Origin of the sequence: Paraburkholderia sacchari, assembly GCF_000785435.2 — a bacterium.
Classification (GTDB): domain Bacteria; phylum Pseudomonadota; class Gammaproteobacteria; order Burkholderiales; family Burkholderiaceae; genus Paraburkholderia; species Paraburkholderia sacchari.
The window spans coordinates 1-57,500 of sequence record NZ_JTDB02000003.1; the positions used below are offsets into that span (position 1 = coordinate 1).

The following is a 57,500-nucleotide window of genomic DNA, read 5'->3' on the forward strand; positions in this document are numbered from 1 at the left end:
TGCCTGATGACCATAGCGAGCTGGTCCCACCCCTTCCCATCCCGAACAGGACCGTGAAACAGCTCCACGCCGATGATAGTGCGGATTGCCCGTGTGAAAGTAGGTAATCGTCAGGCTCCTTATGCAGTATGTCCAGAACCCCGGTGGCTCACCATGAGCGCCGGGGTTCTGGCGTTTACGCGCGTGGAAATACGCAGCCAAATCCGCAAGTCTCACACATAACAAAAGCCAAAAAGCCGGCCTGTGAACCCCACAGGCCGGCTTTTTCGTTGAGGCAGCCGTGAATCTCTACTTCTGGGCCAAAAATTTCGTTGCGAGGTGTACCCAGTACGATGCGCCAACCGGCAGCAACTGATCGTTGAAGTCGTAGCTGGCATTGTGCAGCATGCACGGTCCCGCGCCGTGGCCGGCGTCGCGGTGCCCACCTTCCCCGTTGCCGAGGAACGCGTAGCAGCCAGGCTTTTCCAGCAACATGAACGAGAAGTCCTCGGCGCCCATGGTCGGCTCGATGTTGTCATCGACGCGATCGGGGCCCACGATCTCCTTCATTACCTGCGCGGCGAATTGGGCCTCCGCGCTGCTGTTCACCGTCGGCGGATAGTTGCGATGGAACGTGATGTCGACCGTACACTCGTAGGCCTCTGCCGTGCTCTCCGCTATTTTGCGCAGGCGCGTCTCGATAAGGTCGAGCGTTTCCGTCGTGAAGGTGCGTGCCGTCCCCGCAATCCACGCTGTGTTCGGCACTACGTTTACTGCATCGCCGGCATGAATCTGCGTAATCGAAAGCACCGCGGTATCAATCGGCTTTTTGTTGCGTGTGATGATGCTTTGCAGTCCATTGGCAATTTGCACTGCAGCGAAAACCGGATCGCGTCCATTATGCGGCAGCGCGGCATGCGATCCCACGCCTTTGATTTCGATGCGAAACTCGTTGCTCGATGCCATGATCGGCCCCTCGGTCACGCCGAAGTGCCCCGCCGGCATGCCAGGCCAGTTATGAATGCCGAACACAGCGTCCACGGGGAAGCGCGTGAACAGTCCATCGTCGATCATCGCTTTCGCACCCGCGCCGCCTTCTTCCGCAGGTTGGAAGATGAACACGACGGTGCCGTCGAATTGACCGTGCTTCGCGAGATGCTGAGCCGCACCGAGCAGCATCGCCGTATGGCCGTCGTGGCCGCACGCATGCATCTTCCCTTCGTTGTGAGAGCGATGCTCGAACGTGTTCAGCTCTTGAATGGGCAGTGCGTCCATATCGGCGCGCAGCCCGATGGATCGTGTGCCGCTGCCCCTTTTGAGCACGCCGACAACGCCCGTTTTGCCCAGCCCCCGATGCACCTCGATGCCCCATTCGGCAAGCTTCGATGCAACCAGCTCGGCCGTTTGGGTTTCTTCATAGCGCAGTTCCGGGTGGGCGTGAATCGTTCGTCGTAGGCCCTGGATTTCGCCTTGGGCGGCCTGGATTTCCGGGATCAGTTTCATGGCGGACAGTGCTCGGGGAAGTGGGTGCCCACGCTCCCGATTCGAGGCGGGATTCGAGGCGGGCTTGGACGAACCATTCTACGCCGAACCTCTTTTTTCGCGCCAATCGCCTCATTCGCCTGGGCGTGTGCCGGCTCCACGAGCCGAACATAATAAAATCGCGGTATCGACATCACCTCTCATCGACGGATTCCCAATGAACGCACGAGCCGAATTTGCCCGCGCAGTCTGTCCCCACGACTGCCCCGACACTTGCGCGATGCGCGTGACCGTCGAAAACGGCAAGGCCATCAAGGTGAGCGGCGACCCCGATCATCCGCCGACGCAAGGGGTGCTTTGCACCAAAGTGACCCGTTACGCCGAGCGGGTCCATCATCCGAAGCGCCTCACGCAACCGATGAAGCGAGTCGGCCGCAAGGGCGAAGGGCGTTTCGAGCCGATCAGCTGGGATGAAGCATGCGAGATCGCAGCCGCGCGCCTTGGCGAAATTGCGCAGCGCACGCCCGAAGCGATCCTGCCGTATAGCTATGCCGGCACGATGGGTCTCGTGCAGGGCGACAGCATTGCGCAGCGCTTTTTCCACAAGCTCGGCGCGTCGCGGCTCGACCGCACGATCTGCGCAGCAGCGGGCGCAGCGGGCTTGCGCTACACGTATGGATCGAGCCTCGGCATGCTCACGGAGCATTTCGCCGAGAGCGAAGTGATCCTGATCTGGGGCGCGAATCCGATCGCTTCTAACCTGCACTTCTGGACGCGTGCGCAGGAGGCCAAGCGCAACGGTGCGAAGCTGATTGCGATCGACCCGTATCGTTCGCTCACAGCGGAGAAGTGTCACCAGCACATCGCGCTGAAGCCCGGCACCGATGGCGCGCTCGCGCTCGGCATGATGCACGTGCTGATCACGGAAGACCGTCTCGATCACGATTACATCGCGGCGCATACGCATGGCTTCGAGCAATTGAAGGCGCGTGCACTCGCCTATACGCCGGCGCGCGTTGCGCAGATTTGCGGCATCGAGGAGCAGGTCGTCGTCGAACTCGCGCGTCTTTACGCCTCCACGCGCAAGGCGGCGATCCGCATGAACTATGGTCTCCAGCGCGTGCGTGGCGGCGGCAACGCGGTGCGCGCCATCGCGTGCCTGCCGGCGCTGACTGGCGCATGGCGCGAGCGGGCGGGGGGCGTGCTGCTGTCGTCGTCGGGTTGGGCGCCGGTCGATACAAACGCGCTGCAGCGTCCCGATCTGATTCCTGGCTGGCCTAAGCATCAACCGCGCGTCGTCAACATGAACCAGATCGGCGACGCGCTCACACATGCGGGCGATGCCGCATTCGGTCCGAAGATCGAGGCGATCGTCGTGTACAACTCGAACCCGGTGGCGGTCGCGCCGGACTCGGCGAAAGTCGCAGCGGGTTTTGCGCGCGAAGATCTGTTCACGATCGTGCTCGAGCAATTCCAGACCGACACCGCCGACTATGCCGACTTGCTGCTGCCCGCCACGACCCAGCTCGAGCACCTCGACGTTCACAAGTCCTACGGCCATACGTATGTGATGGCCAACCTGCCCGCAATCGCCCCGGTGGGCGAGGCGCGTCCTAACACTGAGATCTTCCGCTCGATTGCGCGCGCAATGAGCCTGAGCGAACCGGCGCTCTTCGAGAGCGACGAGGACGTGGCCGCGCGCGCGTTCGACTGGAGCGATCCCGCGTTCTCCGGCGCCGATTGGGCGACGCTCAAGCGGGACGGCTGGGTAAAGCTGAATATTGCCGATGCGCCGTTTGCCAACGGCGGCTTTCGCACGCCCACGGGCAAGTGCGAGTTTTACAGCGAAGCACTCACGAAGGCCGGCCTCGATCCTGTGCCTGACTACCTGCCGCCGTACGAATCGGCGGACGGCGCGCCCGAGTTGGCCGCGCGCTATCCGCTCGCGATGATCTCGCCGCCCGCGCGCAACTTCCTCAATAGCACCTTCGTGAATGTCGAGAGTTTGAGGGCGACCGAAGGCGAGCCGCATCTCGACCTCCACCCCACCGACGCCGCTCGACGCGCCATCGCCGACGGCGACCAGGTGCGAATCTTCAACGATCGCGGGTCGATGCAAGCGCGCGCTCGCGTTTCCGACCGTGCGCGCGAAGGCCTCGTGGTCGGGCTGTCGATCTGGTGGAAGAAGCTTGCGCCGGACGGCCGCAACGCGAACGAAGTGACGAGCCAGGCGCTCACCGATCTGGGCGGATCCGCCACGTTTTATGACTGCCTCGTGGAAGTCGAACGCGTGTAAGCGCTGAAAAAACACCGCTTGAAAAGCGCGCGCAGCAGTTCGAGGGGGCTTTCTAACTCGCTGATTCGAGGAAGAAAAACGGCTGTTGCATGCTACGATCAACGTTTTAGCACGACCATTCGAAAATATTCAGGAGGAGACGCCGCATGGATAAAGTCTGGCTGAAATCATACCCACCCGGCGTACCCGCGGAAATCGACGCTAGCCAATATGCGTCCATCACGGCGCTGCTCGCGGAGAGCTTCAACGCCAACCGCTCGAAGCCCGCGTTCGCGTGCATGGGCAAGTCCATCAAGTACGGGCAACTCGACGAACTTTCGAAGCGGCTCGCCGCATGGTTTCAGTCGCGCGGCATCGCGCCCGGCGCGCGCATCGCGATCATGATGCCGAATGTGCTGCAGTACCCGATCGCGCTGGCCGCGATCCTGCGCGCGGGCTATGTCGTGGTGAACGTGAATCCGCTCTACACGCCGCGCGAGCTCGAACATCAGCTCAAGGACAGCGAGGCCGAAGCCATCATCCTCCTCGAGAATTTCGCAGTCACGCTGCAGGCCGTCGTCGCCCAGACGCGCGTGAAGCACATCGTGGTGGCGTCGATGGGCGATCTGCTCGGCGCGGTGAAGGGCTTCATCGTCAACTACGTCGTGCGCAACGTGAAGAAGATGGTGCCGGCCTGGAGCCTGCCGGGCCACTTGAGTTTCAACGCTGCGCTGTCGGCCGGAGCGCGCCTCACCTTCAAGCCTGTCGAGCAGAAGCCCGACGATATCGCGTTCCTTCAGTACACGGGCGGCACGACCGGCGTGTCGAAAGGCGCCACGCTGCTGCATCGCAACCTCGTCGCGAACGTGCTGCAATCGGCGGCGTGGACCGAACCCGCGCTTGCGCGTCTGCCCGCCGGCACCCAGCCGGTGACGGTCGCGGCGCTGCCGCTTTATCACGTGTTCGCGCTTACCGTCTGCGGCCTGCTGACGATGCGCACGGGCGGCCTCGCCATACTGATCCCGAACCCGCGCGACATCGCGGGCATGATCAAAGAACTGCACGGCTATTCGATCACGACCTTCCCCGCGGTCAACACGCTCTACAACGCGATCCTCAATCATCCCGATTTCGACAAGCTCGACTTTTCGCATCTGCTGGTGGCCAACGGCGGCGGCATGGCGGTGCAGGAAGCGGTGGCGAAGCGCTGGTACGAGCGCACGCATACGCCGATCGTCGAAGGCTATGGCCTTTCCGAAACCTCGCCGTGCGTGACCTGTAATCCGACCAACGCGACCGAGTACACGGGCACGATCGGCTTGCCGATGCCGTCGACCGAAATCTCGATTCGCGACGACGACGGCAATGAGCTGCCCATCGGCGAAGCGGGCGAGATCTGCATTCGCGGTCCGCAGGTGATGGCCGGCTACTGGCAGCGACCGGAGGAGACGGCGAAAGTCATGACCGCCGACGGCTTCTTCAAATCCGGCGACGTGGGAGTGATGAGCGACCGCGGTTATATAAAGCTCGTCGACCGCAAGAAGGACATGATCCTCGTCTCGGGCTTCAACGTCTATCCGAACGAAATCGAGGATGTGGTCGCGAAGCTGCCGGGCGTGTTCGAAGTGGCGGCCGTGGGCGTGCCCGACGCGAATTCGGGCGAGGCGGTGAAGCTCTATATCGTGAAGAAGGATCCGGCGCTCACCGACAAGGATGTCTTCGAGTACTGCAAGGCGCAACTGACCGGATACAAGCGGCCGAAATCCATCGAGTTCCGCACCGACCTGCCCAAGAGCAACGTCGGCAAGATTCTGCGACGCGAACTGCGCGACGCGCGCGTGTAATCCCGCTGCCGCCAGACCTGCGCCGAAGGCCTGCCCGCGAGGGCGGGCCTTTTCTATTGGCGAACCGGAAAGCATGTCAGGCATAGGCCGCACCAAAGAAAAAAGGCGCCCGCGGGCGCCTTCGAGACTGAAACGGCTGTTCTTATTAGAACTTGTGACGGATGCCGATGCGAGCCTGGAGCACGTTGCCGTTGCTCGACGGGACGATGGGGCCGTTGAGCGCCGCAACAGCGCTGTGACCGGTCGAGTCGGTGCCTGACGCGTGCTGATACACACCGATCAGGTAGACGTCCGTGCGCTTCGACAGGAAATAGTCCGTGCCGAGCGAGTACTGGTAGTACTTCGCACCGCTCTGGCTTGCGCCGTTTGCCAGCGTGACGCTCTGGCCGTCCGTGAAGTCGAACGCGAAGCCAGCCAGCAGAGCCGGCGTGAACTGGTACTTGAAGTTCAATTCGAAGTTGTTGAAGAAGACGTTCGAGCCGGTCTCGTATCTCGTCGGGCCGGTCGTGCCGAGGTTCCGGAAGCTGATGTTCGAGTACGTCGCGCCGAACGTCGCCGCGCCGAACGTGTATGCGCCGCCTGCGCCGATGACCTGATAGGTGTTGGCCGATGCGAAGCCGCCGTACACCGGGGTGGACGTGGTCGTCAGCGGCGACGAGGAGGGGCCGTTGTTGAACAGGCCGCCGAAGGCGTTCGGCGTGCGTGCATTCAGGTAACCAACGCCGAGGGCGAGAGGGCCATTGTTATAGCCAGCACCCAGCGACCAGATCTGGTTCCCCGTGAAGTTGCCCGCCTGGCCACCGAAGCTGTAAGTGCCGCCGAACGTCAGGCCAGCGTAGTTCACGCTAGTGAACTTGACCGTGTTGTTGGTACGGTAGGCGTTGTTGAAGTTGTCCAGGTCCTGCGGGTGAGCCGCGAGGTAGCCGCCCCACTGGTCGCCGGCTTCCAGCGGACCGACGTAGTCGACGACGGAGTCATACTGGCGACCAAAAGTGACCGTGCCGAACTGCGAGCTGGAGAGGCCGACATAAGCCTGACGGCCGAACATCAGGCCGCCCTGGCCGAGCTTGCCGGTGTTCACGTCGAAGCCGTTTTCGAGCACGAAGACCGCTTTCAGGCCACCGCCGAGGTCTTCAGCGCCGCGCAGACCGAAGCGGCTGCCTTGCATCACGCCGCTCGAGAGGTTGTACAGGTGCTTGCCGCCCGAGTTTGTGTTGAGGTTGAAACCTTCATCGATGATGCCGTACAGCGTGACGCTGCTCTGAGCGTGCGCAACGCCCGCAAACGCGCCCAGCGCAGCCAGCGCGAGAAGCGACTTCTTCATTGAATGATCTCCAGTGTTTTACGACTTTTATGCGTCTTGTCAGCGAGGCCGATTTATTGTCTAGCGGGGGGCCTGGCCATCCAACTTCGCGAGAAGTTGCCCGGTAATGTAACAAACCGTTTATGCGCGACAAAGGAAAAGCCAGGCAGCACGTAAGTACCTGTTTCGTTTACACAACATGGTCTAAAATATGCGCCTGAAATCGGCTCTGCCCCGGATTGACGACGCGAGGCGAGTTCCTGTAGTGATTTAGAACGTCCGGTCGGTCGGGTTTTGCGCACTATCGCTTTGCGGCTATGCGCAGCAGTTTGCGGTGGATACGAAGGGAGGTTGGATGACGTTTGACGAATTGATTACCGAGTTCGATCGGGGACTGCGCTCGATCGCCGGGGTGTCGCGTATGTCGCGACCCATGCCGCAGCCGTCAGCCGATGCAGCCGATCTTCCGGCCGGCGCCGCGGATCTGCCCGCGTCGCCCGTAGCGTCTGGCGAACTCACGCCTGCCGAGCGTGCTCACGCGGCCGGCCTCATGCGCGTGAATCATGTGGGCGAGGTGTGTGCCCAGGCGCTTTATCAAGCGCAAAAGCTTTCCGCTCGCTCCCCCACGCTCAAGGCGGCGTTCGATCAGGCGGCGCGCGAAGAGGAAGACCACCTTGCGTGGACTGCGCGCCGCCTCGAAGCGCTCGATTCGCGCCCGAGCCTGCTCAATCCGCTCTGGTACGCCGGAGCGTTGGCCATCGGCCTCGCGGCAGGGCGTCTCGGCGACAAGATCAGTCTTGGCTTCATGGCTGAAACCGAGCGTCAGGTGGAGCATCATCTGGACAGCCACCTCGACGCGCTGCCGCCCGCCGACCTCGAATCGCGCGCGATCGTCGAGCAGATGCGCACCGACGAGATCGCTCATGCGAAATCAGCCACGGATCTGGGCGGCGTTGATTTGCCGTTGCCAGTGCGTTCGCTGATGCGCGTGGCGTCGAAAATCATGACCCGCACGGCCTACTACGTTTGATATGCTTCGACGGGCCGGTTGCATGACCGGTCCGTGCAAGTTCAGGTTTTCACCGCTATCACCCTCCCGAATTAATCCCCGCCAAGTACCCGCACTATCGTGGTTTTCTCCGCGCATTTCACGTATCACCTTCACAACCTTCGTTAGCTCATTCATTCATAACGGTTTTTGGGTTTTCGTCTGACTTGAACAAGCGCTGCTAAGTCCTTGTTCTAGCGGATAAATTTCGTCAAAAAACGCGCCACCCACCTTGACCCTCGTAGGTCGTTCCTCTAAAGTGGGAGACAGTGTGAGAAAGTGTATTTTTGTGTGATTTCAGAAGCGCATTCGGGTAAATTTCCTGAAATTTAGACGGGCGGCGATCGGCGTCGCATGAGGGGGAGCAAATTGTTCCAGGGGGCGTCGGCGCTAACACTCGATGCGAAGGGGCGGATGTCGATTCCGTCGCGCTATCGGGATGCGCTGCAACAACAGGCAGAAGGCCGGGTGACGATCACCAAGCACCCGGACGGCTGCCTGTTGCTATTTCCGCGCCCCGAATGGGAGGTGTTCCGCGCGAAAGTCGCGGCGTTGCCGATGGACGCGCACTGGTGGCGCCGCATTTTTCTCGGCAATGCCTCCGACGTCGATCTCGACAGCGCGGGCCGCGTGCTCGTCTCGCCTGAATTGCGTCTGGCAGCAGGAATGGAAAAGGAAGTCATGCTGCTCGGCATGGGTAGTCATTTTGAGTTGTGGGATGCGCAGACCTACGCCGCCAAGGAACAGGCGGCGATGGCTCAGGGCATGCCCGACGCCTTGAAGAATTTCACGTTCTGATCGCGGGTTAAATCGCTATGGCATCTGCGATGGGACAGGGATTGCAGCATCGCACGGTGCTGCTTGATGAAGCGGTCGATGCGCTCGTGACGCGCGCGGACGGCGTCTATGTGGACGGCACGTTCGGGCGCGGCGGCCATAGTCGCGCGATCCTCGGCCGGCTTTCCGAAGCCGGGCGTCTGATTGCGTTCGACAAGGATCCGCTCGCGATCGCCACGGCTGAACAAGTGGGCGACGCGCGGTTCTCGATCGTGCATGAGAGTTTTGCTTCACTGCGCGACGCCATGGCGGCGCGCGGGGTAGGGCGTGTGTCGGGCGTGTTGCTGGATCTCGGCGTGTCGTCGCCGCAAATCGACGACCCGGAGCGGGGTTTCAGCTTCCGCGCCAATGGTCCGCTCGACATGCGGATGGACCCGACGCGCGGCGAGTCCGCTGCCGATTGGCTCGCGCGGGCCACGTTGCAGGAACTGACGGAGGTGATTCGAGATTATGGGGAAGAACGGTTTGCTTTTCAGATTGCAAAGGCGCTTGTTGCTCGCCGGGCAGAGTCCGACCGTCTCGGGCCTCTCGACAGCACGGGCGAGCTTGCCCAAATCGTGGCTAACGCCGTCAAAACCCGTGAGAAGGGTAAGGATCCGGCAACCCGCACCTTTCAGGCTATACGGATTCACGTCAATCAAGAGCTTGCGGAGCTGCAGGTCGTTCTAGACGCAGCAATGTCGTTGCTGGAGCAGGGGGGGCGGCTCGTGGTCATCAGCTTTCATTCGCTGGAAGACCGTATCGTGAAGCGGTTCATGCAGGCGCATGCCACTGCGCCCGCGGTCGACCGCCGTCTGCCGATTCGTGCCGTCGACCTGCCCAGCCCGCCCTTGAGGTTGATCGGGCGCGTGTTCGCGAGCGATGAGGAAGTCGCCGCCAACCCGCGTGCCCGCTCGGCCGTGATGCGCATTGCGGAGCGCGTCACGCCATGAACCGTCTGAATATTTTCCTGCTGATCGTCGTGATGGGGTGTGCGCTGTCGGTCGTCAACGCCACCAATCAGCAGCGTCAGATGTTTTTCCAGTTGCAACGCGCGCAGTCCCAGGAGCGGCAGCTTCAGCAGGACTACGCGCAGCTTCAATATCAGCAGAGCGCGCTGTCACGGACGTCGCGCGTCGAACAAATCGCTACCGATTCGCTCAAGATGCAGCCCGTGACGACCGGACGCACGCAATACCTGACACTCGCTCCGGGCGCGGCTAGTGCCGCGGATGCACCAGTGCCCACGTCCGCGCCGGCCCAGGGCGCGGCAGCCACGAAGGGCCGCCGTGGGGGTACGCGATGAAAAAAGGCAATAACCGCAAGAGCGTCGCCTTTACCCCAAACCCCATTCTCTCGGTGCGCCTGCCGATGTGGCGCTCGAAGTTCGTCGTGTTCATGCTGTTCATGGCGTTCGTCGCGCTGGCCGCGCGGGCGTTCTGGATTCAGGGACCCGGCAACGCGTTTTATCAGAAGCAGGGCGAGAGCCGCTATCAGCGCACGATCGAGCTGCCGGCCACGCGCGGCCAGATTCTCGACCGCAATGGCCTCGTGCTCGCCACGAGCCTGCCCGTGCGCGCGATCTGGGCGATTCCCGAAGACGTCCCCGACGATCTCGGCGCCGACAAGCTCACGCAGCTCGGCGCGCTGCTGAACATGTCCACCAAGGAGCTGCGCAGCAAGCTCTCGGTGGACAAAACCTTTGTCTACGTGAAGCGTCAGGTGCCGATCGACGTCGCGCAAAAGGTGGTCGCGCTCGACATTCCCGGTATCTATCAGCGCAACGAATACAAGCGCTTCTATCCCGAAGGCCAGGTCACTGCTCACCTGATCGGCTTCACCAATGTCGAAGATGAAGGCCAGGAAGGCGTCGAGCTTTCAGACCAGAAGATTCTTGCGGGTACGTCCGGGATTCGTCACGTCATCAAGGACCGCGTGGGCCATATCGTCGAGGACGTGGACGAGACGGTCGTGCCGCATAACGGCAAAGACGTCGAACTGTCGATCGACAGCAAGATCCAGTACATCGCCTATTCGAATCTGAAGGCGGCGGTGGAGAAGACCAAGGCCAAGGCAGGTGCGGCGATGGTGGTGGACGTGCGCACCGGCGAAGTGCTCGCGCTCGTGAACTATCCCACCTACAACCCGAACGACCGCTCGCACCTCACGGGCGAGCAGCTGCGCAACCGCATCCTGACCGACGTGTTCGAGCCGGGCTCGATCATGAAGCCGTTCACGGTCTCGCTGGCCCTCGATTTGCATCGCGTCTCGCCGACTACACTGGTGGATACGGGCGGGGGCCATTTCACGCTCGACGGCGCGAACATCACCGACGATGCCGCGTTCGGCGTGCTGACCGTGGGCGGCGTGATCCAGAAGTCGAGCAACATCGGCGCGACCAAGATCGCGATGACGCTCCGTCCCGAAGAGATGTGGAACATGTACACCAGCATCGGTCTCGGGCAGGCGCCGAAGGTCGGGTTCCCCGGCGCGGCGGCGGGCCGTCTGCGTCCGTGGAAAAGCTGGCGCCGCATCGAGCAGGCGACGATGTCGTATGGCTATGGCCTGTCGGTCTCGCTGTTCCAGCTCGCGCGCGCATACACGGCCATTGCGCACGACGGCCAGATTCTGCCGGTGACGATCTTTCGCCACCCCGGCGACGAGCAGCCTGTGATCGGCACGCAGGTCTTCGCGCCCACCACGGCGCGCGAAGTGCGCACGATGCTCGAAAGCGTGGTGTCGAGGGACGGCACTTCGCCCGACGCGGCGGTACCCGGCTATCGCGTGGGCGGCAAGTCCGGCACGGCGTACAAGCATGGTCCGCACGGCTATGACCGCTCGAAGTACCGCGCGTCGTTCGTCGGCATGGCGCCGATGCCGAACCCGCGCATCGTCGTCGCGGTGTCGGTGGACGAGCCGACGGTCGGCAGCCACTTCGGCGGCGCGGTCTCGGGTCCGGTGTTCTCGGGCATCGTCGGCGACACGCTGCGCACGCTCAACGTGCCGCCCGACATGCCGGTCAAGCAACTCGTGGTTTCCGACGACAGCGCTTCGGCGCCCGCCGTCGCCAACGCGCCGACTGCGCCCGCCGCAGCCGCGAAGCACGCCACGAACGCGCCGGCAAGCAAGAACCCCGTCGGCGCGCGTCATATGACTGTCGCCGACAACGCGAAAAATCGTCCCGGAGTCGTCCGATGAGCGCCCTGCGCACCCACCATCCCGCGCACCGGCAGATCGCGGACGCGCTCGCGTGGCTGCGCGCGCGCGTAGCGCCCGAAGCCAACCTGCACGCCGACACGCGCTCGCTCAAGGCGGGCGACGTGTTTCTCGCCTATGCCGTCGAAGGCGCCGACAACCGTCCGCACATCGAAAGCGCTCTCGCGCGCGGCGCGGCGGCGATCGTCTATCAGCCCGAAGGCTATGCGGGCTCGTTTGATGCTGCGCAGGCGCAAAACGCGCTTGCCGTGCCGCAGCTCGACGTGCTCGCGGGCGAGATTGCGAGCGGCTGGTACGGCAACCCGAGCGACACCATGCTCGTGGTCGGCGTGACCGGCACGAACGGCAAGACCTCATGCAGCCAGTGGGTCGCTTCGGCGCTCACGGCGATCGGCCAGAAGTGCGCCATTGTCGGCACGCTCGGCAGCGGCTTTCCGGGCCAGCTCATGCACACCGGTTTCACGACGCCCGACGCGCCGCAGTTGCAGCGCTCGCTCGCGCAACTGCGCGAGGAAGGCGCGCAGGCTGTGGCGATGGAAGTCTCGTCGCACGCGCTGCACCAGGGGCGCGTGAACGGCACCTCGTTCAATATCGCGATCTTCACGAATCTCACGCAGGACCACCTCGACTATCACCGCACCTTCGAAGCCTACGAGGCCGCGAAGGCGCGTCTGTTCGCGTGGCCGGGTTTGCACGCGGCGGTGATCAACGCGGATGACGCGGCGGGCCGGCGCCTGCTGGCCGCCACGCGCGGCAAGCTCCGCACGATTGCCTGGTGTGTGTCGACGCCCGCGGCCGATCTGCCCGCCGCCGATGCCTGGCTGCGCGCGGCCGACGTGCGCGCGACCGCCACGGGCACGGCGTTCCATCTGGAAACGTCGGACTGGGGCGAGGCGAACGTCGAAGTGCAGACGCTCGGTCTCTTTAATGTGAGCAACCTGCTCGGCGTGCTTGGCGCGCTGCTCGCGGCGAAAGTGCCGCTCGTCGCGGCGCTCAACGAAATCGCGATGCTGCAGCCGGTGAACGGCCGCATGGAGCGTCTGGGCGGGCGCGCGGACCACGACGAGCCGCTCGTCGTGATCGATTACGCGCACACGCCCGATGCGCTCGAAAAGACGCTTGAGGCGCTGCGCCCGATCGCCGCCGCGCGCGGCGGCCAGCTCGTCTGCATGTTCGGCTGCGGCGGCGATCGCGATGCCACCAAGCGCCCGCTGATGGGCGCGATCGCCGAGCGTCTGGCCGACCAGGTCGTTGTCACGAGCGACAACCCGCGCAGCGAAGCGCCGGCGGCGATCATCGACCAGATCGCCGCCGGCATGCGCGAGCCCGAGAAGGCGCGCCGCATCGAGGACCGCGCGAGCGCGATCCTGCAGGCGGTGCGCGGCGCAGCAAAGGAAGACGTCGTCGTGCTGGCCGGCAAGGGGCACGAGGCAACTCAGGAAATCATGGGCAAGAAGCGCGCGTTCTCGGATCAGGACCACGCGCGGCTTGCTCTCGCAGCCCGTCCGACGTCGGATCGGCATGGGCGCGGAGGTGGTGAATGACCATGCTTACCCTGCGCGAAGCAGCGGCGCTGATTCCCGGCGCGAGCGTTCTCGGCGACGAAAACGCAACGTTCGAGCGCATCGCAACCGACAGCCGTACGGCTGGCCCCGGCGACCTCTTTGTCGCGCTCAAGGGCGACCGTTTCGACGCGCACGACTTCCTGTCCGAAGTGGCGGGCCGGCATGTGAGCGCGGCGCTCGTGTCGCGCAGCCCCGGCGACTGGCGCATGCCGGCGCTTCGCGTGGACGACACGCGCAAGGCGCTCGGCGCGCTCGCGCTCGGCTGGCGCCGCCGCTTCACGATGCCGCTCGTCGCCGTCACGGGCAGCAACGGCAAGACCACGGTCAAGGAGATGATCGCGTCGATCTTCGCGGCGGCCGTGGGCGAAGACGCACGGCTCGCAACTGCGGGCAATCTGAATAACGACATCGGCGTGCCGCTCACGCTGCTGCGCCTCAATGCTGCGCACAAACTGGCGGTGGTCGAGCTCGGCATGAATCATCCGAACGAGACGGAGTTGCTCGCGAAGTTTGCCGAGCCCACCGTTGCGGTCGTGAACAACGCCCAGCGCGAGCATCAGGAATTCATGGCGACGGTCGAAGCCGTTGCGCTCGAGCACGCGAGCGTGATCCACGCGCTCAAGCCCGAAGGCACCGCGGTGTTTCCGGCTGACGACGCCTATGCTGGCATCTGGCGCGTGGCGGCCACGGGCTCGAAGGTGCTCGATTTCGCGCTGCATACGGACGAGCGCGCGGTCGAAGCGGCAGTGACGGGCAAGCTCGTGGCGGATGTGAGCAATAGCGCGGGCGCAAACCGGCTCGCGATCGCGACGCCCGAGGGCCAACTCGAAGTGGCGCTGCAAGTGCTCGGCGCGCATAACGCGCACAACGCACTCGCGGCCACGGCGGCTGCTCTCGCAGCTGGTGTTTCGCTCGATGCGATCCGTCGCGGCCTCGAAGCGTTCCAGCCGGTGAAGGGCCGCTTGCAGGTCAAACGCGCAGCGCTTGGGGAACTCGCGGGCGCGCTCGTGATCGATGACACCTACAACGCGAACCCCGACTCCGTGCGCGCGGCCGTGGATGTGCTGGCCTCGCATGCTTCGCCGCGCGTGCTGGTGCTCGGCGACATGGGCGAAGTCGGCGAAGACGGTCCCGCGTTCCACCGCGAAGTGGGCGCATATGCAAAGGAGCGCGGCATCGACGCGCTCTATACGCTCGGCGAAGCCGCGCGTGACATTTCGGCGGCATTCGGCGCGAAGGCGCTGCACGCCGCCGGTGTTCCCGAGCTGGTTCGCGCGCTGGCCGGCGCCGGTTACGGCGCGGGTGCAACGATCCTCGTGAAAGGCTCGCGCTTCATGCAGATGGAGCGCGTGGTGGCCGCACTCACGAATCCGCAACTTTCCGCACCGGACGCGGCGTCCGGCGCGCACTGAAATTCGAAGGAATACAAGGCATGCTACTGGCGCTGGCGCAATGGCTGCAGAATGACGCAAGCTTCTTGCGCGTGTTCAGTTATCTGACGTTCCGTGCGGTGATGGCCACCATCACCGCGATGGCGATCGGGCTTTTCCTCGGCCCGTGGGTGATCCGTAAGCTCACCGAAATGAAAGTCGGCCAGGCGGTGCGCACGGACGGCCCGCAGACCCATCTCGTGAAGTCGGGCACGCCCACCATGGGCGGTGTGCTCATCCTGCTGGGCATCGCCGTGGCCACGCTGCTATGGGGCGATCTCACGAACCGCTTCATCTGGATCGTGATGCTCGTGACTTTCGGCTTTGGCGCGATCGGTTGGGTCGACGACTATCGCAAGGTCGTCTACAAGGACCCGCGCGGCATGTCCTCGCGCGAGAAATACTTCTGGCAGTCGGTGATCGGCCTGTTCGCGGCGGTGTATCTCGCGTTCAGCGTGTCCGAGGCGAGCAACGTGCGTGTGTTCGATCTCTTCATGGCATGGGTGAAGAGCGGCCTCTCGATGGGCCTGCCCGCGCGCGCGGACCTCTTGCTGCCGTTCCTCAAGTCGATCAGCTATCCGCTCGGCGTGTGGGGCTTCATCGCGCTCACGTATTTCGTGATCGTCGGCGCGAGCAACGCGGTGAATCTCACCGACGGTCTCGACGGCCTCGTGATCATGCCGGTCGTGCTCGTGGGCGCGTCGCTCGGCGTGTTCGCGTACGTGATGGGCAGTTCGGTCTACTCGAAATATCTGCTGTTCCCGCACATTCCCGGCGCGGGCGAATTGCTGATTTTCTGCTCGGCGATGGGCGGGGCAGGGCTCGCGTTCCTCTGGTTCAACACGTATCCGGCGCAGGTGTTCATGGGCGACGTGGGCGCGCTCGCGCTCGGCGGCGCGCTCGGCACCATCGCGGTGATCGTGCGCCAGGAAATCGTGCTCTTCATCATGGGCGGCATTTTCGTGGCCGAAACGCTTTCCGTGATGCTGCAGGTCACCTGGTTCAAGTACACGAAAAAACGTTATGGCGAAGGGCGCCGCATCTTCAAGATGGCGCCGCTGCATCACCATTTCGAGCTGTCCGGCTGGAAAGAGACGCAGGTGGTCGTGCGCTTCTGGGTCATCACGCTGATGCTGTGCCTGATCGGCCTGTCGACTTTGAAGCTGCGTTGATCGGCACTCCATCAAGGTAAGAAAGGGAAGCAAGCGATGTTTGGCGAGAAGTTTCGGGATCGGCAAAAGCCGATGGTGCTCGTGCTGGGACTCGGCGAATCGGGTCTGGCGATGGCGCGCTGGTGCGCGCGCCATGGCTGCCGCCTGCGCGTCGCCGATACGCGCGAAGCGCCGGCAAACTTGCCCGAACTCGCCGCGCGCGGCATCGACGCGGACTTCGTTGGCGGCCCGTTTTCCACGGCGCTGCTCGATGGCGTCGAACTCGTCGCCATCAGCCCGGGCCTTTCGCCGCTGGCCGCCGACCTCGTGCCGCTGATCGCCGCCGCGCGCGAACGCGGCATCGAAGTCTGGGGCGAGCTCGAACTCTTCGCGCAGGCGCTGCGCCATCTCGGCGAGAGCGGTTACGCGCCGAAGGTGCTTGCCATCACAGGCACCAACGGCAAGACCACCACCACGAGCCTGACGGGCATGCTTTGCGAGCGCGCGGGCAAGAGCGTGGCGGTGGCCGGCAACATCAGCCCCGCGATGCTCGACAAGCTCGCCGAGGCCATCGACAACACGGCGCTGCCCGACGTCTGGGTGCTCGAACTTTCGAGCTTCCAGCTGGAGACGGCGCACAGCTTCGCGCCCGACGCGGCGGCGGTCCTCAACATCACGCAGGACCACCTCGACTGGCACGGCGGCATCGACGCCTACGCGGCCGCGAAAGGCCGCATCTTCGGCGCGCAGACCACGCGCGTGCTCAACCGCGACGACGCGCGCGTGATGTCGCTCGCGAGCGTGCAGCAGAGCGGCGGCGCGAAGATCGTGACCTTTGGCCTCGATGAGCCGCGGCGCGAGGGCGACTACGGCATCTCGCGCGAGAACGGCATGTTGTGGCTCGTGGCGGCGCACGACCGCGACGCCACGGACGAGCCTGTTTCCGCGCGCCGGCGCAAGCAGCTCGACGCCGCGCCCGTGCATCTCACGATGAAGCGCCTGATGCCCGCGGACGCGCTGCGCATTCGCGGCCTGCACAACGCGGCGAACGCGCTCGCGGCATTCGCGCTCGCTCGTGCGATCGATCTGGCGCCGGCGGCGCTCTTGCACGGTCTGCGCGAGTACCGCGGCGAGCCGCATCGCGTCGAACTGATCGCGTCGATCGACGGCATCGACTACGTGGACGACAGCAAGGGCACCAATGTCGGCGCGACGGTAGCGGCGCTCGACGGCCTCGCGCAGCGAGCGGTGCTGATCGCGGGCGGCGACGGCAAGGGCCAGGACTTCGAGCCGCTCGCGGCACCCGTGGCGCGCTGGTGCCGCGCGGTCATGCTGATCGGCCGCGATGCACCGCAGATTCGCGCGGCGCTCGAAAGCACGGGCATTACGCTCACCGACCATGCCACGCTGGAAGACGCCACGCGCGCCGCCACGGCGCTCGCCGAACCGGGCGACGTCGTGCTGCTTTCGCCGGCGTGCGCGAGCTTCGACATGTTCAAGGGCTATGCCCATCGTGCGGCGGTATTCCGCGACACGGTGGAAGAAATCGCCGCAGAACGGGGGACGATGATATGAGCTGGTCCGAACGTTTTGGCGTGCGTCTGTCGCGCGATGCGAGCGGCGGCGCCCCGGTGGGCCCATCGGGCGGCGCGGCAGGAGGCGTGGCGAGCAGCGGTGCGCGTTCGCGTGGCATTTCTAGTGCGGTCAGCGGCGTGCGTCCCGCGCGCTCGCGCATGCTCGACTACGACCACTCGCTGCTGTGGGCCGTGATCGCGCTGCTCGGCTTGGGCGTGGTGATGGTCTACTCGGCCTCGATCGCGATGCCCGATTCGCCGAAGTACGCGCAATACCACGACTACGCGTTTCTGGTGCGCCACCTCGTCTCGCTTACGGTCGCCGTGATCGGGGCGCTCGTGGCGTTCCGCATTCCCATCTCCACGTGGGACCGCTACGCGCCGAAGTTCTTCCTCATCGCTTTGGTGATGCTCGTGATCGTGCTGATTCCGCACGTCGGCAAGGGCGTGAACGGCGCGCGGCGCTGGATTCCGCTCGGTGTCACGAACATGCAGCCTTCGGAAATCATGAAGCTCGCGGTGACGATCTACGCCGCGAACTACACGGTGCGCAAGCAGGAATACATGCACAGCTTCGCCAAGGGCTTCTTGCCGATGGCGTTCGCGGTGGGCGTGGTGGGCGCGCTGCTGCTGCTCGAGCCCGACATGGGCGCGTTCATGGTGATCGCCGCGATCGCGATGGGCGTGCTGTTCCTCGGCGGCGTGAACGGCAAGCTGTTCGGCGGTCTCGTGGCCACCGCGATCGGCACGTTCACGTTGCTGGTGTGGGCGTCGCCGTGGCGTCGCGAACGAATTTTCGCGTACCTCGATCCGTGGGACGAGCGCTATGCGCAGGGCAAGGCCTACCAGCTCACGCACTCGCTAATCGCATTCGGGCGTGGCGAGTGGTTCGGCGTGGGTCTGGGCGGCAGCGTCGAGAAGCTCAACTATCTGCCCGAAGCGCACACCGACTTCATTCTCGCCGTGATCGGCGAGGAACTGGGCTTCGTGGGCGTGCTGGTCGTGATTCTGCTGTTCTACTGGATCGTGCGCCGCGCGTTCGAGATCGGCCGCCAGGCGCTCGCGCTCGATCGCACGTTCGCCGGGCTCATCGCGAAGGGCCTTGGCGTGTGGTTCGGCGCGCAGGCGTTCATCAACATGGGCGTGAATCTCGGACTGCTGCCGACCAAGGGTCTTACGCTGCCGTTCGTGAGCTATGGCGGCTCGGGCATTTTGCTCAACTGTATTGCGGTTGCCGTGCTGCTTCGCGTGGATTACGAGAACCGGGTTTTGATGCGCGGAGGAAAAGTATGACCGCAGCAACGCGCACGCTCATGGTGATGGCCGGCGGCACTGGGGGACACGTGTTCCCGGGGCTCGCTGTCGCGCATCGCATGGAGCAGTGGGGCTGGCGCGTGGTGTGGCTCGGCAATCCCGCAGGCATGGAGGCGACGCTCGTGCCCAAACACGGTATTCCGATGGAATACGTGCGCTTTGGCGGTGTGCGTGGCAAGGGCATCAAGACCAAGTTGATGCTGCCGTTAAACATGCTGCGCGCGTGCAAGCAAAGTCTCGCGGCGCTGCGTCGTGTGAAACCGGACGTCGTGCTCGGCATGGGCGGCTACATCACGTTCCCGGCGGGCGTGATGAGCGCGCTTTCCGGTCGCCCGCTCGTGCTGCACGAACAGAACTCCATCGCGGGCCTCGCGAACAAGGTGCTGGCGAAGCTCGCGAAGCGCGTGCTCGTGGCGTTCCCCGGTGCGTTGCCACACGCCGAGTGGACCGGTAATCCGATCCGTGCGGAACTCGAGCACGTGGTGCAGCCGCAGGTGCGTTACGCGCAGCGCAGCGGCCCGCTGCGCGTGCTGGTAGTGGGCGGCAGCCTCGGTGCAGCCGCGCTCAACGAAGTCGTGCCGCGCGCACTTGCGCAACTGGCGCCGGCCGAGCGTCCGCATGTAGTGCATCAGGCGGGCGCAAAGCACATCGACGCATTGCGTCAGAACTACATCAATGCCGGAATCGAGCCTGGTGACACGGTGCAACTCGTGCCGTTCATCGACGATATGGCAAGCGCTTACGAAAACGCGGATCTCGTGATCTGCCGCTCGGGCGCGATGACGGTGGCCGAGATCGCGGCCGTGGGCGTGGCGGCGCTGTTCGTGCCGTTCCCCTACGCGGTCGACGACCACCAGACCACCAACGCGGCGTTTCTCGCTCAACAGGGCGCCGCACGTGTGGTGCAGCAACGCGAGCTTTCGGTAGAGGCGCTCGCGGACTGGCTCAAGCAGCAAACCCGAGCATCGCTCGCAGACATGGCCGAGCGCGCCCGCGCGCTCGCAAAACCCGACGCCGCCGATCAGGTCGCGCGCATCTGCGCCGCCGTGGCGGGCGCCAGTCCGGGAGGAAAGTAATGAAACACATCGTCAAACATATTCATTTCGTCGGCATCGGCGGCGCGGGCATGAGCGGGATCGCCGAAGTGCTCGTCAATCTCGGCTATCACGTGAGCGGCTCGGACCTCGCGAAGAACGCGGTCACCGACCGCCTCGCCGCGCTCGGTGCGCGCATCGCCATCGGCCATAGCGAAGAGAACATCGAAGGGGCGAACGCGGTGGTCGTGTCCACCGCAGTGCGCAGCGACAATCCCGAAGTGCTGGCGGCGCGCCATCGCCGCATTCCGATCGTGCCGCGCGCGGTCATGCTTGCGGAGCTGATGCGCCTGAAGCAGGGCATCGCGATCGCGGGCACGCACGGTAAGACCACCACCACGTCGCTCGTCGCGAGCGTGCTGGCCGCGGGCGGGCTCGACCCGACCTTCGTGATCGGCGGGCGCCTCATTAGCGCGGGCGCGAATGCGCGCCTCGGCACGGGCGACTTCATCGTCGCGGAAGCCGACGAATCGGACGCCTCGTTCCTGAATCTGTTCCCGGTGATCGAAGTCATCACGAACATCGACGCCGACCATATGGACACCTACGGGCACGACTTCGCGCGCCTGAAGCAGGCGTTCATCGAATTCACGCACCGTCTGCCGTTTTACGGAATTGCGGTGCTCTGCGTCGACGACCCGAACGTAAAGGAAATCCTGCCGTTCGTCTCGAAGCCGATCATCCGCTACGGTTTCGCGCCCGACGCCCAGGTGCGTGCGGTCAACGTGGTCGCGCGCGACGGCAAGATGTACTTCACGGCGATGCGCGAAGACGCGCCGTCGATCGACATCGTGCTGAACCTTCCGGGCACGCACAATGTCCAGAACGCACTGGCCGCGATTGCGATCGCGACCGAACTCGAAGTGAAGGACGCAGACATCCAGCGTGCGCTCGCCGAATTCAACGGCGTGGGCCGGCGCTTCCAGCGCTATGGAGAAATTCCTGTCAACGGCGGCGGCAACTACACGTTGATCGACGACTACGGCCACCACCCGGTGGAAATGGCCGCGACGATCGCGGCGGCGCGCGGCGCGTTCCCCGAGCGCCGTCTCGTGCTGGCGTTCCAGCCGCACCGCTACACGCGCACGCGCGACTGTTTCGAAGATTTCGTGCGCGTGCTCTCGACCGTCGATACGCTCGTGCTGACCGACGTGTACGCCGCGGGCGAAGCGCCGATCGTGGCCGCCGATGGACGCGCGCTCGCACGCGCGATTCGCGTGGCGGGCAAGGTCGAACCGGTGTTCGTGGAAACAGTGGATGAAGTGCCGGACGCGCTGGCCGCAGTGGTCCGCGACGGCGACGTGGTGATTACGATGGGTGCGGGTTCGATCGGCGGCGTGCCGGGCCGGATCGCACAACAGGAACAGAAGGCGTGAGCGAAATGAGCAGCATCGATTCCCAATTCGATCCCAAGCAGTTCGGCAAGGTGGCCGTGTTGTTCGGCGGCGTGTCCGCCGAGCGCGAGGTGTCGCTCAAGTCCGGCTCGCTGGTGCTTCAGGCGCTCAAGAGCGCCGGCATCGACGCGCATCCGTTCGATCCGTCCGAGCGGCCGCTTTCGGCGCTCAAGGACGAAGGCTTCGTGCGCGCATTCAACGCGCTGCACGGCGGCTATGGAGAGAACGGCCAGATCCAGGGCGCGCTCGACTTCTACGGCATCCGGTATACGGGCACGGGCGTGCTCGGCTCGGCGCTCGGCCTCGACAAGTTCCGCAGCAAGCTCGTGTGGCAGCAACTGGGCATTCCCACGCCGCCGTTCGTCGCGGTGCTGCGCGGCGACGACTACGCCGCTCGCGCGCCGGAGCTCGTCGCGAAGCTCGGCTTGCCGCTCTTCGTGAAGCCGGCGAGCGAAGGCTCGAGCGTCGCGGTCATCAAGGTGAAGCAGGCCGAAGCACTCGTGCCGGCGATCGAAGAAGCCGCGAAGCACGACAAGATTGTGCTGGTGGAGAAGAGCATCGAAGGCGGTGGCGAGTACACCGCGTGCGTCGCCGGCGATCTCGACCTGCCGATCATCAAGATCGTGCCGGCGGGCGAGTTCTACGACTACGACGCGAAGTACATCCTCGACACTACGCAGTACCTGATTCCCTGCGGCGTCGCGCCCGAGAAGGAAGCCGAGCTCAAGAAGCTCGCGCGCCGCGCGTTCGACGTGCTCGGCTGCACCGATTGGGGCCGCGCCGATTTCATGATGGACGGCGCGGGCAATCCGTATTTCCTGGAAGTGAACACGGCGCCGGGCATGACCGATCACTCGCTGCCGCCGAAGGCCGCGCGTGCGGTGGGCATCGAGTATCGCGATCTCGTGGTGCGGGTGCTCGCGCTCACGCTGAAGGATTGAACCGCTGAATAACCTCTGACCAACGAATTGCAGTCCGCGCATTGAATCGACAATCTCGACATGTGGAATAACGTACGCCAGCTCAATCTCGCCGCCAACGCGTTGCACGCGCTGCTCGTGCTCGCGCTCCTGGCGGCTGGCGGCTACTGGCTCGTGCAGCGCCCGAATTTCGCGCTGCGCGAGATCCGCATCGAGGGCGACACCGAGCACATCAACGAACCGACGGTGCGCGCGAGCGTGGTCGGGCGCTTGAAGGGCAACTTCTTCACGGTGAACCTGGATACCGCCCGCGCCGCGTTCGAGCAGATGCCGTGGGTGCGCCACGCGAGCGTGCGCCGCGTCTGGCCGAATGCGCTCGCAGTGAGTCTTGAAGAGTACAAGCCGCTCGGCACGTGGGGCAGCGACCAGCTCGTGAGCGTCGATGGCGAACTCTTCACCGCGAACCAGGGCGAACTCGATCAGGACCTGCCCGCGTTCGACGGCCCGGACGGCACCGCGCCCGAAGTGGTCGCGCGTTATCGCGACTTCCAGAAGTGGTTCTCGCCGCTCGGCATCGAGCCTGAAGAGGTGACGCTTTCGCCGCGCTACGCATGGACAGTGAAGCTCTCGAACGGCATGCAGGTAGAACTCGGACGCGAGCGCAATGCCACCACGCTCGCCGAGCGCGCGCATCGGCTCATCGTGGCATGGACGCCGCTCACGCAACGTTGGGGGAAAGATATCGAATATGCGGACTTGCGCTATCCGAACGGTTTCGCCATTCGGGCGGCCGGCATGCGCTTCATTAGCGACACGCCGCCCTCTGGCAAGAAGTAACAGCACATCACACGCAACGAGCACGATATGAGTAAAGACTATAAAGATCTGCTGGTCAGCCTCGACATCGGGACAGCGAAGGTGGTGGCCATCGTCGCCGAAATGAAGGGCGATGGCCACTACGAGGTGATCGGCCTTGGCCAGAGCGAATCGAAGGGTCTCAAGAAGGGCGTGGTGGTGAACATCGAGGCCACGGTGCAGTCTATCCAGCGTGCGCTCGAAGAAGCGGAACTCATGGCCGACTGCAAGATCACTAATGTGTTCACCGGCATCGCAGGCAGCCATATCCGCAGTTTCAATTCGAGCGGGATGGTCGCCATCAAGGAGAAGGAAGTCACGCAAACCGATGTTGCGCGCGTGATCGAAACGGCGAAGGCGATCAACATCCCGACCGACCAGCAGGTGCTGCATATCCTCACGCAGGAATTCATCATCGACGGCCAGGAAGATGTGCGCGAGCCGATAGGCATGAGCGGCATCCGTCTCGAAGTGAAGGTGCACATCGTCACGGGCGCCGTGAGCGCGGCGCAGAACATCGTGAAGTGCGTGCGCCGCTGCGGTCTCGAAGTGAACGATCTGGTTTTGCAGCCGCTGGCTTCGTCGCTGGCGGTGCTCACCGACGACGAGAAGGAACTCGGCGTGGTGCTGGTGGATGTGGGCGGCGGCACGACCGACATCGCGATCTTCAGCGAAGGCGCGATTCGTCATACCGCCGTGATTCCGATCGCGGGCGATCAGGTGACGAGCGACATCGCCATGGCGCTGCGCACGCCCACGCCCGACGCGGAAGACATCAAGGTCGGCTATGGCATCGCCAAGCAGGCGCTCGCCGATCCGGACGAAATGATCGAAGTGCCGGGCCTTGGCGAGCGCGGTCCGCGCACGCTGTCGCGTCAGGCGCTGGCGGCCGTGATCGAGCCGCGCGTGGAAGAGCTGTTCTCGCTCGTGCAGCAGGTGGTGCGCGAGTCGGGCTATGAAGAGTTGCTGAGTTCGGGCGTCGTGCTCACGGGCGGCGCCGCGATGATGCCGGGCATGGTGGAGCTCGGCGAAGACATCTTCTTGAAGCCGGTGCGCATTGGCGTGCCGGAGTACGCGGGCGGTCTCGCCGACGTCGTGCGCAATCCGCGCTATTCGACGGCGATGGGGCTGCTCGTCGAGGGCCGCGCGCAACGTATGCGCGGCCGAAAGGTCGCTGTGCAGTCGGGGTCGATGGGCCAGGTTTTCTCTCGCATGAAAGACTGGTTCCTCGGCAACTTCTGACGCGGCGACTAACGAGAAAGCGTACGCATAAGGGTAAGAGCAGAGACCGAATTAGCGCTGGTGCCGGCGGCTGGCGCGCAGGAGTGGGTTGCCCGATCCACTCCTGAATAACGGCCGAGGTGCGGATATCTTTTTCTTGACGGAGGCAACATGGAATTCCAGATGCTGGAAACGGAAACCAACGGCACCATCATCAAGGTGGTGGGCGTTGGTGGCGCTGGCGGCAATGCCGTGCAGCACATGATCAACCGCGGCGTGCAAGGCGTCGACTTCATCGTGATGAACACGGACGCTCAGGCGCTCTCGCGTTCGCGCGCGTCTGCCGTGATCCAGTTGGGCAACACGGGTCTGGGCGCAGGCGCCAAGCCCGAGATGGGCCGTGCGGCGGCAGAAGAAGCACGCGAGCGCATCGCCGACGCACTGCGTGGCGCGCACATGGTGTTCATCACGGCAGGCATGGGCGGCGGCACGGGTACGGGCGCAGCACCGGTGGTCGCGCAGATCGCCAAGGAAATGGGCATTCTGACCGTTGGCGTCGTGAGCAAGCCGTTCGAATTCGAAGGCGGCAAGCGCATGCGCGTGGCAGAAGCCGGCTCGCAGCAACTGGAGGATCACGTCGACTCGCTGATCGTCGTCCTGAACGACAAGCTGTTCGACGTGATGGGCGATGACGCCGAGATGGACAAGTGCTTCCAGTGCGCGGACGACGTTCTGAACAACGCAGTTGCAGGCATCGCCGAAATCATCAACGTGGATGGCCTCGTGAACGTCGACTTCGAAGACGTGAAGACGGTCATGGGCGAGCAGGGCAAGGCGATGATGGGCACGGCCACGGTGGCCGGCGTCGATCGCGCGCGCCTCGCGGCGGAACAGGCCGTGGCGAGCCCGCTGCTCGAAGGCGTGGATCTGTCGGGCGCGCGCGGCGTGCTGGTCAACATCACGTCGAGCCGTTCGCTGCGTCTGTCTGAAACGCGTGAAGTGATGAACACCATCAAGAGCTACGCGGCCGACGACGCCACGGTGATCTTCGGCGCGGTGTACGACGACGCGATGGGCGATGCGCTGCGCGTCACGGTGGTGGCCACGGGCCTTGGCCGTGCGGCGAACAAGCAGCAGGCAGCGCCGATGACGCTGCTGCGCACCGGCACGGACAATCAACCCGTTGCCGCTGTTCAGCACAGCTACGCGCCGCAGCAAGGCCAGACCGCCGACTACGGCGCGCTCGACACGCCGGCAGTCTGGCGCACGTCGCGCGACACCGCGGCTTCGCACGTTCAGGCGCTGCAGGAAAAGGGCGTCGACACGTACGACATCCCGGCGTTCCTGCGCAAGCAGGCCGACTAAGGCGCGCTGCGAGCGTAATCCTGCTGCGGCGCGGCGCAAGCAGTATCGGTGCGCCCGCCCGCAGACGGAATGGCCGGCATGATGCTGCAATGAAGGCGAGGAAGTGCCTCGGCGCCGCATCTGCGAGGATGCGAGGCAGGGCTGCCTGTCCGCTGCGTTTTGAAGCGCGGCAAATGGTGCAGGCATTCTGAGCCGGTAGCACAATGGCGAGGTTTTCGGCGCGAAGGTTTCAATTGGGCGCCAACCGGTCGCGCGTGCCGCTGCGTTTTACGCATCGATGTGAAGGACGAGTCATGATCAAAGTGGGTGATACGCTGCCCGACGCAACGCTCTTCGAGTTCATCGAAGACGAGCGTGCGGGTTGCACGCTGGGGCCGAACAGCTTCGGCGTGCGCGAACAGACGGCGGGCAAGCGCGTGGTGATCTTCGGATTGCCGGGCGCCTTTACGCCGACTTGTTCGGCAAAGCACGTGCCAGGTTATATCGAGCAGTACGAAGCGCTGCGCGCGGCGGGCGTCGACGAAATCTGGTGTGTGTCCGTCAACGACGCGTTCGTGATGGGCGCGTGGGGGCGCGATCAGCGGACCTCGGGCAAGGTACGCATGATGGCGGACGGCAGCGCGGCGTTCACCCGGGCGCTTGGTCTGGAGCAGGATTTGTCGGCGCGTGGCATGGGAGTCCGTTCCCAGCGCTACGCTATGGTGGTCGACGGCGGCGTGGTCAAGACGCTGAACGTCGAAGCACCCGGCAAGTTCGAAGTCAGCGATGCCGCGAGCATACTGGCCGCATTGAGCCCAGCATGAGCGCATTTGCCGCGCCTTCGTTGCCCATGTGCAACGGGCCGGCGGCGCAAATGTGACGGGCGATTACCACAAGCCGTGCGGGCCGCTGGCCGGGAACGCCTCCGTTCCGGTCATCGGCCCGTCTTGTAATCCGTGCGCGTAACAACGGGAAACAGATTGTCACGCCTGGGGTAACGACGGATTCCACCGACTTGGAGTATAATTCGTGCTATGAATTAAAAAGTCCCGATTGGGATTTTCAATGAGTAGAAAATTATGTTGAAGCAGCGAACCATCAAATCGATCGTGAAGACGGTCGGCATCGGCCTGCATTCGGGCCGCAAGGTCGATCTGACGCTACGCCCGGCGGCGCCGGACACGGGTATCGTGTTTTCGCGCGTGGATTTGCCGACACCGGTGGATATTCCCGCGTCGGCGATGTCGATCGGCGATACGCGTCTGGCTTCTGTGCTGCAGAAGGACGGCGCACGCGTCTCCACGGTCGAGCATCTGATGTCCGCGTGTGCGGGCCTTGGCATCGACAACCTCTATATCGACGTCACGGCGGAAGAAATTCCGATCATGGACGGCAGCGCATCGTCGTTTGTGTTCCTGATCCAGTCGGCCGGCATCGAAGAGCAGAACGCGCCCAAGAAGTTCATCAAGGTGAAGAAGCCTGTGGAAGTGCGCGACGGCGACAAGTTCGCCCGCCTCGACCCGTATTTCGGCTTCAAGCTGAAGTTCACCATCGACTTCCGCCATCCGGCCGTCGACAAGACGGGCCAGGCGCTCGAAGTCGATTTCGCGAATACCTCGTACGTGCGCGAGATCGCGCGCGCGCGCACCTTCGGCTTCGCGCATGAAGTCGAGATGATGCGCGAGCTGGGCCTCGCGCGCGGCGGCAGCATGGACAACGCGATCGTACTGGACGAGTACCGCATCCTCAACAACGACGGCCTGCGCTACGACGACGAGTTCGTGAAGCACAAGATGCTCGACGCAATCGGTGACCTGTATGTGGTGGGTCATCCGCTGCTGGCTTCGTACGATGCGTACAAGTCGGGGCATGGCCTGAACAACCTGTTGCTGCGCGAGTTGCTCGCGCATGAGGACGCATACGAGATCGTCACGTTCGGCGACGCGCAAAAGGCGCCGCGCGGCTTCGGTTACGAGGCGCAAACGGCGTTTGCCTGATGTTTTTGTAACGTTTATCTGATTCGCACGCCGGTTTTTTACTCCGGACGCGCAACAAAAAGGGTGGCTTGGTGCCACCCTTTTTTATTTCTCTTCGGCTTGCTCAACGCCGCTTCAAATGGCGTGCGGCCATCTTCGCGAGCGCTTCTTGCAGCGGGGACGGCGGCAGGTTCTCACTGAGCGCGGCGAGCGCGGCGGCGCCAGCCGGCGTCATGCGCGCCTGTTTCGGCAAGGGCGCGTCTTTAACCGCTTGTGGGCGCACGCGGATGCGCACACCGTCCAGCGCCCAGCCGCGCGCCTGCAAATCAGCCACGAGGCGCGGCTCGAGGTGCCGCAGCCGCGCCGCGAGCGCGTTGTGCGCCGCGAACAGGGCGAGCTTGCCGTCCTTGATGAAACCCGGTTCCACGCTCGCGGCCAGATAGTCGGGCAACAGCGCGTCGAGATCGCGCTGGATTGCCGCGATCTGCTCGACGCCAGCGCGCAACGGGGCGAATGCGTCGGTGCGGCTCAGCACTTCGGTGAGCGGCTGCGGCGCGCGCGGCGAGGAAAATTTGCGCGATTTACCCGGCTTGGCTGCGAGGCCTGCCACACCCGATGCGCCTGAAGTGCGCGCTGCCGCGGCGGCATCGGGCCTTGAAAACGGCGAAAAACGGCTCATGTGTGGAGAAGATAGGGCGCGCGGGCTGCGCGGTGTTGTTGTCATTGTAGCCTGCGCACTTTGCCTTAACGCGCCTTGCAGCCGTTTGGCCAGGACCGCCTGGCCGCAAGCTGAAGAGCCATGCGGGACAAATGCGCCAGCCGGCTTCTCCAGGGGCTCGCGAGGCGCGTTAGCGCGGGCGTTGCGCGCGGCATCCTTCAAGCGGCCGACACCGGCGGTGACCAGGGCGCGTGCTAAAATGCCCGATTCGAATCCACCAATTTGGGCTTAAGCCGCCGAGGTCCTTCCGATCCGGGTGCGTGGCGCGAGAATCGTTTGCAAACCCGGCGCAACCCGGGGGCTGAACCAGCCGCAAGCGCCGTAAGCGAACTGCGCAGGAATCCCGACCGAAGCCGCGACGCAGACACCGATCCGATGACCACCGGTTTCTTACAGAAAATCTTTGGCAGCCGCAATCAGCGCCTGATCAAGCAATATCAGAAGAAGGTCGCGGCGATCAACGCGCTCGAACCGACGATCGAGCAATACACCGACCAGCAACTGCGCGCCAAAACGGCTGAGTTCCGCGAGCGCGTGGCCAATGGCACGTCGCTCGACGAGCTGCTGCCCGACGCGTTCGCGGTCTGCCGCGAGGCCAGCAAGCGCGTGCTGAAAATGCGCCACTTCGACGTGCAGCTGATCGGCGGCATGGTGCTGCACTACGGCAAGATCGCTGAAATGCGCACCGGCGAAGGCAAGACGCTGGTCGCCACGCTGCCCGTGTATCTGAACGCGCTGTCTGGGCGCGGCGTGCACGTGGTCACGGTGAACGACTACCTCGCCCAGCGCGACGCCGAGTGGATGGCGCGTCTGTACAACTTCCTCGGCCTGTCCGTCGGCATCAATCTGTCGCAAATGGACCACGCCATGAAGCAGGAGGCGTACGCGTCGGACATCACCTACGGCACGAACAACGAGTTCGGCTTCGACTATCTGCGCGACAACATGGTCTACGAGACCGAGGCGCGTGTGCAGCGCGCGCTGAACTTCGCCGTGGTCGACGAAGTGGACTCGATCCTGATCGACGAAGCGCGCACGCCGCTCATCATTTCGGGCCAAGCCGAGGATCACACCGAGCTCTACGTGCGCATGAACGCGCTGCCGCCGCTGCTCGAGCGCCAGATCGGCGAAGAGAAGGCCGACGGCACGGGCGTCGAAAAGCCGGGCGACTACACGCTCGACGAAAAGGCGCGCCAGGTGTTCCTCACGGAGTCGGGCCACGAGAAGGCCGAGCGCCTGCTCGCCGAATGGGGGCTGATCGGCCAGGGCGAGAGCCTTTACGCCGCGCAGAACATCACGCTGATGCACCACGTGTACGCCGCGCTGCGCGCACACACGCTGTTCTTCAAGGATCAGCACTACGTGGTGCAGAACGGCGAAGTGGTCATCGTCGACGAATTCACTGGCCGCCTGATGTCGGGCCGCCGCTGGTCGGACGGCCTGCACCAGGCCGTGGAAGCGAAGGAGCACGTGAAGATTCAGAGCGAGAACCAGACGCTCGCCTCGATCACGTTCCAGAACTACTTCCGCATGTACGCGAAACTTTCGGGCATGACCGGCACGGCCGACACCGAAGCGTACGAATTCAACGAGATCTACGGGCTCGAGACGGTCGTGATCCCGACCAATCGGCCGCCCAAGCGCATCGACAAGCAGGACCAGATCTACAAGACTGCGAAGGAGCGTTATGACGCGGTGATCCGCGACATCCGCGACTGCCACGAGCGTGGCCAGCCGGTGCTGGTCGGCACGACGTCGATCGAGAACTCCGAATTGCTGGCGGACCTGCTCGTGAAGGCCGGTCTGCCGCACGAGGTGCTCAACGCGAAGCAGCACGCGCGTGAAGCGGCCATTGTGGCCGAAGCGGGGCGCCCGAAGCGCATCACCATCGCCACGAACATGGCGGGCCGCGGCACCGACATCGTGCTAGGCGGTAATGCGGAGAAGCAGGCTGCGTTCATCGAAGCCGATGAAGCGATTCCCGCCGACGAAAAGGCGCGCCGCATCCAGCAGCTCCACGACGAGTGGCAGGCGCTGCACGATCAGGTGAAGGCCGCAGGCGGCCTGCACATCATCGGCACCGAGCGCCACGAGTCGCGCCGTATCGACAACCAGTTGCGCGGCCGCGCGGGCCGCCAGGGCGATCCGGGTTCGTCGCGCTTCTATCTGTCGCTCGAAGACCCGCTGCTGCGTATTTTCGCCGGCGACCGCGTGCGCGCGATCATGGACCGCCTCAAGATGCCCGAAGGCGAGGCAATCGAGGCGGGCATCGTGACGCGCTCGATCGAGTCGGCGCAGCGCAAGGTCGAAGCGCGCAACTTCGACATCCGCAAGCAACTGCTCGAATACGACGACGTTTCGAACGACCAGCGCAAGGTGATCTACCAGCAGCGCAACGAGCTGCTCGAGGCGAATGACATCACCGAAACCATCGGCGCCATGCGTCATGGCGTGATCACGGACATCGTGCGCCAGTTCGTGCCGCAGGGCAGCATCGAAGAGCAGTGGGACGTGCCCGAGCTCGAAGAAGTGCTGCGCAACGAGTGGCAACTCGACCTCGCGATTCAGGAGATGATCAACGAGTCGTCGTCGATCGACGCCGACGAGATTCTCGAAGCCGTGCTCGCCGCCGCCGACGAAGCCTACGAGCAAAAGGTCGCGCTCGTGGGCCGTGAATCGTTCAGCGCGTTCGAGCGCTCGGTCATGCTGCAGACGCTCGATCGCAGCTGGCGCGAGCATCTCGCGGCGCTCGATCACCTGCGCCAGGGCATTCATCTGCGCGGCTATGCGCAGAAGAACCCGAAGCAGGAGTACAAGCGCGAGGCGTTCGAACTGTTCGCCGCGATGCTCGACGCCGTGAAAACGGAAGTCACGCGCATCGTAATGAATGTGCAGATCCAGTCGCCGCAGCAGCTCGAAGAAGCCGCCGAGCAGATTGAAGAGCGCGCGAGTCATCTGGAGAACGTCGAATTCCGTCACGCCGAATTCGCCGAAGCCGACGCAGCGCCTGCGGCAGCGGGGCCTGTGGCGGCGGACGCCGCAACGGCCATGGTCGGCGCGGCCATGGCCCACGCGCACGCCGCCATGCCGGACGGCCAGGACGTGCCGAAGGTCGGCCGCAACGATCCGTGCCCGTGCGGCAGCGGCAAGAAGTACAAGCAGTGCCACGGCAAGATCTCGTGATGGGCGCAGCGGCACGTGCGCATTTGCACGGCGCGCGCCGCTCGCTGCATGACGCGGTTTGACCGTTGATTCCGGTGGCCCGCGCTTTTTGGCGGGCCTTGTCTTTTGAATCCCGAATGCCGGCCCGGCTGACAGACGCCGTGGCCGGCATTGCCTTTTCGACAGGTCGCCACCATGGCTGTCAATTTCCCCTCGATCGATCCCGCACAACTTCATCCGGTCGCCGGCGTGACGCTCGGCTGGGCGGAAGCCAATATCCGCAAGCCCAACCGCAAGGACGTATTGGTGATTTCCGTCGATGAAGGCGCGAGCGTCGCGGGCGTGTTCACGCTCAACCGCTTTTGCGCCGCGCCGGTGACGGTGTGCCGCGAGCACCTCGCGAAGGTGCGAGCGGGCGAGGTTAAGGGAATTCGTGCGCTGGTGATCAACACGGGCAACGCCAACGCAGGCACTGGCGAGCCGGGTCTCGTGAACGCGCGCGAAACTTGCGATGAACTCGCACGCCTCGCGGGCATCGAGCCTTCGCAGGTGCTGCCGTTCTCGACAGGCGTGATTCTGGAGCCGCTGCCGATCGACCGCCTGAAGGCCGGTCTGCCGGCTGCGCTCGCGAACCGCAAGGCTGCGAACTGGTACGACGCCGCGCAGGCGATCATGACGACCGACACGCTGCCGAAGGCCGCGTCGCGCCAGGTCACGATCGACGGCCACACGGTCACGCTCACCGGCATCAGCAAGGGCGCAGGCATGATCAAGCCGAACATGGCGACCATGCTCGGCTTCCTCGCGTTCGACGCGAACGTCGCGCAACCCGTGCTCGACGAACTCGTGAAGTACGTGGCCGACCGCTCGTTCAACTGCATCACGATCGATGGCGATACCTCGACCAACGACTCTTTCATCCTGATCGCCTCGGGCAAGTCGAGCCTGCCCGCGATCACCTCGACGGATTCGCCCGCCTACGCCGCGCTGCGCGACGCCGTGACCGAAACCGCGCAGACGCTCTCGCAACTGATCGTGCGCGACGGCGAAGGCGCGACCAAGTTCATGACCGTGCAGGTGGAAGGCGGCAAGGACGTGGCCGAGTGCCGCCAGATCGCCTATGCAATCGGCCACTCGCCGCTCGTGAAGACCGCGTTCTACGCATCGGATCCCAACCTGGGCCGTATTCTGGCCGCCATCGGCTATGCGGGCGTGACGGATCTGGATGTCGAAAAGATCGATTTGTATCTCGACGATGTGCTAGTCGCCAGGGCCGGTGGGCGCAACCCCGACTACCGCGAGGAAGATGGCCAGCGCGTAATGAAGAAGAGCGAGATTCTGATTCGCGTGCTGCTTGGCCGCGGCGATGCGCAAGCCACCGTGTGGACCTGCGATCTGTCGCACGATTACGTGAGCATCAACGCCGACTATCGTTCTTAATCATGGACAAGCTCGAACAGTTTCTGACTCGTGCCGAAGCGCTGCTCGGCCGTCTCGAAGCCGTGCTGCCGCCGGCCGCACCCGAAGTCGACTGGAACTCGGCAGTCGCGTTTCGCTGGCGCAAGCGCCAGGGGCGTGGTTACCTGCAGCCGGTGCCGGCCATCTCGGCGATCTCGCTCGACGACTTGCAGAACATCGATCGCCAGAAGGCCCTCATCGACCGCAACACGCGCCAGTTCGTGCAGAAGAAGCCCGCCAACAACGTGCTGCTCACGGGCGCGCGCGGCACCGGCAAGTCGTCGCTCATCAAGGCTTGCCTGAACGCGTATGCGCAAGACGGCCTGCGTCTGATCGAAGTCGACAAGGACGATCTGCACGATCTCGGCGATATCGTCGATCTGATCTCGACGCGCCCCGAGCGCTTCATCGTGTTCTGCGACGACCTCTCGTTCGAAGACGGCGAGTCGGGCTACAAGGCGCTGAAGGTGGCGCTGGACGGCTCCGTGGCCGCGCAGGGCGACAACGTGCTGATCTACGCGACGTCGAACCGCCGCCATCTGCTGCCCGAGTACATGAGCGACAACGAGTCGTACAAGCACATGCCCGACGGCGAGATCCATCCTGGCGAAGTGGTGGAAGAGAAGATTTCGCTTTCCGAACGCTTCGGCCTTTGGGTGAGCTTCTATCCGTTCAAGCAGGACGACTACCTGACGATCGTGGGCCACTGGCTGCGCCACTTCGGTTGCGGTGATGCCGAGGTTGAATCGGCGCGCGGCGATGCGCTTGTCTGGGCGCTGGAGCGCGGTTCGCGCTCGGGCCGCGTGGCGTGGCAGTTCGCGCGCGACTGGTCGGGCAAGAAGGCGCAAGAAGCATGAGCCGCATGAGCAGCGTGAGCGATCAGGCGAAGGATCCGGCGCGTCCAGTGACGGAGGTTGCCGTGGGCGTGCTGGTGCAACCCGACGGCCGTTATCTGCTGGCTCAGCGTCCCGAAGGCAAGCCCTACGCGGGCTACTGGGAATTCCCGGGCGGCAAGCTGGAAAAGGGCGAATCCGTCGAGACCGCGCTTGCGCGAGAACTGCACGAGGAACTGGGCATTGACGTGAAAGCGTGCCAGCTGTGGCATACGCTCGAGCACGACTACCCGCACGCCTACGTGCGGCTCTACTTCTGCAAGGTAACGGAGTGGAGCGGCGAGCCGCATGGGCGAGAGGGCCAGGCGTTCGTCTGGCAATCGCTGCCCGCGAGCGTGGAGCCGCTTTTGCCGGCGACCATTCCTGTGCTGGAGTGGCTGGCGGCCGAGTGAGCCCGGCGCTTCACGTCGAGGTTCACGTCGACGGCCAGAAAGACAAAAGCCGCTGCGCATGCGATGTGCAGCGGCTTTTTTGCGCCCTGCGCGGGCGCGGCGCTTTTATGACCCTTGTGACGGGTCCCACCTGTTTCGCTTACTGGCGCGTGTCGGTGGGCGGGGCTTCGTCGTCCGGCGGCGTATCGTCTTCGTTGCCGCCGATCCGGTACTTTTCGGCAGCCCACGCGCCAAGATCGATCTGTTTGCAGCGCTCGGAACAGAACGGGCGGAAGCGGTTTTCCGGCACCCAGCGGACATCTTTGCCGCAGGTCGGACATTTGACGACAGTGATCATTCGTTAGATGGGCAAGAACAGCAAAAAACAGAGCGCTTCAGCAGGTGCACAATTCATTCACAGGCTACACAGCGTGAGCTGAAACGGTACATCCTGATCGACGGCGCGCGGACGCAAATTGCCGTCCTGCACAGTAAAGCGCACCCAGAGCATGTACTTGTTGGCGCTCGCTTCGGGAATGACGTGCAATTCGGGTGCCACACGAACCTGCATCAATTGATACGTGCGACCGGACAGCATTTGCTGATAGCTGCCTTGCATCGCCATGACCTTCGATGCCTGGCCCGACTCGCGCGCGAGGCGCAGCACGATGCTCGCGGCGTCGCGCAGCGGCAAAAGGGGCGTGACCCACTTGGCGATGTCCTGGCGGCGCTGGTCGGCATGCAATTGCTGCCAGGCGTAGTAGGAGGGCAGATCGAACTTGCAGGTGCCGCCCGGAATGATCGCGCGGCTACGGATGCTGGCGAGCCATTCGTTGTCCGCGAGATGCTGGCCGGTTTTGCCCTGCATCTGCGTGAGGCCCGCGAGCGTCTGCTCGATTTCGCCAAGAACGGCTTCGAGTGCGTTTTGCTCGATGCCGGGATTGCCGCGGAACGGCGCGAGCGTCTGACGTTGCCTTTCGAGTTCCTTCATGAGGTCCGACTTGAGGTCGGCGCGGCCAGCGACTTCCGCAATTTCGAAGAGCGTCGTGAGCGCAACGTGATGTTCCCTCGGATCCTCCTGGGTCAGGAAAAACGTGAAACGCTCGAAGAGATCTTCGAGGCGCAGCAGCGTCCGGATTCGCTCGTTGAAGGGATACTCGTAAAGAATCAAGCGCGCTCGCCTCGGACGTGGTCGGTGAAGGATTGCAGCACATTCTAATGCCGCGAGTCTGCGGTCGCAATCGCGCGCCGCCCGCGCAAGCGCCCGATCCAGCGCATTTTTTCGACGAATGCGCATCGCTTGTGCCGCGAAACGTCGAGCCTTGCTGCAACGCGCGTCGCGTTGGCTTTGGCCAGTGTTTTTACCCTTCTTTACGCACGCGACAGTACGAGGTAGCGCTGATGCAGTGTTTCGACGTCCTGCGCGAGTGCTTCCAGTGTGGCGCCGTCGTTGACTATTACGTCGTCGGCGGCGGCGAGGCGTGCTTCGCGCGTGGCCTGGCGCGCGATGATCGCGAGCACTTGTTCGCGCGTGAAGCCGTTGCGGTTCATCACGCGCGCGATTTGCGTTTCCACGCTGCAATCCACAACGAGAACGCGATCGACACGCTTTTTCCAGCCGCCTGATTCGACGAGCAGCGGCACCACCACGATCACGTACGGCCCATTGGCCTCACGCGTCTCGCGCTCGGTTTCCGCGCGGATCAGCGGATGCGTGATCGCTTCGAGCCGCTTGCGCGCCCACTCGTCGCCGAATACGAGCGTGCGCATGCGTGCGCGGTCCATGGAGCCATCGGCTGCGACGAATTCAGGGCCAAATTGCGACGCGATCGCGGGCATCGCGATGCCGTGTGGCGCGGTGATGCGGTGCGCGATCACGTCCGTGTCGACGAGCGGCACGCCGCGCGCCGCGAACAGGTCCGCGACGGTGGATTTGCCGCTGCCGATGCCTCCAGTCAAGCCAACCGCAATCATCGATTCATTCCTCTACACAAAGACTGCATAAAGCGGCGTGCCGGCAAACAGCGTAATGAGTGCGCCAACCGCGAGATATGGCCCGAAGGGCAGCGGCTCCTCGAAGCGCATGCGCCCGCTCAAGGTGGCGGCGAGGCCGACCACGGCACCGGTCACTGCGGCGATCACGACGATTTGCGGCAACGCGGCCCAGCCGAGCCAGGCGCCGAGTGCGGCGAGCAGCTTGAAGTCGCCGTGTCCCATGCCTTCGATGCCGCGCAGCAGGCGGAATAGCCAATAGACACACCATAGCGCGAGGTAGCCCGCCATCGCGCCAATCACGGCTGCGTGCAGATCGGTGAAGGTCCCGGCGAGATTCACGAGCAGCCCGGCCCAGATGAGCGGCAGGGTGATCGCGTCGGGCAACAGATGATGTTCGAGGTCGATGGCGCTCGTCGCAATGAGCGATGCGCACAGCGCGAATGCAGCAAGCGCTTTGCCCGTGGGGCCAAACGCGAGCAACGCCGCGGCGGCGCATGCCGCGCCGGCGAGTTCGATCAGCGGATAGCGCAGGCTCACGCGCGTGCCGCACTGCGAGCAGCGGCCCCGCAGCGCGAGCCAGCTCAGGACGGGAATGTTTTCCCACGCGCGCAATACGTGGCCGCAATGCGGGCAGGCGCTGCGCGGCAGCCACAGGTTGTAGCGCGCAGGCAGTCCGTCGTTCGGGTTGTGGTCCGTGCCTGGCTCGTCGTCCGTGGATGGCTGGCCGAAGACCTCGGCGGCGTCCGCGCGCCACGCGCGCTCGAGCATGATCGGCAGTCGATGCACGACCACATTCAGGAAGCTGCCGACAACAAGGCCGAACACGATCGCGAAGCCCATCAGCACGCCCGGCGGCAGCGTGCCAAGCATTGCAGCGAAGGATGCGGTTGAATCGACGGACGTGATCGATGCAAACGGCGCGACGGGCACAGTCGAGTCCATCATGGAAGATGCAGGCGCGGCAACGACGGTGGACGAAAGGAGGGCAGGCATGTGCGGAGGATCGTAATCTGGCAGCGATGCTACACCACGTTGCCGAGTTGAATGATGGGAAGATACATCGCGACGACGAGGCCCCCGACCAGCGCGCCGAGCACCACGATCACGAGGGGCTCGCACAAGCTCGCGACGAGCGCGATCTTTTCGTCCACCTGACGGTCCGCGAGCGCGGCTACGTCCAGCAGCATGGCGTCGAGCGCGCCCGATTCCTCGGCGACGGCAACGGGCTGGATCACGTCCGCCGGAAAGCAGCCCGCTAAGCGCATGGCCGAGGCGAGCCGCTCGCCGTGCCGCAGCCGTGTGCTGATATCCGCGCTTGCGTGGTCGAAGAAGGCGTTGCCGCTTGCATGCGCCAGCGAGTCGAAAGCATCGGCCAGCGGCGTGCCGGCAGCAAGCAGCGTGCCGAGCGCGCGGCTCCAGCGGGCGGCGCACAGCGTGGTGAGCAGCGTGCCCGCGAGTGGCAGCGCGAGCACGATGCGCCCGAACGTGAGGCGTGCCGCTTCGGAGCGCCGCAACAGCGCGTTCAGCGCGAATATGGCGCTAGCGGCGCCGATGGCGGCGGGCCCGCTCCAGCGCGCGGCGGCGGCCGAGAGCATCAGCACGAATTGCGTGGGGGCGGGCAGCGCCGCGCCGAATCCGTCAAAGATCTGCTTGAAGGTGGGGACGACCCAGACCAGCAGCGCCGCCGTAATGGCGAGCGCGAGCAGCAGCACCGCGACCGGATAGGTGAGCGCCGCGCGCACCTTTGCGCGTTGCGCGGCGGCGCGCTCGCGATCGTCGGCAATGCGGGCGAGCACGGCGGCGAGCGCGCCCGACGCTTCGCCAACGGCGACTAGCTGGCAGTAGAGCGCGCCGAACCGCGAAGGATGCTGGGCGAGCGAATCGGAAAAGCGCATGCCCGCCGTGATCTCGCGCGCGAGCGCGGCGGCGATGCGCGGCAGTCCGCGCGGTCCCGGCGCCTGGGAGAGCAGTTCGAGCGCGCTCGCGAGCGGCAAGCCGGCGCGCAGCAGGCTGGCGAGCTGACGCGTGAAGCGCGTGATATCCGCCTGGCTCGCGCGCGGCTGCGGAGCAGGGCCGCGCCGCTCGAGGGCGGTCGCGGTGATGCGTTCGCGCCGGAGCGCGCCGCGTGCCGCCGCCGCGTCGAAAGCGATCAGCGTGCCGCTTCGCACCGTGCCTGCGGCGTCCAGGCCGCGCCATGCGAAGCGCCAGTCGGACGGCGGTGTGGGCTTCATGACGGCGCGTCCGTTGCGCAGAGCGCTTCGGCGAGGCTCGTCGTGCCGTCTCTTACACGTGCGAGCGCCGCGTCGCGAAGCGTGGCGACGCCTTCCGCACGGGCCTGGCGCGCGATCTCGTGTGCGCTGCGTTGCGCGACGATCAATTCGCGCATGGCGGTGCTGACCGGCATGACCTCATGAATGCCAACGCGCCCCCTGTAGCCGATGCCATGACACGCCTCGCAGCCGCGCGCGACAAAGGGTTGGGCTTCGTGCTGCGCGTCGTCGCCCTGGCTGCAAGCGAGGCCGGCTGCGCCAAGCGCCGCCGGCGATTCATCGGCTCTCGCGCGGCATTGCGGACACAGGCGCCGCACGAGCCGTTGCGCCGTGACGAGCCGCAACGCGGCGGCAAGGTTATACGGTTCCACGCCAATGTCGATGAGCCTGGCGACCGCAGCCGGCGCGTCGTTGGTATGCAGGGTCGAAAGCACGAGATGCCCGGTCTGTGCTGCCTTGACTGCGACGCTGGCGGTTTCTTCATCGCGGATCTCGCCGATCATGATGACGTCTGGATCCTGGCGCAGCAGGGCGCGCAGCGCCAGTGCGAAGGTGAGCCCAGCCTTCTCGCGCACATTGACCTGATTGATGCCGGCGAGCTGAATTTCCGCGGGGTCCTCGACGGAGCAAAGATTGCGCGACGCATTGTTGAGCATCTGCAGAAAGCAATAGAGCGAAAGCGTCTTGCCGCTGCCGGTCGGACCCGTGACCAGCACGAGACCGTGTGGCGCACTGATCGCCGCATCGAGCGTTTGCTGCTGCGCTTTGTCGAGGCCGAGCGCGGCAAGCGAGAGATCGGCCGGCAAGGCTTCGAGCCGGCGCAGCACGAGCTTTTCTCCATGCAGCGTAGGCAACGAGTTCACCCGGTAGTCTTCGTGCGCCTGCATTTCGCCGCGTGGCGCGAGCCGCAGGCGCCCGTCCTGGGGAATGCGGCGCTCGGCAATGTCCATGCGTGCGAGCACTTTGATGCGTGTGACGAACGCATCGCGCAGGTGCGCGGGCGGCCGCGCGGTTTCGTGCAATACGCCATCGATGCGCAAACGGATACGCCAGCCCTGTTCGAGCGGCTCGATATGCAGATCGGAGGCGTTGCGCCGTGCGGCTTCTCGCAGCGTTTCGGAGAGCAGGCGCACGGCGGGCGCGTCGTCGGGCACCGCGGAGGTTTGAGTGGTGAAGCTGGCTCTTGCGGTGCCACCAGAGGCAGTGCCATCGGTGGCGAGCGCCGCAAAGACCCGCACAGCGCCCCGTGCGATGAAACGATTAGGAATGGAAAACATCTGTTGCCGGCCCGAAGCCGCCGTGAGCGAGTGACGGCTTCATCATCGGCTGGCGCACGAGTGCGCGCCACTCAGCCGGATGGCTAGCGTCCCGGCAGCAGCTTCCTGGCTTTTTTCAGCGCGCCCGTGCCTTTATTCGGCTTCGTGCCCGGTTTGAAGATCTTGACCGTGCGCACGGCCTGGTCGTCGCTGCGCAGCACTTCAAGTTTCACGTCGCCGATCTGCACGCACACATCGCCCTCGGGAATTTCTTCGAGCACTTCGAGGATGAGGCCATTAAGCGTTTTTGGACCATCCGTCGGCAGCTTGATATGCAGCCAGCGATTGAGTTCGCGCAAGGGCATGCTGCCCGGCACGATGCATTCGCCCTGATCGTTCCAGCCGCCGCGCCCTGTGCCGCTGCGCGGCATGGTGGTCGTGAACTCGCCGATCAGTTCCTCGATGATGTCTTCGGGCGTGACGAGACCTTCCAACTCGCCATATTCGTTCACGACGAGCGCGGTGCGATGACGGCTTTCCTGGAAGTACTGAAGTTGCTGGAATACCGGCGTGCCGGTGGGCACGAAGTACGGCTCGGCGAGCAGTTCGCGCAGCGTCTCCCGTTCGAAGTCCTGGTTGTGCAGCGCGGTCAGCGTCTTGCGCACGTGCAGCACGCCGAGCACGCGGTCGATGTCGCCTTGATAGACAACGAGCTTGTTGTGATAGCAGGTTTCGAGCTGACGCAGGATATCCTCGAGCGGCGCGTCGTAGTCGAGTGCCTCGATGCGCCGGCGCGGGATCATCACGTCGTCGACGGTGATGTTCTCCAGATCGAACAGGTTCAGGAGGATGCTGCGGTGCTTGGTGGGCATGAAGCTGCCCGACTCCAGCACGATGGTGCGCAACTCCTCGGTCGAGAGCCGCTGCTCGCTCGCCTTGCTCGTATTGATGTGCAGCACGCGCAGGATGCCGCTAGCGAACATGTTCACGAACCAGATGACGGGCTTCGTCACGCGCATGAGCGGCGCGATCAGCAGACTGGCCGGCAATGCGATTTTCTCGGGGAAGGTGGCACCTACGATCTTCGGCGTGATCTCCGCGAACACGATAATGAGGAACGCGACGATGCCGGTGGCGATCGAGAGCACCAGATTGTCGTGGCCAAACGTGTGCAGCGCGATCGAGGTGGTCAGGACCGGGATGATGGTGTTGAAGAGGTTATTGCCGATCAGGATGACCGAGAGCAGCAGGTCGGTGCGCGCGAGCAGTTTCTGCGTGGTCCTGGCGCCCAGCGCGCCGTGGTTCGCGAGATATTTCAGCCGATGGCGGTTGAGTGCCATCATCGCCGTTTCGGAGATGGAGAAGAAGCTGGAGCAGATGAGCAGGACAAAAATGGCGCAAATCTGCGCCCATAAAGGAAGGTGGTCCACGCTTCGAGACTGTGATGGGAGAGGATGAGGAAACTATAGCAGAGGGGTGCCGCTGCACTGGCTTGGCCGGCCCCCGCGTTAGCCGTGGGGATAAGGCTTCCGGGCGTGGGGAGCAGGGTGGTGTGCTACCCCCGTTTCCGTTTTCCACGGACGAAAAAAAAGACCGTGCAGCAAGTGCACGGTCTTTTTTCTGAAAACTGGTCGGGGTGAGAGGATTCGAACCTCCGGCCTCTACGTCCCGAACGTAGCGCTCTACCAGGCTAAGCTACACCCCGTTTCAATCACTCATCGAACTTGCTTTGTCTTATTAAGACTGGCGCGTCGTCGAGTAAGAACATAATTCTAGCAGGCTATCTTTGTAAATGGAAGAGGGGAATGACGAAATTGCTGCTGCGGCTGCCTGGGCCTCGGCTTTCGCGCATTGCAGTGTATGGTCGAGCGCGCCCGAACGCGTGATGGCCGCGAAAATTTCGTCGAAGCGGGTCGTGCCGCCTTGCTCGATTGCCTCGCGCGCAAGCGCCGCTTCAGCGGCCGTACCATGCTCGATCAGCCAGATGAGTGGCAGCGTGGGCTTGCCTTCGCGCAGGTCGTCGCCGGCGTTCTTGCCCATCGATTCCGGGGTGCCGGTGTAGTCGAGCCAGTCGTCCATGATCTGGAATGCCGTGCCGATGCGCCGGCCATATTCGGCCGCCGCTTCCTCCGTGCGCGCATCCGCACCCGAAAGCACTGCGCCCAGTTGCGCCGCCGCTTCGAAGAGCTTGGCGGTCTTGTAGCGGATCACCTGCATGTAGCGGCCGGTGTCGACGTCGGCATCGTGCATGTTCAGGAGCTGCAGCACCTCGCCTTCGGAGATGATCGTCGTGGCCGCCGAAAGGATCTCCATCACGCGCATCTTGCCCACGCCCACCATCATTTCGAACGAGCGCGAATACAGGTAGTCGCCCACCAGCACGCTGGCGGCGTTGCCGAACAGGGCGTTGGCCGTCTGGCGGCCGCGCCGCAGGTCGGATTCGTCGACGACGTCGTCGTGCAGCAGCGTGGCCGTGTGGATGAACTCGACGACCGCCGCGAGCGTATGGCGATGGGTGCCACGGTCGCCGAGCGCGCCGGCCACGAGCAGCAGCAGGGCCGGGCGCAGCCGCTTGCCTCCCGCGCCGATGATGTACTCGGAGATCTGGTTGATCAGCATCACCTCGGACGCCAGACTCTGCCGGATGACACGGTTGACCTGCTCCATGTCATTGGCAACGGGCGCGAGCAGGGTGGCTGCGCTGGGGGAATGGGTGGCGGTGGACGACATGATGGCAAATAGAGGTAGTGCCGCGGATTATAAGGCGAATCGGCGCCGCGCCGGACGCTGCCCTGGCGTTTGGCCAGGGTTTCCTCGATGCTTCCCTCTATTTGATCCGGGTTCGGCCGCTACCGGCCGGTGAGGCGATGTGTCAATACCTTTTGACCGTGCAGCTAACTCTATGTATAATCTAAGGTTTCTTGGGCGCGCAGTGTGCCCGGGATTATTGAAGAGTGAGGTTCTCAATGTACGCGGTCATAAAAACCGGCGGCAAGCAGTACAAGGTTGCCGTTGGCGAAAAACTCAAAGTAGAACAGATACCGGCTGACATTGACGCAGAAATCACGCTCGACCAGGTTCTCGCAGTGGGCGAAGGCGAATCGATTAAGTTCGGTACGCCGCTGGTCAGTGGGGCTTCCGTCAAGGCCACCGTTGTGTCGCACGGTCGTCACGCCAAAGTGACCATCTTCAAGATGCGTCGCCGGAAGCACTACCAGAAGCATGGCGGCCACCGCCAGAACTACACCGAACTGCGCATCGACGCGATCAACGCGTAAGCGCAAGCAGGTAAAGGAGCAAACAAATGGCACACAAAAAGGCAGGCGGGTCGTCACGTAACGGCCGCGACTCAGAGTCGAAACGACTTGGCGTCAAGGTGTACGGCGGCCAGGCAATCCTCGCCGGCGGCATCATTGTTCGCCAGCGCGGCACGCGTATGCACCCGGGCCTGAACGTCGGCATCGGCAAGGACCACACGCTCTTCGCGCTGGTCGACGGCCACGTCTCGTTCACGACCAAGGGCGCAATGAACAAGCACACGGTCAACGTCGTCCCGGCAGCGGCCTAAGTACTAGCCGCTCGCAATCGACGCAAGGAAGGCCCCGCGAAGTTTGCGGGGCTTTTTGTTTATGTGCTTGTCCGGGGCGCGTTCGACCCGGTTTGACCGGGATCGGCCGGGTTCGGCCGGTTGCGCTGGCCAAACGGCCCGGGCCGTTCGGCCAGGTTGGCCGCTGAGGCCGCCGCGGGCAAAATAACGACATTCACGGGACGGAGTAACTCATGAAGTTCATTGACGAAGCGAAGATCGAAGTCATCGCCGGCGATGGGGGTGATGGCAGCGCGTCGATGCGGCGCGAGAAGTTCGTCCCGTTTGGCGGGCCGGACGGCGGTGACGGCGGGCGAGGCGGCAGCGTTTACGCGGTCGGCGACCGCAACATCAATACGCTGATCGATTACCGCTATACGAAAAAGCATCTGGCACGCAACGGCGAAAACGGCCGCGGCTCGGACTGCTATGGCAAGGGCGGCGACGACATTACGCTGCGCATGCCCGTCGGCACGACCATCACCGACCTCGACACGGGCGAGCTGATCGCCGACTTGACCGAGCATGACCAGCGCGTGATCGTCGCGAAGGGCGGTGCGGGCGGCCTCGGCAACCTGCATTTCAAATCGTCCACGAATCGCGCGCCGCGCCAGAAGACCGACGGCAAGCCCGGCGAGCGCCGCATGCTCAAGCTCGAGCTCAAGGTGCTGGCCGACGTCGGCCTGCTCGGCATGCCGAATGCGGGCAAGTCCACGTTCATTTCCTCGGTGTCCAACGCCAAGCCAAAGATCGCCGACTACCCGTTCACCACGCTCGCGCCGAATCTGGGCGTGGTTCGCGTGGGCCCGAGCAAGAGCTTCGTGATCGCTGACATTCCGGGCCTGATCGAAGGCGCCGCTGAAGGCGCGGGCCTCGGCCATCAGTTTCTGCGGCACCTGCAGCGTACCAATCTGCTGCTGCATCTTGTGGATCTCGCACCGTTCGACGAAACCGTCGACCCGGTCGCGGAGGCCAAGGCCATCGTCGAAGAGTTGCGCAAGTACGACGAGTCGCTGTACGAAAAGCCGCGCTGGCTCGTGCTGAACAAGCTCGACATGGTGCCCGAGGAAGAGCGCGCGGCGCGCATCGCCGACTTCGTGAAGCGTTTCGAATGGGATGGCCCCGTTTTCGAAATTTCGGCGCTTACCGGGCAGGGCTGCGAGAATCTTTGCTATGCGGTGTACGACTACACTGCCGCACATTCGGACGCGCGCCGCGCTGCCGAGGCCGAAGACCTTGCTTCCGACGTGCGCTTTCGTGAAGGCAGCCAGGGCGCCCAAGGTGATCAGGGCGCGGCGCAGCCGCAGGAGTAAACCGCCGTATGAGCAGGTGCGCAGGCCGCACCTGCAGCTTCAAGAAAACTTCGCGCTTCATCAGTCATTTGGGGAGACAGCGCAGCATGCGTTCCGTCATCGCCGATTCCCGGCGTCTGGTAGTGAAAGTCGGTTCGAGCCTGGTCACGAACGATGGTCGTGGGCTCGATCACGCGGCCATTGGCCGCTGGGCCGCGCAGATCGCGGCACTGCGTGCTCAGGGCAAGGAGGTCGTGCTCGTGAGCTCCGGCGCGATTGCTGAAGGCATGCAGCGCCTTGGCTGGACCAAACGACCGCGCGAAATCGACGAGCTGCAGGCCGCGGCCGCGGTCGGCCAGATGGGGCTCGCGCAAGTCTACGAGAGCCGCTTTGCCGAGCATGACATCCGCACTGCGCAGATTCTGCTCACGCATGCCGATCTCGCAGACCGCGAACGCTATCTGAACGCGCGTTCCACGCTGCTCACGCTGCTGCGCCTTGGCGTGGTGCCGATCATCAACGAGAACGACACCGTGGTCACCGACGAAATCAAGTTCGGCGACAACGACACGCTCGGCGCGCTGGTGGCGAACCTGATCGAAGGCGACGCGCTCATCATTCTCACCGACCAGAGCGGCCTTTATACCGCCGATCCGCGCAAGGATCCGTCCGCCACGCTCGTGCAGGAAGCCGACGCGGGCAAGCCGGAGCTCGAGGCGATGGCTGGCGGCGCGGGCTCGAGCATTGGCCGGGGCGGCATGCTCACGAAGATTCTCGCGGCCAAGCGTGCGGCGCATAGTGGCGCGAACACCGTGATCGCAAGCGGGCGCGAGGCCGAAGTGCTGGTGCGGCTGGCCTCGGGCGAGGCGATCGGCACGCAGCTCATCGCGCGCACCGCGCGCATGGCCGCGCGCAAGCAATGGATGGCCGATCACCTGCAGGTTCGCGGCCACGTGGTAATCGACGACGGCGCCGTGCAGAAGCTCAAGGCGGATGGCAAGAGTCTTCTGCCTATCGGCGTGGTCGGCGTGCAGGGCGCTTTCGCACGCGGCGAAGTCATTGCGTGCCTGAACGGCGAGGGCAGGGAGGTCGCACGCGGCCTCACCAACTACAGCAGCGCCGAAACAAAGCTCATCCAGCGGCGCCCGAGCGGCGAAATCGAGAGCATTCTCGGCTACATGCTCGAGCCGGAGCTCATTCATCGAGACAATCTCGTGCTGATCTGAGGGCGCTTGCTCCAGTCAAATGGCTGGGGTGTGCTCGATATGACAAAAAGCCGCAGCGGTCATCGACCGTTGCGGCTTTTTTCTGGCGATTCGGGGCGCCTTTGGTATCAGCGCACGAGCGTCGACTGGGTGCGTCCGTAGCGAATGTTCTCGACGATCGTCGATGCCTTCCCGACTGGCATTTTGTTCGCGCAGAAGTAGTCCTGATAAAGCGCCGAATGATAGGCGTTGAGTGTGCCGTTCTCGATGCGCGACCAGTCGTTCGCCACGGTCTGGTCCCAGCCGTTGTGATCGGCGTCGAGGCTCGCGTAGAGGCGCCACTCGTAGGTATCGCAGCGGATCCCTTCGTAGTTGACGTTGCGCGCGCCAGTCGGGCTCGTGATGACGATGGTGTAGCGCACGACGCCGTCGGTGCCCACGGTGAGCGACGTTGGATCGATCGAGAACTTCAGCGGCGTGTTGTTCGAGACGACGAAGCCGAGAAGCGGCGTATTGGCCTGCGGCAGCGCCGGCAGTCCTTCGAGCTTGTTTTCCTGCCAATTGCCTTTGCGGTCGAGCAGGTAGACGAACGCGCTGTCGTCCTTGTTGGTGGGGCCAGAGCTGCCACAGCCGGCCAGCAGGACGCTGCTTGCGGCCGCGGCGCACGCCGCGGCAAGAGCCAATCGTTTCAAATTGATTTCCTTCGATGCACCGGCGCCGCGCGCAGGAATGCGCAGCGCCGGTGTTGGCGGTACGGGCGTTTGGTGCGACGTCGCGAGCCGGGTCGTTTTACCCGTGCTCGCCCGGCGCAGGCTCGATCATACTCCCCGCCGTGTCGCAATCGCTTTCGAGCGCCGTGTGGCTGGCGACGTCGGCCAGCGACGGCTCGAGTTGCACCGCTTCGGCGTGCGCCGACGTGACGATGCGCGGGTAGCGCACCTCGTGACCATGCATACCGCCACTCCGCGCAGGGCGCGGCATGGCCGGACGCCGCAGGAAGCGCGATAGCTCGGTTAGCGCGAGCTGATACACATCGCGCTTGAACTCGATGACCGCTTCGAGCGGCACCCAGTATTCGTTCCAGCGCCACGCGTCGAACTCGGGATGCTCCGTCGCCCGCAGGCAGATATCGCAATCGCGCCCGACCATGCGCAGCAAAAACCAGATCTGCTTTTGCCCGCGATAATGGCCGCGCACCTCGCGCTTGATGAACTTGTCCGGCACCTCATAACGCAACCAGTCGCGTGTGCGACCGATAATTTTGACGTGCTCCGGATGCAGCCCGGTTTCTTCGTGCAACTCCCGATACATCGCCTGCATGGGGGTTTCACCATATTTGATGCCCCCTTGCGGAAACTGCCAGGAATGTTCGCGTAACCGTTTGCCCCAAAACACTTCGTTTCGTGCGTTCAAGAGGATGATGCCGACGTTCGGGCGAAACCCCTCACGATCCAGCATACAACCACCTTCGAATCCTTTAAAATTGCTTTGATTATAAACAGATAACGGCCCTTCCGCACCCGATGGCCATTCGCGCCCCAGAACATCGGAGCGTTTCGCGAGGCGCGCGCAAACCGCGTTGAACGCAAGCGCGTCCGGTGTCATCGGCGCGGCGCCCGCGGCGTTGTCATAATGTCGGGTCTGTGAACTCCACCGTTGGACTCTTTCGGGCGGCCTATCTTCGGGCCGCCGCCTTTGGAAAAACTCTGAATGAAAGCCTCCCGTTTCTTTATCGGCACCCTGAAGGAAGCGCCGGCTGACGCCGAAATCGTCAGCCACAAGTTGATGGTCCGCGCGGGCATGATCCGCCGCGTTGCGGGCGGCATCTACAACTATCTGCCGATCGGCCTGCGCTCGATCCGCAAGGTCGAGCAGATCGTGCGCGAGGAAATGAACCGCGCCGGCGCAATCGAGCTGCTCATGCCGGCCGTGCAGCCGGCCGAGCTCTGGCAGGAGTCGGGGCGCTGGGAGCAATACGGGCCGGAACTGCTGCGCTTCAAGGACCGCAAGCAAAGCGACTTCGTCATGGGGCCGACGCACGAGGAGGTCGTCACCGACATCGCGCGTGGCCAGATCAAGAGCTATCGCCAGTTGCCGGTGAACTTCTATCAGATCCAGACGAAGTTCCGCGACGAAATCCGTCCCCGTTTCGGCGTGATGCGCGGCCGCGAGTTCATCATGAAGGACGCGTATTCGTTCGATAAGGACGTCGACGGCCTGAAGCTCACGTATCAGAAGATGTACGACGCCTACGTGCGCATCTTCACGCGCCTGGGCCTGCATTTCCGCGCGGTCGCGGCCGACAACGGCTCGATCGGCGGCAGCGGCTCGCACGAATTCCACGTGATCGCGGAGACCGGCGAAGACGACATCGCGTACTGCCCGACCTCGGAGTTCGCGGCCAACGTGGAAGCGGCAGAAGCGCTGCCGCTCATCGCCGAGCGTGCTGCGCCCAAGCAGGCGCTCACCAAAACGCCCACGCCCGGCGCGGCCAAGTGCGAAGCGGTGGCCGAACTGCTCGGCATTCCGCTCGAAAGTACGATCAAGTCGATCGTCCTCGCGACGGAGAACGAGGGTGCCGAGCCCACGATCTGGCTGCTGATGCTGCGTGGCGATCACGACCTGAACGAGATCAAGGCGAGCAAGATCGAAGGCCTTGCCGGTTTCCGCATGGCGACCGAAGCCGAAATCGTCGAGTGGTTCGGCACGCCGCCGGGCTACCTCGGGCCGCTGAACACGAAGAAGCCCGTGAAGGTGATCGCCGACCGCACGGTCGCGAACATGAGCGACTTTGTGGTTGGCACGAATGAAGTGGATTTCCACACCACGGGCGTGAACTGGGGCCGCGATTTGCCGGAGCCGGTCGTCGCCGATATCCGCAACGTGAAGAAGGGCGATCCCTCGCCGGACGGCAAGGGCGTGCTCGACATCTGCCGCGGCATCGAAGTGGGGCATGTGTTCCAGCTCGGCACCAAGTACTCCGACGCAATGGGCGCGACCTGCCTCGCCGAGAACGGCAAGCCCGCGCCCATGCAGATGGGCTGCTACGGCATCGGCATCACGCGTATTCTGGGCGCGGCGATCGAGCAGAACTTCGACGAGAAGGGCATCATCTGGCCGGAATCGATCGCACCGTTCCAGGTCGTCGTGTGCCCGATGGGCATGGACCGCAGCGAGCTCGTGCGCGAGCACGCCGAGCGCGTCTACGACGAGCTGGTGAAGGCCGGCGTGGACGTGATCCTCGACGACCGCGGCGAGCGTCCGGGCGTGATGTTCGCCGACTGGGAGCTGATCGGCGTGCCGCATCGTCTCGTGATTGGCGAGCGTGGCCTGAAGGACGGCAAAATCGAGTACCAGGGCCGCCGCGACACCGAAGCCACGCTGCTGCCGGCCGAAGAGGCCGCGCAGTCGGTAGTGCAGAAGATCCAGGCCGCACTCGCGGTCTGACGCGCCCCGGTCTGACGCGATATCTATAGCCAACTAAGCCAAAGGAGCGTCGCGAACATGGAATACAGCTTCATGTCCGCGACGGTCCTGCTGCTGCTCATTACCGATCCGCTCGGCAACATCCCGCTTTTCATCGGGTGCCTGCATCACGTGGCGCGGGAGCGCCGGGCGATCGTGATCCTGCGCGAAGTGGCGATCGCGTTCGTGATCCTGCTCGTCTTCATGGTGGCCGGCAACGCCTTCCTGAGGATGATGGGGCTCACGGACACGTCGCTGCGCATCGGCGGTGGCATCGTGCTGTTTCTGATCGCGCTGCGCATGATCTTCCCGCATCCGGGCGGGCCGTTCGGCGGCAGCGACAAGGGGGGCGAGCCGCTCATCGTGCCGCTCGCGATTCCCGCGCTCGCGGGGCCTTCGGCGCTCGCCACGGTCATGCTGCTCACCTCGCAGGCGCCGGGCAAGCTGTTCGAGTGGATCGGCGCGTTGGTCGTGACGATGGCGATCTGCGCGATCGTGCTGCTGCTCGCGGAGCGCATCCAGCAATGGCTCGGCGAGCGCGTGGTGACGGCCTTCGAGCGGCTGATGGGCCTCGTGCTCGTGGCGATTTCGGTGGAGATGATCCTCGCGGGGATCAGCACGTTCGTGCATCACCTCTGACGTCGTTGTCCTGGCGTTATCAGCGCCAAAGACAAAAAAAGCAGCCCTCGGGCTGCTTTTTTCATGATGCGGGCCGCAAAGGCTCGCGTCTCAAGCGCCTTCGGTCAGCGCGCGGATGGTCGGCAGATTGCGCCAGTAGCCCTTCGCGTCCATGCCGCAACCAAACACATAGCGGTCCGGCACCGAAAAGCCGCAGTAATCCGGATGCAGCGGCTTGGCCTTCGAGAGGATTTTTTCGCACAGCACAGCCGAGAGAAAACGCTTCGCCCCCATGTCCATGATGCGGTCGCGGATCGCGGCCATGGTCTCGCCCTCGTCGAGGATGTCGTCGAGCACGAGCACGACGCGGTCCTTCACCGACTCGCGCGGCGCCACGCGCCACTGCATTTCCGCGCTGCCCTTGATGGCGTTGCGATAGCGCGTGAGGTGGATGTAGTCGAATTCGAGCGGGAAGTCGAGGTGCGGCAGCAGCATGCCGGTGAACACGGCCGCACCGCCCATCACCGACAGCACGAGCGGGAAGTCCTCGCTGACCTCGGCGCGGATGGCGTCGGCCATCCGGCCGATCGACGCATTGACTTCGCCCTCCGTAACGATTTCTTCGGAGTGGCGGAAAATGTGGAGGGCTTCTTCGCGATTCATGACTGTGGTGAGACGGTGGTTGTTGCTATTGTCCATCAACGCATGCCGGGCATCATGCCCTTCATGCCGCGCATCATCTTTTGCAGATTGCCGCCCTTCAACTTCTTCATCATGGTGCGCATTTGGTCGTACTGATTCAGCAGGCGGTTGACCTCCTGGACCTGCACGCCCGCGCCCGCCGCGATGCGGCGCTTGCGCGTGGCCTTGATGAGCTCGGGCTTGGCGCGCTCGGCGGCCGTCATTGAGTTGATGATGCCTTCCATGCGGCGCATCTGCTTCTCGGCCTGGCCCATGTCGGCGCCCGAGGCGGCCTGCTGGAACTGCGCGGGTAGTTTGTCCATGAGCGACGAGAGGCCGCCCATCTTCTTCATCTGCGAGAGCTGTGCGCGGAAGTCGTTGAGATCGAAGTCGCCGCCTTTCTTGACCTTGTCGGCGAGCTTCTGCGCGGCTTGAACGTCCACGCCGCGCTGCGCTTCCTCGACGAGCGCGAGAATGTCGCCCATGCCGAGGATCCGGTTCGCCATGCGGTCCGGGTGGAACACTTCGAGGCCGTCGAGCTTTTCCGCGACGCCGACGAACTTGATCGGCTTGCCTGTGATGTGGCGCACGGAGAGCGCCGCGCCGCCGCGCGAGTCGCCGTCCAGCTTGGTGAGCACGACGCCGGTGAGCGGCAGGGCGTCGTTGAACGCCTTCGCGGTGTTGACCGCGTCCTGGCCGAGCATGGCGTCGACCACGAACAGCGTTTCAGCGGGCTTGAGCGAAGCGTGCAGCGCGGCGATCTCGTTCATCATCGCCTCGTCGATGCCGAGGCGGCCGGCGGTGTCGACGAGCAGCACGTCGTGATAGTGGCGCTTGGCCCAGTCGACGGCCGCATTGGCGATGTCGACAGGCTTTTGATCGGGCTGCGAGGGGAAGAAGTCGGCGCCGACCTGTTCCGTCACCGTCTTCAACTGCGCGATGGCGGCAGGGCGGTAGACGTCGCAAGAAACGGTGAGGACCTTCTTCTTGTACTTCTCGCGCAGGAGCTTGGCGAGCTTGCCGACCGTGGTGGTTTTACCGGCGCCCTGCAGGCCCGCCATCAGGATGACCGCGGGCGGCGTGACGGCGAGATCGAGCTCGGCGGCCTTGCCTTCGTAGTCGCCGCCGATCACGGCGGTCAGCTCGCGCTGCACCACGCCGACGAGCGCCTGGCCGGGCGAGAGGCTGCCGATCACTTCTTCGCCGAGCGCCTTCTCCTTCACCTTGGCGATGAATTCGCGCACGACGGGCAGCGCCACGTCCGCTTCCAGCAGCGCGAGGCGTACTTCGCGCAGCATTTCCTGCGTGTTGGCCTCGGTCAGCCGGGCCTCGCCGCGCAGCGTCTTGACGACGTGCGCCATCCGTTGAGTGAGATTGTCGAGCATGGGGAGCGGTGAGCAGTGCGGCCCGGCGCACGCGCGAAAAAGCGGGAATCAATGGCGATTCGTCGCGATCCGTCGCGGAGAGGGGGCCTATAGTAAACTTCGAACATGGATATTGTACTGTATGCCCTCACCGTGCTCCTGTACGGCGGTTTGTGTGTTGCCGACTGGCGCGCATTGCGCCGCGCGAGCACCGCGCCGCTCTTCGGCAGCGTGCCGCCGGTTCCGGTGACGGTTGCCGCTGGCGCACCGGCCGTTGCCGGTGCTTCGGGCGTTTCTTCTGGTAGTTCCGTTCGTTCGGGCGGTTTGCACGACGACTCGCCGTGCGCGCGCAGCTTCGGCCCGCTTTCTCGCGCGCTGCTTTTCGTGGCGCTCGCGGCGCATGGCGTGCTGCTGCACATGACGATCTTCCCGGCTCACGAAATGGTGTTCGGCTTCGCGTTCGCGTTGTCGGCCATGTTCTGGCTCGGCGCGGGAATTTACTGGATCGAGAGCTTTTTCTTCGCGCTCGATGGACTGCGTTTGCTGCTGCTGCCGCTGGCCGCCGTGGCCGCGATTCTGCCGCTCGTGTTCGGCGGCGTGCGCGTGCTGCCTTACGCGGCTGCGCCCATGTTCAAGCTGCATTTCGTCATCGCCAATGTCGCCTATGGGCTCTTCGCGATTGCCGCGCTGCACGCGGTGCTGATGCTCGCGGTCGAGCGCCGTTTGCACGCGCTCAAGGGCGCGGGTTTCCAGCGCAACGGCGGCAACCGTTCTGGTAATCGTGTTGGTAACCGCAGCGCCGGATGGCTCTCGAACTGGATCGAGACGCTGCCGCCGCTCCTCACGATGGAGAAACTGCTGTTTCGTCTGATCGGCGCGGGCTTCGTGCTGCTCACGGCCACGCTGGCATCTGGCATCGTGTTCAGCGAGCAACTGTTCGATCGTCCGCTCTCGCTCGATCACAAGACGGTGTTCGCGATTCTCTCGTGGCTGATGTTCGGCTCGCTGCTCACCGCGCGCAAGATTTCCGGCTGGCGAGGCCGCGCCGCGCTGCGCTGGGTGATCGCGTCGTTCGTCGCGCTCTTGCTCGCTTATGTGGGTAGCCGGTTCGTGTTCGAGGTGCTGCTGCACCGTCCCATCGTCTGACGCGAGGCGCGTTGCCTTGCTACTGGCGTACAGATTCACACGCTGATTTCATGAGACAGATTCTTCTTCTTATCCTGCTGTTCATCGTTGGGCAGTGGTTCTTCAAGTCGCTGCGCAACTCGCAGCATTCGCGTCCCGGCGCCGATCCGCGACAGGGCGGGGCGGGCGGTGCGTGGCGCACTGGCAATGGCTCCGGCGCCGCAGGCGGTCCTTTCGGTGCGAATGGCGCGGGCGCTGGCAACACGGCTGGTAATCGCGCTGCCAACGGCGCTGGCAACACCGCCGGCAACGGCGCATTGCCCGAGCCGATGGTCCGCTGCGCCGAGTGCGGCGTGCATGCGCCGCGCAGCGAGTCGGTGAGCGTAGGCGCGCATACCTTCTGCTGCGGCGAGCACGCGCGTGCGTACGACGCGCGCAAGACCCGCCAGGATCGTCCCGCGCGATGAGCGCGACTCCGGCCGGGTTCGCTGTCGATGCGCAGGGCTGGGTTGCCGGCGCGCGCCATCTGCCAACGTCCAACTTCGAGGCGCGTCCTGCTGGTGCGGTCCCCACGCTGATCGTGGTGCACAACATCAGCTTGCCACCCGACACGTTTGGCGGCCCTGAGATCGCCGACCTTTTCCTCAATCGGCTCGATTGCGATGCGCATCCGTACTTCGATGCGCATCTGCGCGGCGTACGTGTCTCCGCGCACTTCGTGATTCATCGCGACGGTAAGCTCGAGCAATTCGTCTCGTGCGCCGAGCGCGCATGGCATGCAGGGCTGTCCAGTTTCTTCGGGCGCGAGCGTTGTAACGACTTCTCGATCGGCATCGAACTCGAGGGCAGCGATACGCGCGCGTTCGAGCCCGCGCAATATGCGACGCTCGCGCCGCTCGTCAGGTCGCTGGCGGCGCACTATCCGATCGACGCGCTGGCAGGACATTCGGATATCGCACCCGGCAGAAAAACTGATCCCGGCCCGCATTTCGACTGGGCCCGCTTGCAGCGCGAGACGCAACTCGCCGATGCCTTCTTCCCCTATATCCATCCGCGCATAGAAGACGACGCACGCGACGCGTCGTCGTGACGCATCGAAGCGCAACTAAACGAAAGTCCTGGCCGAGCGCGAACTGTAGCGGCGCGCAAGGACATTTTGTCGTCTGCAAATTGATGTCTCGCCCGAACGCCCGCGCCGTCTGGGCCAGCGTTTTTGTCAAGGCTTCCGCCAGAAATTTAGCCGTTGACCGTCCGGCAACTTCCACTATACTTCGTACCCGAAGCACGGCCTTACACCATATGTTGTGTTGTTCCGCGGCGCCCCGCTCTGGCGAGCATGGCGCCGCGCGCATTAGCGGCATAGAAAAACTTGTGCAGTGCAGCTACCGGGAAACCGGCAGCACCGGCTGCAATCGAGAAAAAAGGTACAGCCAATGATCGCGGCATCCACGATGAACACCGAAGCAATCCGTGACTCATCTGCCTTGCCGCATCCGGCAGCCTCGCCAGGCTGGCTTTTCTTCTCCGCCCAATCGACCGCGCACACGGGGGCGCGGCGTCCGATTTAACTCGCGAAAACCCTTCGCTCATTTCCAGGACCAGGAGCTTTGCACATGCAAACGACCGATAACGTCTCGACCCAGTACGAAGGCGCGCCTGCTGCGCGCACGCTGGGTGGCCAGCCGCAGGACGGCCAGGCCGGCGCGACGCAGTTCGCCGACCATAAGGTGATCCGCCGTAACGGCAGCGTGGTGGGCTTCGAGCCGTCGAAGATCGCCCTCGCGATGACCAAGGCATTCCTGGCCGTCAATGGCGGGCAGGGCGCGGCTTCGGCGCGCGTTCGCGAACTCGTCGAGCAGCTCACGCAGAACGTCGTGCGCGCGCTCGTGCGCAGCCGCCCGAACGGCGGCACGTTCCACATCGAAGACATCCAGGACCAGGTCGAGCTCGCGCTCATGCGCGGCGGCGAGCACAACGTCGCGCGCGCCTACGTGCTGTATCGCGAGAAGCGCAACCAGGAACGCGCGCACGCGCCGGAAGCGGCAGCAGCAGCGCCTGGCATCAACGTCACCGACAACGGCGTGACGCGTCCGCTCGACATGCACGCACTGCGCGCGCTGATCGTCTCGGCCTGCGAGGGTCTCGGCGATGCTGTGAACGCCGACCCGATCGTCTCGGAAACGGTGAAGAACCTGTACGACGGCGTGCCGATGTCGCAGGTCTACGACTCGGCGATTCTCGCTGCGCGCACGATGATCGAAAAGGATCCGGCGTATAGCCAGGTCACCTCGCGCATTCTGCTGCACACGATCCGTCGCGAAATTCTCGAAGAGGAAGTCACGCAAGCCGACATGGGCTGGCGTTACGCGGAGTACTTCCCGCAGTTCATCAAGCGCGGCGTCGAAGCCGGCCTGCTCGACGACAAGCTCCAGCAGTTCGACCTGAAGCGTCTGGGCGATGCGCTCGACGCGAGCCGCGATCTGCAGTTCGGCTACCTCGGCCTGCAAACGCTGTATGACCGCTACTTCCTGCACGTGCACGGCACGCGCATCGAAATGCCGCAGGCATTCTTCATGCGTGTCGCGATGGGTCTCTCGCTCAACGAGATCGACCGTGAAGCGCGCGCGATCGAGTTCTACAACGTGCTTTCGTCGTTCGACTTCATGTCGTCCACGCCCACGCTGTTCAACTCGGGCACGCACCGCTCGCAGCTTTCGTCGTGCTATCTCACGACGGTTGCCGACGACCTCGACGGCATCTACGAAGCGCTCAAGGACAACGCGCTGCTCTCGAAGTTTGCTGGCGGCCTCGGCAACGACTGGACGCGCGTGCGCGCGCTCGGCTCGCACATCAAGGGCACCAACGGCAAGTCGCAAGGCGTCGTGCCGTTCCTGAAGGTGGTCAACGATACGGCCGTGGCCGTGAACCAGGGCGGCAAGCGCAAGGGCGCGGTGTGCGCGTACCTGGAGTCGTGGCACCTCGACATCGAAGAATTCCTCGAGCTGCGCAAGAACACCGGCGACGACCGCCGCCGCACCCACGACATGAACACGGCGAACTGGATTCCCGACCTGTTCATGAAGCGCGTGATGGAAGGCGGCGAGTGGACACTGTTCTCGCCCTCGACGTGCCCGGACCTGCATGACAAGTTCGGCATCGAGTTCGAGCAGGCTTACACGGCTTACGAAGAGAAGGTCGCGCGCGGCGAGATCAAGCTGTTCAAGAAGATCCCGGCAGCGCAAATGTGGCGCAAGATGCTCGGCATGCTGTTCGAAACGGGCCATCCGTGGATCACGTTCAAGGATCCGTGCAACATCCGTTCGCCGCAGCAGCACGTGGGCGTCGTCCACTCGTCGAACCTGTGCACGGAAATCACGCTGAACACCAGCGACAGCGAAATCGCCGTCTGTAACCTGGGCTCGGTGAACCTCGTCGCGCACATGGTCGAACAGGCCGACGGTACGTTCGCGCTCGACCACGACAAGCTCAAGCGCACCATCAGCGTGGCGATGCGTATGCTCGACAACGTCATCGACATCAACTATTACGCGGTGTCGAAGGCGCGCAACTCGAACCTGAAGCATCGTCCGGTGGGCATGGGCATCATGGGCTTCCAGGACTGCCTGCACGTGCTGCGCACGCCGTTTGCTTCGCAAGAGGCTGTGGAGTTCGCCGACCGCTCGATGGAAGCCGTCTGCTACTACGCTTACTGGGCGTCGACGGAGCTGGCAGCCGAGCGCGGCCGCTACTCGACGTATCGCGGATCGCTGTGGGATCGCGGCATCCTTCCGCAGGACACGCTCAAGCTGCTCGCCGAGCAGCGCGGCGGCTACGTCGAAGTCGACTCGAGCGAGACGATGGACTGGGCCTCGCTGCGCGAGCGCATCGCGACGCACGGCATGCGCAATTCGAACTGCATCGCGATCGCTCCGACCGCGACCATCTCGAACATCATCGGCGTGTCGCCTTGCATCGAGCCGACGTTCCAGAACCTCTACGTGAAGTCGAACCTCTCGGGCGAATTCACGGTGGTGAACGACTACCTCGTGCGCGACCTGAAGGCGCGCGGCCTGTGGGATGAAGTCATGGTCGCCGACCTAAAGTACTTCGACGGCATGCTCTCGCGTATCGACCGCATCCCGGCCGATCTGCGCGCGGTGTACGCAACGGCGTTCGAAGTCGACCCGACGTGGCTCGTCGAAGCCGCATCGCGTCGCCAGAAGTGGATCGACCAGGCGCA

Annotated in this window: 49 protein-coding genes, 1 tRNA gene and 1 rRNA gene (1 of these 51 running past the window's edge); 35 read left to right on the forward strand and 16 right to left on the reverse strand. The window is 64.2% G+C overall.

Features of this window, described 5'->3' with window-relative positions:
• Positions 1-2 precede the first annotated feature (2 nt).
• Positions 3-116: ribosomal RNA gene (rrf, locus tag NH14_RS12240) — 5S ribosomal RNA — on the forward strand.
• 172 nt (positions 117-288) lie between these two features.
• On the opposite strand, the gene NH14_RS12245 is transcribed toward rrf, so the two are convergent.
• A complete protein-coding gene (locus NH14_RS12245; protein WP_035532898.1) occupies positions 289-1,482 on the reverse strand; it encodes a M20 aminoacylase family protein in 1,194 nt (397 codons plus the stop codon).
• 196 nt (positions 1,483-1,678) lie between these two features.
• Here NH14_RS12245 and NH14_RS12250 point away from each other — a divergent pair, with 196 nt between their 5' ends.
• A complete protein-coding gene (locus NH14_RS12250; RefSeq protein WP_035532901.1) occupies positions 1,679-3,757 on the forward strand; it encodes a molybdopterin-containing oxidoreductase family protein in 2,079 nt (692 codons plus the stop codon).
• A gap of 146 nt (positions 3,758-3,903) precedes the next feature.
• On the forward strand, positions 3,904-5,580 hold the full coding sequence (locus tag NH14_RS12255; protein ID WP_035532903.1) for a long-chain fatty acid--CoA ligase: 1,677 nt from the start codon (positions 3,904-3,906) through the stop codon (positions 5,578-5,580).
• A 145-nt stretch (positions 5,581-5,725) separates the two neighbouring features.
• On the opposite strand, the gene NH14_RS12260 is transcribed toward NH14_RS12255, so the two are convergent.
• Positions 5,726-6,904, reverse strand: coding sequence for a porin (locus tag NH14_RS12260; RefSeq protein ID WP_035532906.1), 1,179 nt, complete (start codon positions 6,902-6,904; stop codon positions 5,726-5,728).
• A 334-nt stretch (positions 6,905-7,238) separates the two neighbouring features.
• Between NH14_RS12260 and coq7 the strand changes: the two genes are divergently transcribed.
• The 18 genes from coq7 (at position 7,239) to lpxC (ending at position 27,822) form a co-directional block, all read left to right on the forward strand.
• A complete protein-coding gene (gene coq7, locus NH14_RS12265; protein ID WP_035532909.1) occupies positions 7,239-7,913 on the forward strand; it encodes a 2-polyprenyl-3-methyl-6-methoxy-1,4-benzoquinone monooxygenase in 675 nt (224 codons plus the stop codon).
• A gap of 387 nt (positions 7,914-8,300) precedes the next feature.
• Positions 8,301-8,729: a division/cell wall cluster transcriptional repressor MraZ gene (mraZ, locus tag NH14_RS12270; RefSeq protein WP_027818006.1), complete on the forward strand. Its 429-nt coding sequence runs from the start codon at positions 8,301-8,303 to the stop codon at positions 8,727-8,729.
• 17 nt (positions 8,730-8,746) lie between these two features.
• Complete coding sequence (gene rsmH / locus NH14_RS12275; RefSeq protein ID WP_035532910.1) at positions 8,747-9,700, forward strand: 16S rRNA (cytosine(1402)-N(4))-methyltransferase RsmH; 954 nt, start codon at positions 8,747-8,749, stop codon at positions 9,698-9,700.
• A complete protein-coding gene (gene ftsL, locus NH14_RS12280; protein WP_035532911.1) occupies positions 9,697-10,053 on the forward strand; it encodes a cell division protein FtsL in 357 nt (118 codons plus the stop codon). Before rsmH ends, ftsL begins: the two co-directional genes overlap by 4 nt.
• A complete protein-coding gene (locus NH14_RS12285; protein WP_035532913.1) occupies positions 10,050-11,945 on the forward strand; it encodes a peptidoglycan D,D-transpeptidase FtsI family protein in 1,896 nt (631 codons plus the stop codon). Before ftsL ends, NH14_RS12285 begins: the two co-directional genes overlap by 4 nt.
• Positions 11,942-13,507, forward strand: a complete 1,566-nt coding sequence (locus NH14_RS12290) for a UDP-N-acetylmuramoyl-L-alanyl-D-glutamate--2,6-diaminopimelate ligase (RefSeq protein WP_035532915.1) — start codon at positions 11,942-11,944, stop codon at positions 13,505-13,507. The genes NH14_RS12285 and NH14_RS12290 overlap by 4 nt, the downstream gene beginning before the upstream one ends.
• Complete coding sequence (locus NH14_RS12295) at positions 13,504-14,940, forward strand: UDP-N-acetylmuramoyl-tripeptide--D-alanyl-D-alanine ligase (RefSeq protein WP_035532917.1); 1,437 nt, start codon at positions 13,504-13,506, stop codon at positions 14,938-14,940. Before NH14_RS12290 ends, NH14_RS12295 begins: the two co-directional genes overlap by 4 nt.
• A gap of 20 nt (positions 14,941-14,960) precedes the next feature.
• Positions 14,961-16,130: a phospho-N-acetylmuramoyl-pentapeptide-transferase gene (gene mraY / locus NH14_RS12300; protein ID WP_035532919.1), complete on the forward strand. Its 1,170-nt coding sequence runs from the start codon at positions 14,961-14,963 to the stop codon at positions 16,128-16,130.
• Between the two features lie 36 nt (positions 16,131-16,166).
• Positions 16,167-17,684 carry a UDP-N-acetylmuramoyl-L-alanine--D-glutamate ligase gene (gene murD, locus NH14_RS12305; RefSeq protein ID WP_035532921.1) on the forward strand — a complete coding sequence of 506 codons (1,518 nt, stop codon included), beginning with the start codon at positions 16,167-16,169 and terminating at the stop codon, positions 17,682-17,684.
• Complete coding sequence (gene ftsW, locus NH14_RS12310; protein ID WP_035532923.1) at positions 17,681-18,976, forward strand: putative lipid II flippase FtsW; 1,296 nt, start codon at positions 17,681-17,683, stop codon at positions 18,974-18,976. Before murD ends, ftsW begins: the two co-directional genes overlap by 4 nt.
• The gene (gene murG, locus NH14_RS12315; protein WP_035532925.1) at positions 18,973-20,073 is read left to right on the forward strand and encodes an undecaprenyldiphospho-muramoylpentapeptide beta-N-acetylglucosaminyltransferase; all 1,101 of its coding nucleotides are present in this window, start codon (positions 18,973-18,975) and stop codon (positions 20,071-20,073) included. The genes ftsW and murG overlap by 4 nt, the downstream gene beginning before the upstream one ends.
• The gene (gene murC / locus NH14_RS12320; protein ID WP_035532927.1) at positions 20,073-21,467 is read left to right on the forward strand and encodes a UDP-N-acetylmuramate--L-alanine ligase; all 1,395 of its coding nucleotides are present in this window, start codon (positions 20,073-20,075) and stop codon (positions 21,465-21,467) included. The genes murG and murC overlap by 1 nt, the downstream gene beginning before the upstream one ends.
• 5 nt (positions 21,468-21,472) lie before the next feature.
• Positions 21,473-22,426, forward strand: coding sequence for a D-alanine--D-alanine ligase (locus tag NH14_RS12325; RefSeq protein ID WP_035533022.1), 954 nt, complete (start codon positions 21,473-21,475; stop codon positions 22,424-22,426).
• 60 nt (positions 22,427-22,486) lie between these two features.
• Positions 22,487-23,242, forward strand: a complete 756-nt coding sequence (locus NH14_RS12330) for a cell division protein FtsQ/DivIB (protein ID WP_035532929.1) — start codon at positions 22,487-22,489, stop codon at positions 23,240-23,242.
• A gap of 27 nt (positions 23,243-23,269) precedes the next feature.
• The gene (gene ftsA / locus NH14_RS12335; protein ID WP_035532931.1) at positions 23,270-24,502 is read left to right on the forward strand and encodes a cell division protein FtsA; all 1,233 of its coding nucleotides are present in this window, start codon (positions 23,270-23,272) and stop codon (positions 24,500-24,502) included.
• Between the two features lie 150 nt (positions 24,503-24,652).
• Complete coding sequence (gene ftsZ / locus NH14_RS12340) at positions 24,653-25,846, forward strand: cell division protein FtsZ (RefSeq protein WP_035532933.1); 1,194 nt, start codon at positions 24,653-24,655, stop codon at positions 25,844-25,846.
• Positions 25,847-26,139: 293 nt separating this feature from the next.
• Positions 26,140-26,649: a peroxiredoxin gene (locus NH14_RS12345; protein WP_035532935.1), complete on the forward strand. Its 510-nt coding sequence runs from the start codon at positions 26,140-26,142 to the stop codon at positions 26,647-26,649.
• 255 nt (positions 26,650-26,904) lie between these two features.
• Positions 26,905-27,822 carry a UDP-3-O-acyl-N-acetylglucosamine deacetylase gene (gene lpxC, locus NH14_RS12350; protein ID WP_035532937.1) on the forward strand — a complete coding sequence of 306 codons (918 nt, stop codon included), beginning with the start codon at positions 26,905-26,907 and terminating at the stop codon, positions 27,820-27,822.
• A 103-nt stretch (positions 27,823-27,925) separates the two neighbouring features.
• Here the strand turns inward: lpxC and NH14_RS12355 are convergent, their stop codons facing one another.
• Entirely contained in the window at positions 27,926-28,480 is a 555-nt protein-coding gene (locus NH14_RS12355) for a DciA family protein (RefSeq protein WP_084225891.1), read from the reverse strand.
• A 414-nt stretch (positions 28,481-28,894) separates the two neighbouring features.
• Here NH14_RS12355 and secA point away from each other — a divergent pair, with 414 nt between their 5' ends.
• The 4 genes from secA to mutT all read left to right on the forward strand — a co-directional run bounded on the left by secA (position 28,895) and on the right by mutT (position 34,424).
• Positions 28,895-31,702, forward strand: a complete 2,808-nt coding sequence (secA, locus tag NH14_RS12360) for a preprotein translocase subunit SecA (RefSeq protein WP_035532939.1) — start codon at positions 28,895-28,897, stop codon at positions 31,700-31,702.
• Between the two features lie 174 nt (positions 31,703-31,876).
• On the forward strand, positions 31,877-33,121 hold the full coding sequence (argJ, locus tag NH14_RS12365) for a bifunctional glutamate N-acetyltransferase/amino-acid acetyltransferase ArgJ (protein ID WP_035532941.1): 1,245 nt from the start codon (positions 31,877-31,879) through the stop codon (positions 33,119-33,121).
• Positions 33,122-33,123: 2 nt separating this feature from the next.
• Complete coding sequence (locus NH14_RS12370) at positions 33,124-33,996, forward strand: ATP-binding protein (RefSeq protein WP_035532943.1); 873 nt, start codon at positions 33,124-33,126, stop codon at positions 33,994-33,996.
• Positions 33,993-34,424, forward strand: a complete 432-nt coding sequence (mutT, locus tag NH14_RS12375) for an 8-oxo-dGTP diphosphatase MutT (protein ID WP_407947139.1) — start codon at positions 33,993-33,995, stop codon at positions 34,422-34,424. Before NH14_RS12370 ends, mutT begins: the two co-directional genes overlap by 4 nt.
• 139 nt (positions 34,425-34,563) lie before the next feature.
• Here mutT and yacG read toward each other — a convergent pair whose 3' ends face one another.
• The 9 genes from yacG to NH14_RS12420 all read right to left on the reverse strand — a co-directional run bounded on the left by yacG (position 34,564) and on the right by NH14_RS12420 (position 42,654).
• Entirely contained in the window at positions 34,564-34,761 is a 198-nt protein-coding gene (yacG, locus tag NH14_RS12380) for a DNA gyrase inhibitor YacG (protein ID WP_035532945.1), read from the reverse strand.
• A gap of 57 nt (positions 34,762-34,818) precedes the next feature.
• On the reverse strand, positions 34,819-35,574 hold the full coding sequence (gene zapD / locus NH14_RS12385; protein ID WP_035532947.1) for a cell division protein ZapD: 756 nt from the start codon (positions 35,572-35,574) through the stop codon (positions 34,819-34,821).
• A 200-nt stretch (positions 35,575-35,774) separates the two neighbouring features.
• Positions 35,775-36,377, reverse strand: a complete 603-nt coding sequence (gene coaE, locus NH14_RS12390) for a dephospho-CoA kinase (RefSeq protein ID WP_035532949.1) — start codon at positions 36,375-36,377, stop codon at positions 35,775-35,777.
• Between the two features lie 12 nt (positions 36,378-36,389).
• Entirely contained in the window at positions 36,390-37,340 is a 951-nt protein-coding gene (locus tag NH14_RS12395; RefSeq protein ID WP_084225897.1) for a prepilin peptidase, read from the reverse strand.
• A gap of 80 nt (positions 37,341-37,420) precedes the next feature.
• Positions 37,421-38,629 carry a type II secretion system F family protein gene (locus tag NH14_RS12400; protein WP_035532953.1) on the reverse strand — a complete coding sequence of 403 codons (1,209 nt, stop codon included), beginning with the start codon at positions 38,627-38,629 and terminating at the stop codon, positions 37,421-37,423.
• A complete protein-coding gene (locus NH14_RS12405; protein ID WP_084225892.1) occupies positions 38,626-39,945 on the reverse strand; it encodes a GspE/PulE family protein in 1,320 nt (439 codons plus the stop codon). The genes NH14_RS12400 and NH14_RS12405 overlap by 4 nt, the downstream gene beginning before the upstream one ends.
• Positions 39,946-40,028: 83 nt before the next feature.
• On the reverse strand, positions 40,029-41,354 hold the full coding sequence (locus NH14_RS12410; RefSeq protein ID WP_035532955.1) for an HlyC/CorC family transporter: 1,326 nt from the start codon (positions 41,352-41,354) through the stop codon (positions 40,029-40,031).
• A 198-nt stretch (positions 41,355-41,552) separates the two neighbouring features.
• A tRNA-Pro gene (locus NH14_RS12415) sits at positions 41,553-41,629 on the reverse strand.
• 32 nt (positions 41,630-41,661) lie between these two features.
• Positions 41,662-42,654 carry a polyprenyl synthetase family protein gene (locus NH14_RS12420; protein WP_035532957.1) on the reverse strand — a complete coding sequence of 331 codons (993 nt, stop codon included), beginning with the start codon at positions 42,652-42,654 and terminating at the stop codon, positions 41,662-41,664.
• Between the two features lie 236 nt (positions 42,655-42,890).
• Between NH14_RS12420 and rplU the strand changes: the two genes are divergently transcribed.
• The 4 genes from rplU to proB all read left to right on the forward strand — a co-directional run bounded on the left by rplU (position 42,891) and on the right by proB (position 46,028).
• Positions 42,891-43,202, forward strand: a complete 312-nt coding sequence (rplU, locus tag NH14_RS12425) for a 50S ribosomal protein L21 (protein ID WP_006025184.1) — start codon at positions 42,891-42,893, stop codon at positions 43,200-43,202.
• A gap of 26 nt (positions 43,203-43,228) precedes the next feature.
• Positions 43,229-43,492, forward strand: coding sequence for a 50S ribosomal protein L27 (gene rpmA, locus NH14_RS12430; RefSeq protein WP_035532959.1), 264 nt, complete (start codon positions 43,229-43,231; stop codon positions 43,490-43,492).
• A 212-nt stretch (positions 43,493-43,704) separates the two neighbouring features.
• Complete coding sequence (gene cgtA, locus NH14_RS12435; RefSeq protein ID WP_035532961.1) at positions 43,705-44,823, forward strand: Obg family GTPase CgtA; 1,119 nt, start codon at positions 43,705-43,707, stop codon at positions 44,821-44,823.
• 86 nt (positions 44,824-44,909) lie between these two features.
• Positions 44,910-46,028 (forward strand): glutamate 5-kinase, encoded by a 1,119-nt coding sequence (gene proB / locus NH14_RS12440; protein ID WP_035533026.1) that lies wholly within the window; start codon positions 44,910-44,912, stop codon positions 46,026-46,028.
• Between the two features lie 107 nt (positions 46,029-46,135).
• On the opposite strand, the gene NH14_RS12445 is transcribed toward proB, so the two are convergent.
• Both NH14_RS12445 and NH14_RS12450 read right to left on the reverse strand, forming a co-directional pair.
• Positions 46,136-46,699, reverse strand: coding sequence for a CNP1-like family protein (locus tag NH14_RS12445; RefSeq protein WP_035532963.1), 564 nt, complete (start codon positions 46,697-46,699; stop codon positions 46,136-46,138).
• Positions 46,700-46,796: 97 nt separating this feature from the next.
• The gene (locus tag NH14_RS12450; RefSeq protein WP_035532965.1) at positions 46,797-47,465 is read right to left on the reverse strand and encodes an RNA pyrophosphohydrolase; all 669 of its coding nucleotides are present in this window, start codon (positions 47,463-47,465) and stop codon (positions 46,797-46,799) included.
• Positions 47,466-47,717: 252 nt separating this feature from the next.
• Here NH14_RS12450 and NH14_RS12455 point away from each other — a divergent pair, with 252 nt between their 5' ends.
• Together NH14_RS12455 and NH14_RS12460 are read left to right on the forward strand one after the other, a co-directional pair.
• Positions 47,718-49,454 carry a proline--tRNA ligase gene (locus NH14_RS12455; protein ID WP_035532967.1) on the forward strand — a complete coding sequence of 579 codons (1,737 nt, stop codon included), beginning with the start codon at positions 47,718-47,720 and terminating at the stop codon, positions 49,452-49,454.
• A gap of 57 nt (positions 49,455-49,511) precedes the next feature.
• Complete coding sequence (locus NH14_RS12460) at positions 49,512-50,111, forward strand: MarC family protein (RefSeq protein WP_035532969.1); 600 nt, start codon at positions 49,512-49,514, stop codon at positions 50,109-50,111.
• A gap of 90 nt (positions 50,112-50,201) precedes the next feature.
• Here the strand turns inward: NH14_RS12460 and NH14_RS12465 are convergent, their stop codons facing one another.
• Together NH14_RS12465 and ffh are read right to left on the reverse strand one after the other, a co-directional pair.
• Positions 50,202-50,753: a hypoxanthine-guanine phosphoribosyltransferase gene (locus NH14_RS12465; protein ID WP_035533028.1), complete on the reverse strand. Its 552-nt coding sequence runs from the start codon at positions 50,751-50,753 to the stop codon at positions 50,202-50,204.
• Positions 50,754-50,788: 35 nt separating this feature from the next.
• Positions 50,789-52,156, reverse strand: a complete 1,368-nt coding sequence (gene ffh / locus NH14_RS12470) for a signal recognition particle protein (protein WP_035532971.1) — start codon at positions 52,154-52,156, stop codon at positions 50,789-50,791.
• A gap of 105 nt (positions 52,157-52,261) precedes the next feature.
• Between ffh and NH14_RS12475 the strand changes: the two genes are divergently transcribed.
• The 4 genes from NH14_RS12475 to NH14_RS12490 form a co-directional block, all read left to right on the forward strand.
• Positions 52,262-53,281 carry a cytochrome C assembly family protein gene (locus tag NH14_RS12475; protein ID WP_035532973.1) on the forward strand — a complete coding sequence of 340 codons (1,020 nt, stop codon included), beginning with the start codon at positions 52,262-52,264 and terminating at the stop codon, positions 53,279-53,281.
• Between the two features lie 50 nt (positions 53,282-53,331).
• On the forward strand, positions 53,332-53,727 hold the full coding sequence (locus tag NH14_RS12480) for a PP0621 family protein (RefSeq protein ID WP_035532975.1): 396 nt from the start codon (positions 53,332-53,334) through the stop codon (positions 53,725-53,727).
• Complete coding sequence (gene ampD, locus NH14_RS12485) at positions 53,724-54,350, forward strand: 1,6-anhydro-N-acetylmuramyl-L-alanine amidase AmpD (RefSeq protein WP_035532977.1); 627 nt, start codon at positions 53,724-53,726, stop codon at positions 54,348-54,350. The genes NH14_RS12480 and ampD overlap by 4 nt, the downstream gene beginning before the upstream one ends.
• A gap of 523 nt (positions 54,351-54,873) precedes the next feature.
• Positions 54,874-57,500: the 5' portion of a ribonucleoside-diphosphate reductase subunit alpha gene (locus NH14_RS12490; RefSeq protein WP_035532979.1), read on the forward strand. 355 nt of this gene lie beyond the right edge of the window; only the first 2,627 of its 2,982 coding nucleotides appear in the window; the start codon lies at positions 54,874-54,876; its stop codon lies off the right edge, out of view.

Excerpts from the sequence above, each read along its gene's own strand:
- NH14_RS12245 (WP_035532898.1), bottom strand. The coding sequence starts at position 1,482 with ATGAAACTGATCCCGGAAATCCAGGCCGCCCAAGGCGAAATCCAGGGC.
- NH14_RS12250 (WP_035532901.1), top strand. The coding sequence starts at position 1,679 with ATGAACGCACGAGCCGAATTTGCCCGCGCAGTCTGTCCCCACGACTGC.
- NH14_RS12255 (WP_035532903.1), top strand. The coding sequence starts at position 3,904 with ATGGATAAAGTCTGGCTGAAATCATACCCACCCGGCGTACCCGCGGAA.
- NH14_RS12260 (WP_035532906.1), bottom strand. The coding sequence starts at position 6,904 with ATGAAGAAGTCGCTTCTCGCGCTGGCTGCGCTGGGCGCGTTTGCGGGC.
- coq7 (WP_035532909.1), top strand. The coding sequence starts at position 7,239 with ATGACGTTTGACGAATTGATTACCGAGTTCGATCGGGGACTGCGCTCG.
- rsmH (WP_035532910.1), top strand. The coding sequence starts at position 8,747 with ATGGCATCTGCGATGGGACAGGGATTGCAGCATCGCACGGTGCTGCTT.
- ftsL (WP_035532911.1), top strand. The coding sequence starts at position 9,697 with ATGAACCGTCTGAATATTTTCCTGCTGATCGTCGTGATGGGGTGTGCG.
- NH14_RS12285 (WP_035532913.1), top strand. The coding sequence starts at position 10,050 with ATGAAAAAAGGCAATAACCGCAAGAGCGTCGCCTTTACCCCAAACCCC.
- NH14_RS12290 (WP_035532915.1), top strand. The coding sequence starts at position 11,942 with ATGAGCGCCCTGCGCACCCACCATCCCGCGCACCGGCAGATCGCGGAC.
- NH14_RS12295 (WP_035532917.1), top strand. The coding sequence starts at position 13,504 with ATGACCATGCTTACCCTGCGCGAAGCAGCGGCGCTGATTCCCGGCGCG.
- mraY (WP_035532919.1), top strand. The coding sequence starts at position 14,961 with ATGCTACTGGCGCTGGCGCAATGGCTGCAGAATGACGCAAGCTTCTTG.
- murD (WP_035532921.1), top strand. The coding sequence starts at position 16,167 with ATGTTTGGCGAGAAGTTTCGGGATCGGCAAAAGCCGATGGTGCTCGTG.
- ftsW (WP_035532923.1), top strand. The coding sequence starts at position 17,681 with ATGAGCTGGTCCGAACGTTTTGGCGTGCGTCTGTCGCGCGATGCGAGC.
- murG (WP_035532925.1), top strand. The coding sequence starts at position 18,973 with ATGACCGCAGCAACGCGCACGCTCATGGTGATGGCCGGCGGCACTGGG.
- murC (WP_035532927.1), top strand. The coding sequence starts at position 20,073 with ATGAAACACATCGTCAAACATATTCATTTCGTCGGCATCGGCGGCGCG.
- NH14_RS12325 (WP_035533022.1), top strand. The coding sequence starts at position 21,473 with ATGAGCAGCATCGATTCCCAATTCGATCCCAAGCAGTTCGGCAAGGTG.
- NH14_RS12330 (WP_035532929.1), top strand. The coding sequence starts at position 22,487 with ATGTGGAATAACGTACGCCAGCTCAATCTCGCCGCCAACGCGTTGCAC.
- ftsA (WP_035532931.1), top strand. The coding sequence starts at position 23,270 with ATGAGTAAAGACTATAAAGATCTGCTGGTCAGCCTCGACATCGGGACA.
- ftsZ (WP_035532933.1), top strand. The coding sequence starts at position 24,653 with ATGGAATTCCAGATGCTGGAAACGGAAACCAACGGCACCATCATCAAG.
- NH14_RS12345 (WP_035532935.1), top strand. The coding sequence starts at position 26,140 with ATGATCAAAGTGGGTGATACGCTGCCCGACGCAACGCTCTTCGAGTTC.
- lpxC (WP_035532937.1), top strand. The coding sequence starts at position 26,905 with ATGTTGAAGCAGCGAACCATCAAATCGATCGTGAAGACGGTCGGCATC.
- NH14_RS12355 (WP_084225891.1), bottom strand. The coding sequence starts at position 28,480 with ATGAGCCGTTTTTCGCCGTTTTCAAGGCCCGATGCCGCCGCGGCAGCG.
- secA (WP_035532939.1), top strand. The coding sequence starts at position 28,895 with ATGACCACCGGTTTCTTACAGAAAATCTTTGGCAGCCGCAATCAGCGC.
- argJ (WP_035532941.1), top strand. The coding sequence starts at position 31,877 with ATGGCTGTCAATTTCCCCTCGATCGATCCCGCACAACTTCATCCGGTC.
- NH14_RS12370 (WP_035532943.1), top strand. The coding sequence starts at position 33,124 with ATGGACAAGCTCGAACAGTTTCTGACTCGTGCCGAAGCGCTGCTCGGC.
- mutT (WP_407947139.1), top strand. The coding sequence starts at position 33,993 with ATGAGCCGCATGAGCAGCGTGAGCGATCAGGCGAAGGATCCGGCGCGT.
- yacG (WP_035532945.1), bottom strand. The coding sequence starts at position 34,761 with ATGATCACTGTCGTCAAATGTCCGACCTGCGGCAAAGATGTCCGCTGG.
- coaE (WP_035532949.1), bottom strand. The coding sequence starts at position 36,377 with ATGATTGCGGTTGGCTTGACTGGAGGCATCGGCAGCGGCAAATCCACC.
- NH14_RS12395 (WP_084225897.1), bottom strand. The coding sequence starts at position 37,340 with ATGGACTCGACTGTGCCCGTCGCGCCGTTTGCATCGATCACGTCCGTC.
- NH14_RS12400 (WP_035532953.1), bottom strand. The coding sequence starts at position 38,629 with ATGAAGCCCACACCGCCGTCCGACTGGCGCTTCGCATGGCGCGGCCTG.
- NH14_RS12405 (WP_084225892.1), bottom strand. The coding sequence starts at position 39,945 with ATGTTTTCCATTCCTAATCGTTTCATCGCACGGGGCGCTGTGCGGGTC.
- NH14_RS12420 (WP_035532957.1), bottom strand. The coding sequence starts at position 42,654 with ATGTCGTCCACCGCCACCCATTCCCCCAGCGCAGCCACCCTGCTCGCG.
- rplU (WP_006025184.1), top strand. The coding sequence starts at position 42,891 with ATGTACGCGGTCATAAAAACCGGCGGCAAGCAGTACAAGGTTGCCGTT.
- rpmA (WP_035532959.1), top strand. The coding sequence starts at position 43,229 with ATGGCACACAAAAAGGCAGGCGGGTCGTCACGTAACGGCCGCGACTCA.
- cgtA (WP_035532961.1), top strand. The coding sequence starts at position 43,705 with ATGAAGTTCATTGACGAAGCGAAGATCGAAGTCATCGCCGGCGATGGG.
- proB (WP_035533026.1), top strand. The coding sequence starts at position 44,910 with ATGCGTTCCGTCATCGCCGATTCCCGGCGTCTGGTAGTGAAAGTCGGT.
- NH14_RS12450 (WP_035532965.1), bottom strand. The coding sequence starts at position 47,465 with ATGCTGGATCGTGAGGGGTTTCGCCCGAACGTCGGCATCATCCTCTTG.
- NH14_RS12455 (WP_035532967.1), top strand. The coding sequence starts at position 47,718 with ATGAAAGCCTCCCGTTTCTTTATCGGCACCCTGAAGGAAGCGCCGGCT.
- NH14_RS12460 (WP_035532969.1), top strand. The coding sequence starts at position 49,512 with ATGGAATACAGCTTCATGTCCGCGACGGTCCTGCTGCTGCTCATTACC.
- NH14_RS12465 (WP_035533028.1), bottom strand. The coding sequence starts at position 50,753 with ATGAATCGCGAAGAAGCCCTCCACATTTTCCGCCACTCCGAAGAAATC.
- ffh (WP_035532971.1), bottom strand. The coding sequence starts at position 52,156 with ATGCTCGACAATCTCACTCAACGGATGGCGCACGTCGTCAAGACGCTG.
- NH14_RS12475 (WP_035532973.1), top strand. The coding sequence starts at position 52,262 with ATGGATATTGTACTGTATGCCCTCACCGTGCTCCTGTACGGCGGTTTG.
- NH14_RS12480 (WP_035532975.1), top strand. The coding sequence starts at position 53,332 with ATGAGACAGATTCTTCTTCTTATCCTGCTGTTCATCGTTGGGCAGTGG.
- ampD (WP_035532977.1), top strand. The coding sequence starts at position 53,724 with ATGAGCGCGACTCCGGCCGGGTTCGCTGTCGATGCGCAGGGCTGGGTT.